The sequence below is a fragment of the Streptomyces bobili genome, from assembly GCF_002154575.1.
Lineage (GTDB): Bacteria > Actinomycetota > Actinomycetes > Streptomycetales > Streptomycetaceae > Streptomyces > Streptomyces bobili.
Genome location: NZ_MUBA01000013.1, coordinates 1 through 57,671 on the forward strand (window position 1 = coordinate 1; position 57,671 = coordinate 57,671).

32 protein-coding genes (1 of these 32 running past the window's edge) are annotated in these 57,671 nt (G+C 69.3%); 7 read left to right on the forward strand and 25 right to left on the reverse strand.

Features of this window, described 5'->3' with window-relative positions:
- From BZL64_RS01265 to proB, 3 genes are all read right to left on the reverse strand, one after another.
- Positions 1–559: aldehyde dehydrogenase family protein (locus BZL64_RS01265; protein WP_143662933.1), on the reverse strand; the 559-nt coding region annotated here is incomplete at its 3' end.
- A 130-nt stretch (positions 560–689) separates the two neighbouring features.
- On the reverse strand, positions 690–1,232 hold the full coding sequence (locus BZL64_RS01270; protein ID WP_086765131.1) for a hypothetical protein: 543 nt from the start codon (positions 1,230–1,232) through the stop codon (positions 690–692).
- Between the two features lie 165 nt (positions 1,233–1,397).
- A complete protein-coding gene (gene proB, locus BZL64_RS01275; protein ID WP_086765135.1) occupies positions 1,398–2,504 on the reverse strand; it encodes a glutamate 5-kinase in 1,107 nt (368 codons plus the stop codon).
- 239 nt (positions 2,505–2,743) lie between these two features.
- Here proB and BZL64_RS01280 point away from each other — a divergent pair, with 239 nt between their 5' ends.
- On the forward strand, positions 2,744–4,138 hold the full coding sequence (locus BZL64_RS01280) for a polysaccharide pyruvyl transferase family protein (protein ID WP_086765139.1): 1,395 nt from the start codon (positions 2,744–2,746) through the stop codon (positions 4,136–4,138).
- Between the two features lie 91 nt (positions 4,139–4,229).
- Here the strand turns inward: BZL64_RS01280 and BZL64_RS01285 are convergent, their stop codons facing one another.
- From BZL64_RS01285 to BZL64_RS01370, 17 genes are all read right to left on the reverse strand, one after another.
- Positions 4,230–5,444, reverse strand: coding sequence for a glycosyltransferase family 2 protein (locus BZL64_RS01285; RefSeq protein WP_086765142.1), 1,215 nt, complete (start codon positions 5,442–5,444; stop codon positions 4,230–4,232).
- 226 nt (positions 5,445–5,670) lie between these two features.
- On the reverse strand, positions 5,671–7,737 hold the full coding sequence (locus BZL64_RS01290; RefSeq protein WP_244205134.1) for a hypothetical protein: 2,067 nt from the start codon (positions 7,735–7,737) through the stop codon (positions 5,671–5,673).
- 156 nt (positions 7,738–7,893) lie between these two features.
- Complete coding sequence (locus BZL64_RS01295) at positions 7,894–9,393, reverse strand: bifunctional cytidylyltransferase/SDR family oxidoreductase (protein WP_086765148.1); 1,500 nt, start codon at positions 9,391–9,393, stop codon at positions 7,894–7,896.
- A gap of 656 nt (positions 9,394–10,049) precedes the next feature.
- Positions 10,050–11,642: an alkaline phosphatase D family protein gene (locus tag BZL64_RS01300; RefSeq protein ID WP_086765150.1), complete on the reverse strand. Its 1,593-nt coding sequence runs from the start codon at positions 11,640–11,642 to the stop codon at positions 10,050–10,052.
- Positions 11,643–11,829: 187 nt separating this feature from the next.
- The gene (gene obgE / locus BZL64_RS01305; protein WP_086765153.1) at positions 11,830–13,266 is read right to left on the reverse strand and encodes a GTPase ObgE; all 1,437 of its coding nucleotides are present in this window, start codon (positions 13,264–13,266) and stop codon (positions 11,830–11,832) included.
- A gap of 125 nt (positions 13,267–13,391) precedes the next feature.
- Positions 13,392–13,646 carry a 50S ribosomal protein L27 gene (rpmA, locus tag BZL64_RS01310; protein WP_073793698.1) on the reverse strand — a complete coding sequence of 85 codons (255 nt, stop codon included), beginning with the start codon at positions 13,644–13,646 and terminating at the stop codon, positions 13,392–13,394.
- 14 nt (positions 13,647–13,660) lie between these two features.
- On the reverse strand, positions 13,661–13,981 hold the full coding sequence (gene rplU / locus BZL64_RS01315; protein ID WP_030601628.1) for a 50S ribosomal protein L21: 321 nt from the start codon (positions 13,979–13,981) through the stop codon (positions 13,661–13,663).
- Positions 13,982–14,207: 226 nt separating this feature from the next.
- Positions 14,208–14,654 (reverse strand): SUKH-3 domain-containing protein, encoded by a 447-nt coding sequence (locus tag BZL64_RS01320; protein ID WP_086765156.1) that lies wholly within the window; start codon positions 14,652–14,654, stop codon positions 14,208–14,210.
- A gap of 71 nt (positions 14,655–14,725) precedes the next feature.
- The gene (locus tag BZL64_RS01325) at positions 14,726–21,673 is read right to left on the reverse strand and encodes a polymorphic toxin-type HINT domain-containing protein (protein ID WP_143662935.1); all 6,948 of its coding nucleotides are present in this window, start codon (positions 21,671–21,673) and stop codon (positions 14,726–14,728) included.
- Positions 21,674–21,834: 161 nt separating this feature from the next.
- Complete coding sequence (locus tag BZL64_RS01330; RefSeq protein WP_143662937.1) at positions 21,835–25,473, reverse strand: LamG domain-containing protein; 3,639 nt, start codon at positions 25,471–25,473, stop codon at positions 21,835–21,837.
- A gap of 74 nt (positions 25,474–25,547) precedes the next feature.
- The gene (locus tag BZL64_RS01335) at positions 25,548–27,140 is read right to left on the reverse strand and encodes a VCBS repeat-containing protein (RefSeq protein WP_244205135.1); all 1,593 of its coding nucleotides are present in this window, start codon (positions 27,138–27,140) and stop codon (positions 25,548–25,550) included.
- 41 nt (positions 27,141–27,181) lie between these two features.
- Positions 27,182–28,681, reverse strand: coding sequence for a VCBS repeat-containing protein (locus tag BZL64_RS01340; RefSeq protein ID WP_244205136.1), 1,500 nt, complete (start codon positions 28,679–28,681; stop codon positions 27,182–27,184).
- A 795-nt stretch (positions 28,682–29,476) separates the two neighbouring features.
- Positions 29,477–29,761 (reverse strand): DUF6881 domain-containing protein, encoded by a 285-nt coding sequence (locus BZL64_RS01350; RefSeq protein ID WP_086765166.1) that lies wholly within the window; start codon positions 29,759–29,761, stop codon positions 29,477–29,479.
- Between the two features lies 1 nt (position 29,762).
- Positions 29,763–36,752 (reverse strand): HYD1 signature containing ADP-ribosyltransferase family protein, encoded by a 6,990-nt coding sequence (locus tag BZL64_RS41870; RefSeq protein WP_086765169.1) that lies wholly within the window; start codon positions 36,750–36,752, stop codon positions 29,763–29,765.
- A gap of 87 nt (positions 36,753–36,839) precedes the next feature.
- Positions 36,840–39,500: a laminin G domain-containing protein gene (locus BZL64_RS01360; protein WP_086765173.1), complete on the reverse strand. Its 2,661-nt coding sequence runs from the start codon at positions 39,498–39,500 to the stop codon at positions 36,840–36,842.
- A gap of 18 nt (positions 39,501–39,518) precedes the next feature.
- On the reverse strand, positions 39,519–40,559 hold the full coding sequence (locus BZL64_RS01365) for a hypothetical protein (protein ID WP_086765176.1): 1,041 nt from the start codon (positions 40,557–40,559) through the stop codon (positions 39,519–39,521).
- A gap of 53 nt (positions 40,560–40,612) precedes the next feature.
- Positions 40,613–42,064: an esterase gene (locus BZL64_RS01370; protein ID WP_086765178.1), complete on the reverse strand. Its 1,452-nt coding sequence runs from the start codon at positions 42,062–42,064 to the stop codon at positions 40,613–40,615.
- A 428-nt stretch (positions 42,065–42,492) separates the two neighbouring features.
- Between BZL64_RS01370 and BZL64_RS01375 the strand changes: the two genes are divergently transcribed.
- Together BZL64_RS01375 and BZL64_RS01380 are read left to right on the forward strand one after the other, a co-directional pair.
- Positions 42,493–44,202, forward strand: a complete 1,710-nt coding sequence (locus BZL64_RS01375; RefSeq protein ID WP_244205137.1) for a D-glucuronyl C5-epimerase family protein — start codon at positions 42,493–42,495, stop codon at positions 44,200–44,202.
- Between the two features lie 69 nt (positions 44,203–44,271).
- Positions 44,272–44,874 (forward strand): acyltransferase, encoded by a 603-nt coding sequence (locus BZL64_RS01380; RefSeq protein WP_086765183.1) that lies wholly within the window; start codon positions 44,272–44,274, stop codon positions 44,872–44,874.
- Between the two features lie 74 nt (positions 44,875–44,948).
- Here BZL64_RS01380 and BZL64_RS01385 read toward each other — a convergent pair whose 3' ends face one another.
- Together BZL64_RS01385 and BZL64_RS01390 are read right to left on the reverse strand one after the other, a co-directional pair.
- Positions 44,949–47,090 carry a glycosyltransferase gene (locus tag BZL64_RS01385; protein WP_086765186.1) on the reverse strand — a complete coding sequence of 714 codons (2,142 nt, stop codon included), beginning with the start codon at positions 47,088–47,090 and terminating at the stop codon, positions 44,949–44,951.
- A gap of 133 nt (positions 47,091–47,223) precedes the next feature.
- The gene (locus BZL64_RS01390; protein ID WP_244205138.1) at positions 47,224–48,813 is read right to left on the reverse strand and encodes a glycosyltransferase family 4 protein; all 1,590 of its coding nucleotides are present in this window, start codon (positions 48,811–48,813) and stop codon (positions 47,224–47,226) included.
- A gap of 343 nt (positions 48,814–49,156) precedes the next feature.
- On the opposite strand from BZL64_RS01390, the gene wecB reads away from it, so the two are divergent.
- From wecB to BZL64_RS01410, 4 genes are all read left to right on the forward strand, one after another.
- Complete coding sequence (wecB, locus tag BZL64_RS01395; protein ID WP_086765192.1) at positions 49,157–50,233, forward strand: non-hydrolyzing UDP-N-acetylglucosamine 2-epimerase; 1,077 nt, start codon at positions 49,157–49,159, stop codon at positions 50,231–50,233.
- Between the two features lie 149 nt (positions 50,234–50,382).
- Positions 50,383–51,708, forward strand: coding sequence for a glycosyltransferase family protein (locus tag BZL64_RS01400; RefSeq protein WP_086765195.1), 1,326 nt, complete (start codon positions 50,383–50,385; stop codon positions 51,706–51,708).
- Entirely contained in the window at positions 51,705–53,351 is a 1,647-nt protein-coding gene (locus BZL64_RS01405; protein WP_086765201.1) for a glycosyltransferase family protein, read from the forward strand. The genes BZL64_RS01400 and BZL64_RS01405 overlap by 4 nt, the downstream gene beginning before the upstream one ends.
- Positions 53,352–53,362: 11 nt before the next feature.
- Positions 53,363–54,493 (forward strand): acyltransferase family protein, encoded by a 1,131-nt coding sequence (locus BZL64_RS01410; RefSeq protein ID WP_086765205.1) that lies wholly within the window; start codon positions 53,363–53,365, stop codon positions 54,491–54,493.
- Positions 54,494–54,559: 66 nt separating this feature from the next.
- On the opposite strand, the gene BZL64_RS01415 is transcribed toward BZL64_RS01410, so the two are convergent.
- From BZL64_RS01415 to BZL64_RS01425, 3 genes are all read right to left on the reverse strand, one after another.
- Positions 54,560–55,843, reverse strand: a complete 1,284-nt coding sequence (locus BZL64_RS01415; RefSeq protein WP_086765209.1) for a nucleotide sugar dehydrogenase — start codon at positions 55,841–55,843, stop codon at positions 54,560–54,562.
- Positions 55,844–55,852: 9 nt separating this feature from the next.
- Positions 55,853–57,532: a glycosyltransferase family 2 protein gene (locus tag BZL64_RS01420; protein ID WP_086765213.1), complete on the reverse strand. Its 1,680-nt coding sequence runs from the start codon at positions 57,530–57,532 to the stop codon at positions 55,853–55,855.
- Positions 57,533–57,642: 110 nt separating this feature from the next.
- A protein-coding gene (locus BZL64_RS01425) for a Gfo/Idh/MocA family protein (protein WP_425276007.1) crosses the window boundary here: on the reverse strand, positions 57,643–57,671 show its 3' end. It continues 949 nt past the right edge of the window; 29 of the gene's 978 nt are visible here — the last part of the coding sequence; the start codon falls outside the window, past its right edge; its stop codon occupies positions 57,643–57,645.

The window sequence follows — 57,671 nt, forward strand, 5'->3', positions numbered from 1 at the left end:
GATCCGCGACGGCGTCGGCGGGCAGTCCGGCGCCGCCGACGGCGTCGCGGATCACCCGGACGAGGGCGCTGTTGGACTCGTAGGCGGAGCCGGAGCCGCGCAGCAGGACCGCGTTGCCGGACTTCAGGCAGAGGGCGGCGGCGTCGACGGTCACGTTCGGCCGGGCCTCGTAGACGATGCCGACCACGCCGAGCGGGACCCGGACCTGGCGCAGGTCGATGCCGTTGGGGAGGGTGGAGCCGCGCACGACCTCGCCGACGGGGTCGGGGAGGGCGACGACGTCGCGCACGTCGGAGGCGATGGCGCGGATCCGCTCCGGGGTGAGGGTGAGCCGGTCGACGATCGCCTCGCTGGTGCCGGCCTCGCGGGCCTTGGCGATGTCCCTGGCGTTGGCCTCGACGATCTCGCTCGTACGGACCTCCAGCGCGTCCGCGATGGCGAGCAGCGCGTCGTCCTTGGCGGCCCGGGGCAGTGGCGCGAGGTCGGCGGCGGCGGCCTTGGCGCGGTAGGCGGCCTGGGTGACCGGGGAAAGGGCGTCGTACGGCGAGAGCGTGGTCATAGGGAAAGGGTAGTGCGCGGCGCGGACCCCCTCATGGCTCGTTCCACAGCGCGAGACACCTGCCCGGACGCCGGTCGGACAGTGGCGGGGACCTCTGCCGGGGCGCCGCTCGGGGCACCTGCCGGGCCCGTCAGTAGGGGTGGACCCCGACCGGTGTCGCCGGGGCCGGGCCGTAGCCCTCGGCGATGCGCAGGTGGTAGGTCTGGCGGTCGATGACCTCCAGGCCGACGATCTCCCACGGCGGCAGCCCGGCCGTCTGGCGGTGCTCGCCCCACAGGCGCAGGGCGACGGCGGCCGCGTCGTGCAGGTCGCGGGCCTCCTCCCAGTAGCGGATCTCCGCGTGGTCGACCGCGTAGCGGCTGGTCAGGAGGAAGGGGTGGTCGTGGGCGAGCTGTTCCAGCGCGCGCCGCACCTCTCTGAGGTCGGCTTCCTCGCCGGAGACGCTGAGGGTGACGTGCCACAGACGGGGCAGGTCCGCGGGGCGGGTCCGCTCCTGGCCGTCCTCCTCCTGCCGCTCCCGGTAGTTCTCCCCGGCCGCCACGCTCGTCAGGGCGCGTTCCTCACCCGCCGGGCGTGAGACAGCCGGTCGTGAGGCAGCCGGGCTCGATGCAGCCGGAGTCGCGCCGCCGGCACTCCCACGGGCCGCTGCCACCCCAGGGCGCACTCGTCTCACGACGGCCTCCTTTACGCGGCGCTCGTGTGCGGAACATGTCCCAGACACAAAGTTGAGCAGGCCGCACCGCTCCGTGGGGCCGTTTCACGGAACGTCCCCCACCGGTACGGACCGTTCGAGCGTCGGCGGGTGCGGCCGTTCGACTGTGCGCCGGAGGCGGCACCCTCAGGGGTGCAGGATCACCAGGTCGTCGCGGTGGACGACCTCCCGCTCGTACTCGGCGCCGAGTTCGCGCGCCAGTTCGCGGGTGGAGCGGCCGAGCAGCTGGGGGATCTCCTTGGCGTCGAAGTTGACGAGGCCGCGGGCCACGGCGTGCCCGGAGCCGTCGCGCAGTTCGACCGAGTCGCCCGCGTTGAAGTCGCCCTCGACGGCGGCGATGCCGGCCGGCAGCAGCGAGGTGCGGCGCTCGACGACCGCCCGTACGGCGCCCTCGTCCAGGGTCAGGGAGCCCTGTGGGGTGGACGCGTGCTGGAGCCAGAGCAGCCGGTCGGCGGAGCGCTTGCCGGTGGCGTGGAAGTAGGTGCCGGTGTCGCCGCCCGAGAGGGCGTCGGCCGCGTGGACGGTGTCGGTGAGGACGACGGGGATGCCGGCGGCGGCCGCGATCCGGGCGGCCTCGACCTTGGTGACCATGCCGCCGGTGCCGACGCCCGCCTTGCCGGCGCTGCCGATCTCGATGCCGTCGAGGTCGGCGGGTTCGCGCACCTCGGCGATGCGTGAGGTGCCGGGTTTGCTGGGGTTGCCGTCGTACACGCCGTCGATGTCGGAGAGGAGCACGAGGAGGTCGGCGTGGACGAGGTGGGCGACGAGGGCGGCGAGCCGGTCGTTGTCGCCGAAGCGGATCTCGTCCGTGGCGACGGTGTCGTTCTCGTTGACGATCGGGAAGGCCCCCATCGACAGCAGCTTGTCGACGGTACGCGAGGCGTTGCGGTGGTGGGCGCGGCGGCTCATGTCGTCGGAGGTGAGCAGGATCTGGCCGACACGGACGCCGTAGCGGGCGAAGGAGGCGGTGTAGCGGGCCACGAGGAGGCCCTGGCCGACGCTGGCCGCGGCCTGCTGGCGGGCGAGGTCCTTGGGGCGGCGTCGCAGGCCCAGTGGTGCGAGTCCGGCGGCGATGGCACCGGAGGAGACCAGGACGATCTCCCGCTCCCCGCCGCTGCGGATCTTGGCGAGGACGTCGACCAGCGCGTCCACCCGGTCGGCGTCCAGGCCGCCCGTGGCCGTGGTCAGCGAGGAGGAACCCACCTTGACGACGATCCTGCGGGCCTCGCGCACGGCCTGCCTTGCCCCTGCCACCTTGTTCTTCGTCCCCTTGTGTAGGTCCATGGCTGCCCGTCAGGCAATCTACGCGAACGGTGGCGCGGGGCGCGCCGGGGTTTCACGTGCCGGGACGGTCACCCTGTGTGAGGGTTGGTTCACGATTTGCGTACGGCAAAGAGGTTGCACAGGTTCCATAGGAAATTTGAAGAGATCCGAAATTTCCTTTGAAGTTTGCGTGACCTAAAGTTCGCGGTGTGAAGCGCATACTCCTGAGATCGGGGAAGAGCCCCTTCGACGTACTCCCCGTCGAGGAAGCCCTGCACCGCGACGTGATCGCCACCAACTCCGGCAACCTGATCTTCAGCGATGCCGCCCACAAGATCCTGACCACCCCGGACACCGAGGTGGTCTCGAACAGCATGCGGACCGAGGTGGCCGCGGCCGGTCGCATCAACGAGGAGTACGACGCCTTCGTCGTACCGCTCGCCAACGCCTTCCGGCCGACGTTCGAGCCGGCGCTCCAGCGGCTGACGCGGCTCATCAACAAGCTGAGGATCCCGGTCGTGGTGCTGGGCGTCGGCGCACAGGCGGGCATCGACCAGGACACCGCACGACTGAAGGCCATGGAGCCGACGGTGCGGGCGTTCTGCTCGGCGGTGCTGGAGCACAGCGCGTCCATCGGGGTGCGGGGCGAGTTCACCGAGAAGTACCTCACCGACATGGGCTTCCGGGACGTCGAGGTCATCGGCTGCCCGTCGATGTTCCTGCACGGCGACCGGCTCACGGTGGAGAAGCGGGTGCCGTCGCTCACGCCGGAGTCGCGGATAGGCGTCAACGGCTCGCACACGGCGGTACGCAGCGGGGGCCTGCACCGGATCATCACGCGGACCCACGCTCACTACCCGAACCTGCGGTACATAGGCCAGAACCTCACCGACGCCAAGCAGCTGTACTGGCGGGACGTGAACTCCTCGGCCGGCCGGGTGACGCAGATGCCGACTCATCCCAACCACCCGATGTACCGGGAGGACAAGGTCCGGGTGTACATGGACCCGGTCACTTGGATGGACGATCTGCGCGACTTCGACTACTCGTTCGGCTCACGGATCCACGGCAACATCGCGGCACTGCTGGCGGGTACACCGGCGACCGTACTGGCGTTCGACTCGCGCACGCTGGAGCTGTGCCGGTACTTCGAGATCCCGCACCGGCTGCTCAGCGAGGTGCCCGCGGACCTCGACCCGGCCGACCTCTACGAGGAGGCCGACTTCGGGCCGCTGACCGGCAACCACCGGGAGCGCTTCGAGCGGTTCACCGGCTTCCTCGACAAGAACGGCCTGCAGAACACCTTCACGCACGGCGACGGCGGCGCGGCCTTCGACAAGAAGCTCCGGTCGCTGACCTTCCCCGCCGGGGTGCGGCCCTGGAACGACGCGGACCTCGCCTCGCTGACGAGCCGGTTCGGGTGGCTGCAGCAGCGGATCGGCGAAGTGGAAGCGCACAACGCGGAGTTGAAGCGGGAGCTCGCCAGGAACCGGGCGGGCGCCAAGGTCGCGGCCAAGGCCGCGATGGTGACCCCGTCGATCTACCGGCGGGCCCGGCGCGCAGTGGGAAAGCCGCTGCGGCGGGCGTTGAAGCCGTCGAAGTAGCCGAAGCCGCACCAGGGGCAGCGGGAGCGGCCGAGGCCTAGGCCCTGCACACGGCCGAAGCCCGCGCCTCCGACGGTGCCGCAGCCACGCCTCACACCGCCGCCGTCCTGCGCACCGTCAGGCGCCGCAGCTTGCGCCGTACCTTGCGGGCCGCTCTGCGGAGGAAGGACTCGGTCGGGCCCTGACGCCAGCCCGGGAATGCCTTTGCCTCGCGGGGTTCGGCGAGGTAGACGCGGTCGGGGATCCCGGCCGCGCGGTCCCGGAAGTGCGGGTAGGCGAGGTACAGCCGGGTGCCGCGCTTCTCCAGGACGGGGTCGGGCTCGCGCTTGTCCCTGATGAACTCGATGACGTCCGCGAGGAGATCGGCCCGTCCTTCGGCGACCAGGTGCAGGCGCAGCCGCTCATGGACCTTGAGCCGGTGGGAGACGCCCTCGTTCCAGTAGGCGTCCATCAGCGGCTTGGCCAGTTCGAGTTTGGTGCGCCGGATGTCCTCGTCGTTCCTGAGGAAGACCGGCCCGAACTGCGGCAGCAGGGTCACCAGGAACGGACGGACCATGAGCACGTCCCGTTTGGCGCCGGGCGGCAGCATCCGGGCGATCAGCTCAGTCAGGGCGCGCGCGGAGTCGAAGCGCAGGGTGTAACTGCCGCTCTTGGTCACGTGCTTGCCGTCGCTGCGGCCCACCAGGTAGTAGCAGGTGTAGTCGGCGACCACGGAGACGCCGTCGGCCCGCAGATAGGCCTCCATGGTGAACACCGCGTCCTCGCCGGTCCACAGGGACTCGTCGAAGTGCATGCCGTGCCGCTCCAGCAGCGCGCGGCGGAACAGCTTCTGCGCGCTGAGGGTGAACTTGATGTTGGAGGAGAAGACGTCCGTACGTTCGAGGGTCTTGCCCCACATCGACCGGGGCGCCTTGCGGTCGACGCCCTCGACGCGGCCGAGGACCACGTCCGTGCCGTTGCGGTCGGCCATCGCGACCATGCGTTCCAGGGCCTCGGGCCCGAGCCGGTCGTCGGCGTCGAGGAAGAAGACGTAACGGCCGGTGGCCTTGGCCAGGCCGACGTTGCGCGGGCCGCTGGGGCCGCCGGAGTTCTCCTGGCGGATCACCGTGACCGCCATGGGGACGCGGGCGGCGAACTCCTCCAGGCAGTCGCCGCTGCCGTCCGTGGAGCCGTCGTCGACCGCGATCACCTCGATGCGCGCCGGGTCCAGCGACTGCGCCTCCACCGATGCCAGACATTCGACCAGGTACGGCATCGCTTCGTACGCCCCGATGATCACGCTGACATCGGGCTCCGCCACGGTCACTTCTCCCCCTCGCCACGCACGGTTTTCCCCCTGGTCGATCATCTGGCAACCCGATAGACGGGGGATTACAGAAAGGGGTTGCTTGCGTTACCAGTGCTTCTGAGTGTGTGCCGCGTCACAGCCTACGGAAACGGCTCGGCCCCCGGAAGATTCCCTCTCCGGGGGCCGAGCCGCTTTCACACAGAGCGCCGTACAGAGCGCCGTCAGGCCGTCAGGCCTCACGCCGTCACGCCGTCACGCCGCCCTCCGCCAGTTCCGCCTCGCCGGCCGCGGCGACGACGTGCGACGCCTGGCCCACGTTGCGGGCCTCGGCCTTCAGCGCGAGGTCGGCGATCGCGGCGTCGAACCGCTCGATGGAGGTCGGCGCGTCCGGGCCGAGCAGATACTCCTTCAGCTCCTTGCGGTCCGCGGCCAGCGGATCGGCGGACGGGTCGCGGACGGCGTCGAGCAACTGCTCCACCCCGGCGGCGTCGTTGGTGAGGATCACGGCCGCGCGGACCGCGGTGTTCTGCCGCCGGAACTCCTCCGCGCCCAGTTCCGCCGAGTCGGTGACGGCGTACGGCTTGCCGCTGGCGATGAAGTCGGAGACCACGCTGGAGATGTCCGAGACCATCGCCTCGGAGGCGTTGAAGCAGTCGTACAGCCGCGGCTCGGTGCCCGTGATGACGCGGTGCTCGTACGACGGGAAGGAGCGCCAGTAGGCGTCGTTCCAGTCGGTGCGCAGCCGGGCCGCCTCCTGGTGCTTGCGCATGTCGACCAGGCCGTCGCGGCTCGTCACCGCCTCGTCGGCCTTCTCGTCGAAGGCGAGGGAGAGCCCGTCGAGGCGGGCCTTGAGGCGGGTCAGCTCGGCCTTGGCCTTCGCCTGGGCGGCCGGGTCCGCGGTGAAACGGGGGTCGGCGGCGCGCTCCGCGGCGGCCTTCTTGACCAGGGCGGTGATCCGCTGGTGCGCGGCGCGGGCCTTGGCGCTGCGGCTGCCGGTGAAGGGGTGCGGCTTGTACAGGACACGGACCGGGGGTTCGGCCGTGACCAGCTTCTTCACGATGTTCACGCCGGCCAGCAGGATCGAGGTGTTGCCCGGGTCGTCGTCCCATCCCTCCCAGGTGGGCGCGTACAGCACGGTCGGGATCGAGTCCTGCGGCGTGCCCTGCCAGGGCTCGATGGGCGCGAGCTGCGGGCGGCCGACCTCGACGATGTCCTCGTCGCGGATGCCGACGTCGGCGATGGCGTAACGGTCGCGGCCCGCGCGGCCGGCGGTCCACACCTCGTCGTACACCTTGCTGAACGGGTTGACGCTGGCGAGCTTGTCGCTGTCGCCGTGGCCGATGAAGACGTGCTTCATCGTGGGTACGCGCAGCAGGTGGATGTTCTTGCCGACGTTGGCCGCGTACAACGCGACCCGCACCATGGAGAGGTCCATGTTCATCAGGTGCACCCCCCCGGGCACGCAGATGACCGGGACCGTGGTGGGCGCCATCTTCTCCATGATGACGCGCTCGCGCAGGATGATCAGCGGGCGGGACTCCAGCTGCTCCATGGTCTCCAGCCACATGTTGACCTGGTAGGCGGAGTCGGCGGAGCCGGAGAAGTACAGCACCGTCTCCGGGCGGTACTCGCGCAGCCAGGCGCTGACGGTCTTGAGTACCTTGTCGGCCTTCGGCGGGACCCGCTTCGCGCGCAGGTACGGCATCAGCGCGAGGACGTACAGGGCGCCGAGGCCGAGGGTGGCGCCGGCTCCGGCGAAGGCCGCGGGCTCGCTCTCGGTGACGGCGTACACGAGCAGGCCGGTCATGGCCGCGAGGTCGAGGTGGAGCATCTTCAGGCCGGCCCGGCGCAGCAGGAGGCGCGGCGGGGCGTCGGCGATGGGCAGACGGGAGACCAGGTCGACGTTGCGGGTCACGACCGGCATCTGGCGGCGGTTGCCGATCAGCGTGACGAGCGCGCCGTGCGGGGCCTGGAGTCCGAAGAAGACCGTGAAGCAGGCGATCGCGGCGTAGAAGCCCGGCTCCTCCGAGAGTTCGAGCCGGGACAGGAGCACGATCAGCAGCAGTTCTCTGACCAGGAAGCGGATCGACAGCCCGGCTCTCACCTTGCCCAGCAGGCTGATGAGGTAGCTGCCCTTGCGGTGGAGGTAGAGGTCCGCAAGGTAGGTCACTGCGGCCGCGGCGGCGAAGGCGGGGACGCTCGGGACGAGCGCGGCCAGCATGAGGCAGGGGAAGCCCAGCGTCATGAGGGCCGCCGCGGCCAGCTCGGCCACGCTGCCCACCCGGGCGACGCGAATAGCGGTCGTTATCACGGAGAAACCTGCTCTGGGAGGGGGCCGGTCAGTGAATCCGAAAAGTCCAGAAAATACTTTGTGAAGGTTTCCAGAGTTTTACGGATTCAGGCCTCTGTGAATATCCCGTAAACAGGAAGCCACAGAGGCCTGAATTTCAAGGCTAATGGCGGTTGATTATGCCACGCCGTCCTGTCGGTCGAGCACGCCGGCCAAGGCCTGCTCGAAGCCTGAGGCGCGGGAGGCGTCGGCGGTCGGGTCCTGCTGGCGGACGTCGATGACGTGTCCGGTCAGCTCGGACAGCAGGACGTCGAGGGAGGTGCGGGCCACAGCCTCCGAGGAGAGCAGGGTGCCGGCCGGCTCCTGGCCGAAGGCCTTGGTGCGCATGGGCGTGGCGGTGCGCTCCGGGTTGACGCAGTTGACGCGGACGCCGTCGCCCGCCCACTCGTCGGACAGGGCCTGGGTGAGGTTCACCATGGCGGCCTTGGTCGAGGAGTAGAGGCTGTACTCGGCGCGGCCGCGGGTGTAGCTGCTGGAGGTGTACAGCAGCAGCTGACCCTTGGTCTCGGAGAGGTACTTGTACGCGGAACGGGCGATCTGCACCGGTGCCAGGTAGTTGACCTTCAGCGCTTCCTCGATGGTCGCGTTGTCGGTCTCGGCGAGCTTGCCGATGCGCAGCACGCCGGCGGTGTTGACGACGTAGTCGATGCGGCCGGTCTCGGCGTAGGCCTTGGACAGCGCGTCGTCGACCTCCTCCGGGTTCTCCACGTGGGTGTTCGTGGTGGAGCGGCCGAGGGCGTAGACGGTGGCGCCGTAGGACTCGGCGAGTTCGGCGATGTCCTTGCCGATGCCGTAGGAGCCGCCGAAGACGACGAGTGTCCTGCCGGTGAGGAGTTCGCGGTAGGCCTCCTCGCTCATCTGCTCGGGCGCGGCGGTGGAGCCGAGCTGGAACAACTTGTCGGCGATGAAGACGTCGACGGGCTGCGTGACCTTCATGTTGTACTCGTCGCCCGCCACCACGTGGATCGGGACGTCCGGCAGGTAGCGCAGGACGACGGTGCAGTCGTCGGTGGCCTGGAAGTTGGGGTCGCCCGCCGCGACCTCGTAGGCCCGCCGGATGGTGGAGAGCTTGAAGGCCTGCGGGGTCTGCCCGCGGCGCAGCCGGGAGCGGTCCGGGATCTCGGTGATGAACTCGCCGTCGTCGCCGTGCGTGCGGGTGACGATGATGGTGTCGGCGGACGGGATGGCGACGTCGACGGCCTGGTAGCGGTCCAGGGCGGCGACGCAGTCGTCGATGACGCGCTGCGAGAGCAGGGGGCGTACGGCGTCGTGGAAGAGGACGTTGACGTCCTCTCCCTCGGCCAGGCCCTCGCCGAGGGCGGTGATGGCCCGCTCGGTGGTCTCGTTGCGGGTGGTGCCGCCCTCGATGATGCGGGAGACCTTCTTGAACCCGGCCTTGGCCACGATCTTCTCGATGTCCGGCACATAGCCCGGCGCCATCAGCACGATGATGTCGTCGATGGAGTCGGCCTGCTCGAAGGTGGTCAGCGTGTGCTCGATGACGGCCTTGCCGGCGATCTTCAGCAACTGCTTCGGGATCGACAGACCCACCCGCTGGCCGGTGCCACCGGCCAGGATCACTGCGGTGGTACGGGGCTTGGCTATGCGCTGGGACACGGGTGACCTACCTCGGGGCGACAGGGACGGGGAAATGCTCCCACTTTCGGTAACCGCGATGCAAGGTGAGCGCCGTTCAGCGCATATGTGAGCGCTACCTGTCATTCATCTTGCGGTGCGGGGTGAACCTTACGGCGTGGGTGATTGACCGGACGCGGGTGTACCGTCCTCGGATCATCTCGTTAAATCCTGTGAGTAACCGCACAGACGGTAACGGATTGCCGAGAGTGACGGGATTGCGGCTCACCGGCACCGCAGTCGTTCGAGGCGGCATCCCACGGCCGGCGCCGCGAGCGACCCGTACGGCGCCTGGGCTTGAGCCGCCCGGCCGGTGTGGAGATCTTCACGTCCCGCGCGGTGGGGCCGCACGTGTTCTTCATAGGTATGACGGCGCCGTTGCGGACCGGCGTGGAATACGGCGCGTCGGGGAGATCACGGCCACGGAATTCCCTATGGGGATTCCGCAGATTCCGCAGATTCCGAAGATTCCACAGATTCCGCAGCATCTCGGTCTCGGCGAGCGTCCCGGTCCCGGTCTCGGTCTCGGTCTCGGTCTCGGTCTCGGTCTCGGTCTCGGCGAGCGTCTCGGTCCCGCGAGAGCGAGGGGAGCCCGGGACCCCGACGGGTCCCGGGCTCCCCTCTCCCCCAGCGGCGCGTCACGCCGGCCGTACGCCGGGCCTGCCGTCGCTCACACGCAGCGTCGCCAGGGTGCGGGCCGTCGCCTTCGGCTTGCGCACGGTGTCCACGACGCGCACCCGCGCCTCGACGGCGTCGGGGCGGATGTCGAAGAGGTGGTAGCCGCGGTGGGCGTCGATCAGCTTCCAGTGCGGGTTGTCGCCCTTCAGCGGGTCCCACTGGGCGTGGAAGGCGGCCTGGTCCTGGTCGCCGCCGCTGGAGACCGACGCCCCGACGAACTCGGCGCCGACGACGGCGGAGGCCGGGTCGGCGAAGTCCTCGCGCAGGTCGCTGACCATGGTGAGGTGCCGGTCGCCGGTGAGCACGACGGGGTTGCGGACCCGCCGGAACTCGGCCAGCAGGGCGTTGCGTTCGGCTTGGTAGCCGTCCCAGGCGTCGTAGTACCACTTCTTGCCCACGCCGGGCAGCAGGTCGGTCTCGGCCATCATGATCTGTGAGGCGACGAGGTTCCAGCGGGCGTCCGAGCCGTGCAGCGAGTCGAGCAGCCATCGCTTCTGCTCCGCGCCGAGCATGGTGAGCGACGGGTCGTGGGCGCCGGCCTGGCCGGTGGCCTGGTCGCTGCGGTACTGCCGGGTGTCCAGCACGTTGAGCCGCGCCAGCCGGCCGAACCGGAAGCGGCGGTACATGCGGATGTGGGGTCCGTTCGGGATCGCGGTGGCGCGGACGGGCATGTGCTCGTAGTACGCCTGGTAGGCGGCCGTCAGCCGGTTCACGAAGGCGGCGTGCGTCTGCTTGTCGGGGTCCTGCGGGATCTCCCCCGCGAAGTCGTTGTCGACCTCGTGGTCGTCGAAGGTGACCACCCAGGGCACGTGGGCGTGCATCCGCTGGAGATCGGGGTCGCCGCGGTACTGCGCGTACCGGTTGCGGTACTGCGCCAGGCTGTACGGCTCCCCGCTCCCCTCGTGCCGGCGCAGCGCCGTCGCCGAGGGCGCCGACTCGTAGATGTAGTCCCCGACGAAGAGGACCACGTCGGGATCCTGCGCGTACATGTCGGCGTACGGCGTGAAGTAGCCCTGCTGCCAGTTCTGGCAGGAGGCGAGCGCCAGGCGCAGGGGGGTGCGCGAGCTGAGCGGCTGGGGTGCGGTGCGGGTGCGGCCGACGCGGGAGAGCCGGCCGCCGGCGCGGAAGCGGTACCAGTAGACGCGGCCCGGCCGCAGGCCCCGTACGTCCACGTGAACGCTGTGCCCGTACTCGGGCCGGGCCTGGGCGGTGCCCCGTCGTACGCCGGTGCGGAACCGTTCGTCCTGCGCGATCTCCCACTCGACCTGGAACACCCGGTCGGGCATCCCGCCGCCGGCCAGCGGCTCGGGGGCCAGCCGGGTCCACAGCACGACGCCGTCGGGCAGCGGGTCGCCGGAGGCGACGCCGAGGCTGAACACCCCTTCGGGGAGCGGGGCTTCGGCGGCCCGCGCGGCCCCCGGAAGCCACAACTGGGCGGAGGCGGCGGCACCGACGGCGGCGGCACCCACGGCGAGGAAGCGGCGGCGGCCGGGGGACGCGGATCCGTTCGATCCGGCAGGCGTCTGTCCGGCAGGCGTCTGTCCGGTAGGCATCTGTCCAGCAGGCATCGGTGAACTCCCTTGCGTCGCCGGGGACTTCGACACAAGGAAGGTGGCATGCACACCTGGTCAGGGGACTGAACGGAGAATCTCGCGTTCATGACAAGCAGCGAACCAAAGAGAGACCCGCCGCGGCGGATGCCGTGACGGGTCTCTGTCAGCTCCTTGGGGAGCCGGCGGCTCAGAAGGGCTCGAAGCCCTCGAACTCCTGGGTCGCCTCGTCGCGTTCGGCCTGGCGGTCGCGGCGGCGCGTGGTGGCGGGCCGCGGGGCCTCGAAGCGGTGGTCCTCGCCTCGGCGGCCGAGCATCTCGGCGCCGGCCGTCACGGTCGGCTCCCAGTCGAAGACGACCGCGTTGTCCTCGGGGCCGATGGCGACGCCGTCACCGTTGCGGGCGCCCGCCTTCATCAGCTCCTGCTCGACACCGAGCCGGTTGAGGCGGTCGGCGAGGTAGCCGACGGCCTCGTCGTTGTTGAAGTCGGTCTGGCGGACCCAGCGCTCGGGCTTCTCGCCGCGGACCCGGAAGAGACCGTCCTCCTCCCGCGTGACGGTGAAGCCCGAGTCGTCCACGGCCTTGGGCCGGATCACGATCCGCGTGGCCTCTTCCTTGGGCTTGGCGGCGCGCGCCTTGGCGATGATGTCGGCGAGCGCGAACGACAGCTCCTTGAGCCCCATGTGCGCCACCGCGGACACCTCGAAGACGCGGTAACCGCGCGCCTCCAGATCCGGCCGCACCATCTCCGCGAGGTCCTTGCCGTCCGGTACGTCGATCTTGTTCAGGACGACGACACGCGGACGGTTGCCGAGGCCGCCGTACTGCCGCAGCTCCTCCTCGATGGTGTCGAGGTCGGAGAGGGGGTCGCGCTCGGACTCCAGGGTCGCCGTGTCCAGGACGTGCACGAGGACGCTGCACCGCTCGACGTGGCGCAGGAACTCCAGGCCGAGGCCCTTGCCCTGGCTGGCGCCCGGGATGAGACCCGGCACGTCGGCGATGGTGTAGACGGTCGAGCCGGCGGTGACGACACCGAGGTTCGGGACCAGGGTGGTGAACGGGTAGTCGGCGATCTTCGGCTTGGCCGCAGAGAGCACCGAGATCAGCGACGACTTCCCGGCGCTCGGGTAGCCGACCAGCGCCACGTCGGCGACGGTCTTCAGCTCCAGCACGATCTCGTGCGCGTCGCCGGGCACACCGAGCAGCGCGAAGCCGGGCGCCTTGCGGCGGGCCGAGGCCAGCGCCGCGTTGCCGAGACCGCCGCGACCGCCCTGGGCGGCGACGAAGGAGGTGCCGTGGCCGACCAGGTCGGCGAGGACGTTGCCCGCCCTGTCGAGAACGACGGTGCCGTCCGGCACGGGCAGGACCAGGTCCTGGCCGTCCTTGCCGGAGCGGTTGCCGCCCTCACCGGGCTTGCCGCTGGTGGCCTTGCGGTGCGGGGAGTGGTGGTAGTCGAGCAGCGTGGTCACTGACTGGTCCACGGTGAGGATGACATCCCCGCCGCGGCCGCCGTTGCCGCCGTCCGGGCCGCCGAGCGGCTTGAACTTCTCACGGTGGACGGAGGCACAGCCGTGGCCTCCGCTACCCGCGGCGACGTGCAGCTCGACGCGGTCCACGAAGGTGGTCATGGTTGGTGCCTCCAGTGATGTACGTGATGTACGGGTGTTACCTGTGCTAACACGCGAAAGGCGGACCCGCCTTCCCGAAAGGGAAGTGAGGTCCGCCTCGCGAAGCGTTCCCGGTAAGCCTGAGATCAGGCGACCGGAACGATGTTCACGACCTTGCGGCCGCGGAACGTACCGAACTCCACCGCACCGGGCAGGAGCGCGAACAGCGTGTCGTCGCCGCCGCGGCCGACGCCGGAGCCGGGGTGGAAGTGGGTGCCGCGCTGGCGGACCAGGATCTCACCCGCGTTGACGACCTGACCGCCGAAGCGCTTCACGCCGAGCCGCTGGGCATTGGAGTCGCGACCGTTCCGGGTGGACGATGCGCCCTTCTTGTGTGCCATGTCTCCTCAGTCCCTTACTTCGCAGCCGCGGGGATCTCAGTGACCTTGATCGCCGTGTACTGCTGGCGGTGGCCCTGACGACGGCGGTAACCGGTCTTGTTCTTGTAGCGAAGGATGTCGATCTTGACGCCCTTGTGGTGATCCACGACCTCGGCCTGGACCTTGATGCCGGCCAGCACCCACGGGTCGCTGGTCACAGCCTCGCCGTCGACCACGAGCAGGGTCGAGAGCTCGACCGTGTCGCCAACCTTGGCAGTGGAAATCTTGTCAACCTCAACGATGTCGCCGACAGCAACCTTGTGCTGGCGACCACCGCTGCGCACGATGGCGTACACGCGGGTCTCTCTTTCGCTCGGAGAACGGCACCCCCGCAGGCCAGCCACCCGGGCAGGAAACACGGGCGACCTCTCCCGGCCACCGGCAGACCGGCGTCCGGAAGGAAGAGGTTTACGGGGATGTGGCGTGCCACTCGACACGCCGACGGTCAAGGTTACGGGGCCCGGCTTGAGGGGTCAAACCGGGCCCCGGTCCTCAGCCTGCTGGAGCAGGCAGCTCAACCGCTCAGTCGAGGAGCGGCTCCGGAGCGATTCCGAGAATCAGGCACTCCAACCCCGCCCGATCCTCCGCGAAGCGGCTCAACGTGTCGACGACCTGGTAGAGCATGCCCTTCTCGTCGATGCCGAGAAAACCTCCCCGGCCTTCGTCGAACTCCCCGACCGGAAAGATGTTCTCTCCGCTCTCGTCGCTCCACTCGGCGAACCGTCCCTCTTCCCCCAGACACAGCAGAGGGTCGAGGTCGAACGGCTGACGAGCCATCGAGATGCCGGTGCCCGCGTGTGGGAAGGACAGTCCACCGAACTCCGCGAGGAACCGGCGGGCCCTCTCGTGCATGGTGACCTCTCCGGAGGCCTCCAGACGGCTCTGCCACTCGCTGGTCGAAACCCGCCTGCCGGGCCGCCATCCGACGGCTGACAGGGCGCGCTCGATCTCTTCCGTCAGGTTCTCCATCTTCTCCGCCGTCCTCGGCCCGATCCGGAATCGTGCCTCACCATTTCCTCCTCACCGGTCTCGTGTCTCCCTCACGTCACGAAGTCGATGTCGAAGTGCTCCACCAAGGCAGCACAGCTGTTGCACGGGCCGATGGGCATTCCGTGCTTCTCGTGGTTCACGTCGTTGCGGATCGTCACCGCCGCGCCTCTGGCCCCGGTGGGACTCTTGCCGGCGAACAGCGCCTGCGACACACACACCACGAGTCCGCACTGACCGTGTCCCTTGCCCCTGGTGGCGTGCGAGGCCATCGTGTTCAGGACAGACTGCACGGCGGGGTGCACCCGCACCTTGGCGCCGCGGATGCTGGTACTGGCCATGACCGTACCGTCCGACAGCTGGATCCCTTCCGAGACAGCCGGCCGTTCCTTGTTCTTCTTGATCTGCGACGCCTCGTCCGCCACGGACTGCACCGCGTCCATGAGCGGGTCGGAATCACCGTCGTTCTCACCGCAATTGTGCACCAGCAGGGAGACGCCTCCCGCGTACACGTAGTACGTGTGCACGTCCTCGACGGTCAGGTCGTGCGTGCGCTGCCGCTTGTCGAACGCGCTGACGGCCGTAAGGGTGACCGGGCTGCCGTCCACCGTGTGCAGCCGCATACCCGGCTCAAGGTCGCCGGCCTCGATCCAGGCCTGCTCGGAGTCCACCCAGAACGGATGTGTCGTGGTGGAGACCAGGTCCTCGGACGTGCCGGACCGGTCCTCGACGGTCAGGTCGACAAAGTGCTTGTCGTCCTCGGTGACGATCGTGCCCACGACTTCGCGCACCGTCGTCTTCCCCGTGACCGGGTCCGTGACGGTGATCTTGTCGCCGAGCTTCACCTTCTCGATCGGCTCGGTCTCGCCGTTGGCGAGCAGCACCTTCGTGCCGGGCAGGAAGCTGTGCTTCCCGCTGACCGGGCAGGAGCCGCCCTCCTCGTTCTTCTTCCGCTTCTTGAGGGCCTCGGCAGCCTTCTTCCTGGCGTCCTTGAGCTTGTCTCCCGCCCTGGCCAGCCCGGCCTGGGCCTTGCCCACCGCCTTGCTGGACTTCCACAGGTCCTTGGCTCCGCCGATCAGGTCGCCGACCAGACCGGTCACCTTCTTGGCGAGTTTGATGCCCTTGGCCCAGTTCCACGGTGCCCCGTACTTGGCGAGGATCTTGCCCGCGAGGCCGCCTGCGAAGCTGCCCGCGATGTTGAGCAGGGTCTCGCCGCAGGCGCCGACGTCACCGGTGGAGATGCAGTCCAGGGCCGCGTCGACCCCGAGGATGTCCCGCGCGATCTTGACCAGGGCCTTGCCCGCGGACTTGATGCGCTGCTTGGCCGCGGACTGCTGTCCCTGTGCCTGCGTGACGTTCCAGGACGCCTTGTCGTAGTCCGACTGCGCCTCTTCCTCCTTGGTCTTCGGGAAGTACGGCTGGCCACCTCGGCACTCGATCAGACCCTCCCGGCACTCCGGGATGATCATGCCGCTGGGGTCGGCGTGCGTGACCGGGGAGTTGTTTGCGTACGCGTAGCCGTTGATCTGCTGTGGCTGCGTCACGTCGATGACCGGATCGGCTGATATGAACTTGCCGATCTGGGCGTCGTACTCCCGTGCTCCCAGATGTGTGAGCCCTGTCGAGGAGTCGATCGTGCCTCCGACGAAGCCCTTCTCCCCCGGCCAGGTTCCGGTCTTCTCGCCGCGGTCGACACCGTAGGGGTCGAAACGCCGCTGGGACAGGGTTCCGGTCGCGGCGTCGATGGCGAGTTCGCCGGTGCCGTGGTGATCGGATCCAAGGAAGTAGACCTTGCCGGCGGTACGCACCGCGACGGTCTGGTCCAGGTAGGTGTAGTAGCGGGTGGCTTCCGTCTTCGTACCGTCGGCGGAGAGCTTGAGCTCGGTGCCGGGCAGGTAGACGGTCGTGCCGGAGGGGTCCTTGCGCAGTACCCGCGTGCCGGTCGGATCGTAGAGGTAGCTGGTCTTCGAACCGCTCGCTTCGGTGGCCTCCGTGAGCTGACCGGAGTCGTTCCAGTTGAGGACCTGGGCGTTGCCGCCGATGGTGCGCTTGGTGGTGTTGCCCGCGTCGTCGTACTCGTACGACGACTGCCTGTCCCCGGTCGGGGTCTTTTCGACGACCTTGGTGACCTGGTGCGGTCCATCGCCCAGGGCGCCCGCGCCGCCGTACTCGTAGCTGCGGGTGATGTTCTTCGCCGCGTCCAGCCCTGTGTCGTGGTTGATCTCGGAGACACGGTTGCCGATGGCGTCGGTCTCGTACGACTTCCAGTAGGGGGCCGGACCGCCGAGGGAGGTCGCCCCGGCGGCGGAGTCACAGGCCGTCGGGCCGGTGCCCTCCACCGGGATGGCGGAGCCGCGAGTGCCCATGCCGGCCGCGCTCGTCGCGGTGGCCCCGGGCGTCCAGGCGTCCTTCAGCCGCTGACGGGTGTCGTAGGCGAAGCACTGCACGTCCGGCGAGGCGGAGTTCGCGGTGTCCGCGATGGACAGGACGTTGCCGGCCTGGTCGTAGGAGTACCTGGAGTCCTTGGCCGGTGCGGTCCCGCCATAGACGTCGACCACCGAGCGGGTCAGCCGGTTGGTGCCCTTCTCGTAGTTGTAGGTCTGCCACACCTTCTTGCCGCTGCCCGTGGACAGCTCCATCTGCTGGACCTGGCTGACCCCGGAGTAGACGGTGTTGGTGACGTAGGAGTCACTGCCCGTCATCGTCATCGGCCGCTGGAGCGAGTCGTACGTGTAGGTGACCGCCTCCGCAGGCAGATCACCGATGGCGGGCAGGCCGCTGCTCTGGACCGATCCGTCCCGGTTGTACGACGTGGTGAAGACGTGCGTGCCGGCCAGTGACCCCTGCGACGCGGGGATCTGGTAAGCGGTCTTCAGCGGCTGGTAGAAGTCGTCCACCGACTGGACCGCGACGGCGAAATATTCCGTCGGCGAGACGTAGCTCAGGTAGCCGTAGGCCAGGCCCAGCCACCCCGCCTTGTCGTACTTGGTCTCCGTCAGTTTGGTACCGGTGTTCGGGTCGCCCTGCCAGGTCGAGAGCACGCGGCCGAGGTTGTCGTAGACCGTGGAGGTCTTCTTGTTCCGGCCGTCATAGGCGGCGACCGGGCGGTCCAACTCGTCGAACTCCGTGCGCGAGGTACCCGCGTCAGGGTCGATGGACTTGGTCTGGCGCCCCAGCTGGTCGTACTCGTACCGCCACACGTTGCCCTGGGAGTCCGTGACGGTCTCCAGCTGGCCGGCCACGGTGTACGTGTACTTGGTCGACTCGTAGGGCACCCCGACGTTCGGCGAGGCTCCGCGGTAGTGCCGGATCTCCGACGTGTTGCCCTGACCGTCCGTGACGGTCGTGGTCGGCACGCCGCCGACCGGCGGGTCGACATGGGTGAGCTCGCCGTCGTACCGCGTCGCGGTGCGCCACTGCTCGCCGCCGCCGACGGCGAAGATCTGCGCGGTCGGCCTGCCGAGGCCGTCGTACTCCATCAGGCTCTGCGCACCGACCTGGCCGTTGGACACGAGCAGCAGCTCGTCCGCGGCAGGGCCGGAGGCGTTGTAGGTGGAGTTGGTCTTCTTGACGTTCCCGGTGCCGTCGTACCACGTGTCGGCGACCATCCGGGTGCCGTCAGGCCCTTCCGTCTGCATCTGACGGGATCGCAGCATACTGTCGTACAACTGGTACTCGGCGCCGTAGCTACCGTCGTTCTCGATCTTCTCGGTCTTGATCGAGGTGACCTTGTCCTTGCGGACGTTGTACGAGTACTTGATGCTCGGCGTCTGGGTCGACACTCGGTCCGGCAGCCACACCGACGTCAGCCGGCCCATGGCGTCGTACGCGAGGTCCGTCCGCTTGCCGTTGGGGTCGGTCTGGCCCTTGGACATGCCCCAGGCGGGGGCGTAGTCGGTGGTGGTGACGTGACCGGCGGCGTTGGTGACGACGGTCTTCGTCAGCAGGCCGTTGGTCTCGGTGTAGGCGGTCTTCGTCTCCTGCGTCGTCCCCTGCTGCTTGGCGTCCTTCTGGGACAGCGGGCGGCCGAAGGCGTCGTAGGTGGTGGTGCCGGTGACCTGGTATGTCGCCGTGGTGCCGTTGTGCGACGTCATGCGCTCGGTCTTCGTCGCGTCACCCTTGGTGGGCGCGGCGCCGAAGGCGAGGTTGTCGTACGAGGTGCGCTCGTCCGCCAGGACCTGCGTCTTACGGTCGGGCGTCGTCGCGCACTTCACGGACACCGACTCGCTGCGCGAGGGCAGCGCGAGCAGGTTCTTCGCCGTGTTGTCCACGTACGTGGTGCGAGTGCAGCTGTCATCCCTGGTGGTGGAGACGTCACCCTGGTCGTCGACCGTCAGCACCCGGCCGGTGCCGTTGGAGGTGTCGTACGTCGTGGTGGACTTCGTCTCCAGCCAGGTGCCGTCTGCCTTCAGATTGAAGCCGCGGCCGGTCTGCGAGCGCACGATCACCGCGCGGTTCGTGCCCCAGCTCTGGGTCTGGGTGGCGGTGTAGTGCTTCCACGGGGTCTGGATGGACTTGGAGATCAGCTTGGCACCGTCGTAGGTGACGACCTCCAACTGGTGACCCGTGAACTCCTCGTCGTCGGAGAACGACGCCCCCGTCGAGTCCTTCACCGTCACCGAACGCGCGTTGCCCGCCGCGTCCTTGTCGCCGTCCATACCCTGCATGAACGTGTAGTCGACGCGGGTCTTCTGCACGTCGGCCGTGCCGCTGGTGACCTTGACCTTGCCGTAGCCCTGCCAGCCGCCCCAGGTCAGGTACTTGGCGTCGGTGATACCGTCCGGCTTCGCCTTACGCCAGGCCGCGTCGCCCTGGTAGTCGTAGCGGGTGACCATGCCGTCACTGCCGCCGGTGCGGTCGGTCTCGATGACCGCCGACACGACGTACTTGTGGAACCAGTCCGTGATCGGGTCGACATAGCCCGGCGGGGCCCACTTCACCGGGTAGCAGCGCTTGGTCGACTCACCCGGCGCGGGCAGCGAGGCCTTGGTGCAGTCCGTCGGCGCATAGTTGACGTCGAGCTGGGCGCCGGTCTCGCTGAGGACCATCGAGAGGCGGAACCGGTAGAACGGCGCGATGTTGTCGCCGATCGCGTCGACGCGGTTGGCGAGCTGCTCGCCGAACAGGTCGACGGAGGGCAGCTTGATCGCCGTACCGGCGCGGCCCTCGTGCTCGATCTTCGACAGCCACAGCGTCTTGGAGTCGTCACCGTTGTCGGTGAACAGGTGCGTCAGCGTCCAGGCGTCCACGTCCTGGTAGGTCGTGGCGTCCTTGCGCATCTGCGTGACGACCGAGGTCAGCCGCTTGGTGGTGAAGAACGTCTGGACGGGCACGGTGCACTTCGTGCTCGCCTTGCACTCCTGGTCGACCGGGACGTCCGGCCAGTGGGAGGCGTTGGCGGTGGTCCGCTTGCTCTCCGCGCAGTCGAAGTCGGCGGTGGGCAGGCAGCGTTCGGCGGTGTTGAGGACGATCCGGGCCGGCGCCTTGGCGGCGTAGACCTGGCCGTCGCGCTGGCCGTAGTCGATGCGCTTGAGGTAGCCGCCGCGGTGGTAGGCGGTGCCGTTGACGTCCGTCTTGCCGTTGAGCGCGTAGTAGTTGGTCTCGCGGTCGTAGAAGTAGGACATCACGTTGCCGTGGCTGTCCTTGACGTAGTCGAGGCTCCAGCGCCAGGCCTGCTGGCAGTGGGCGCTGGTGAAGGTGGCGTTGTAGCAGGGCTCGCCGGAGTCGTCGCCGAAGATCGGCGCGGTCCAGGTGGAGTTGGTCTCCTCGTTGCCCGTGGCCCAGCCCGGAAGGCGGTTCTGGCCGAAGTAGTACTCGGTGCCGTCCGAGGTGGTGATGCGCCAGTGCTCACCGTCGTTGTCGCCGTTGGTGGCGCCGGTCAGCTTCTCGACCTTGCTGCCGTCGTCGGACGACATGTGCCACTTGCCGGTGGTGTCGTCCTTGACCAGCTCGCCGGCGGAGCCGTTGAGCATGACCGTGGCGTTCTCGAACGCCCAGCACTGCTCGGCCGAACCGGAGTGGCCGTCGTCGGAGCAGGGCTTGTAGCGGCGCTCGATGTAGCCGGCGTCGTAGGAGAAGCCCTCACCGATCCACGAGCCCTGGTTGTTGGTGGCCGAGGTGCGGCCGTCCGCCGACTGGGACGAGTAGCCGAGGCCGACGGTCGGCGTCAGGCCGCCCGGGGTCGGCACGGAGCGGAAGGGGTAGTTCCAGTTGAACGCGCCGGAGGAGGTGGCGACGCTCCAGCTCGACGACGGCGCGAGGGCCGTGGCCTTGTAGGTGCCCTGGGCGCTGGAGGGGCCGGCGGCGACGGCGACCAGGGAGGTCGCCTCGCCCGCCATGGTGGACACGCCCTCGGCCGGGGCGGGCGCGGCGGTCACGTCGGCGGAGACGGTGCCCGTCTTCAGATCGTTGACCGTGGGCAGCACCTTGGGCTGCTCCGGGCACGCCTTGCTGCCGGGCACGGCGATCGTGGCACAGGAGGGAAGCTGGACGAGCTGGAGACGCGAGGCGTAGGAGCCGCCGAAGCCCTCGGCGAACTCCGAATAGTCCACGGTCAGGCGGACCTTGGCCGCCTTGGCCGCGCCGTCGGCACGCTCCACGCCCAGCAGCACGCCGGCACCGAGCTGCGCCGCCCGCTTCGGGTCGAGGACGTCGACGCGGACCTTGCCCGCCGCCGTCGCCGCCTCGGCCTTCGCCTTGGCGACCTTGACCGGCAGGCCGCCGGCCTCGGTCGCGGTGGCCGCGCCGACGGCTATCTCGGCGCCGCCCTGCTTCGGCCACACCGCCTTGTCGAGGCCCTTGACCGCGGCCTTGCGCGCCGGGTCGGAGGGGCGCTTCTTCGTTCTGGCGTCGGATCCCTTGGCGGGATCCCCGTCGTCCTGGACGCCGGGGCGGCTGGTGCGGCCCCGGTCACCGTCGTCGAGCGCCACTGCCTGGACCGACGAGGCGGACAGCGCGAGGGAAAGTCCCATCACTGTCACGGCCAGCGTCTGTCTGGGCATGCGGCGGCTCAGTGAGCGGCCACGGAAGAACATCCGGCAACTCCCTGATCGTAGGGGGAAGGTCATGACGGGAGAGTCATGAAGAGAGAGGGAAGGAACGCGGACAGGACAGGTGTGCCGGGCCCTTTACGGACCCGGCACACCTCAGAGATGACGCCCTGTCACATGTCGGTGACGGCCGTCAGCGCGGCCATCTGCTGCACCGCGACCGGGTCGGCCGCGCCGCTGTACACGCGGACCTCGTCGATGGCGCCGGCGAAGTACTCGCTCGCCCCGCGCAGTGAACGGCCCACCTGGAGACCGCCGGTGGCGGACCACAGGGTGCTGTCCGTGCCGTAGGCTCCGCCGACGAGCTGGCCCTCGACGTACAGGCGGATCGAGTTGGCGAAGGCGTCATAGACGACCGCCAGGTGCTGGCCGGAGCCGCCGGTGTCGGGCAGTTCCTGGTCGTCGGTGAAGGTGACGACCGAGGGGGCGGCCACGTCGGTCTTCGCCACCGCCAGCTCCCACTGCCCGGTGGCGGCCTGGTAGCGGACCTGGACGCGGTTGGCGTTGGCGCCCGGCAGGGACAGCACCGTCTGTGACTTCTCCGGGTCCAGCGAGGTGAGCTGGGCGCGGGCGGTCACGGTGAAGCTGCTGGTGCCGGTGACCGGGGCGGTGGCGGTGGACGCGTAGTCACCGTCGCCGTCCAGGACGAGGTTGCCGTCGCCGACCAGGGCGGCGGTGTCGAACAGCGGGTCGGCCGGGCGGTAGATGGAGGCGTTGCCCGCCAGGGTCAGCGCCTGGCCGCCGCCGGTCTCCGTCACCGAGCCGTTGGTGGCCTGGTCCAGCTGCCAGTAGCCCTTGCGCTCCGGCTTGATGGTCATCAGCTCGGCGACCTGGGCCGCCGGCAGGAGACGGTCGAAGACGCGGACCTCGGCGAGGTCACCGACGAAGTTGTCGCGGTAGCCGCTCTTGGCCGTCGAGCGGCCGATCTGCAGCGGGCCGTACGACTTCCAGACGGAACGCCGGGTGGCCGAACCCTTCAGGTCCTTGTTGATGTAGAGCTGGAGCTGCGGGCCGCCGGTCTTCTGCGCGTCGTACACGCCGGTCAGCAGGACCCATTGGTCCTTGACCACGGTGATGCCGGTGGAGACGGCCTTCCACTCGCCGAGCGAGTCCACGTCGTTGACCGGGACGGCGAACTTCCAGGTCTTCGCGGTGGCGTCGTAGCCGAGGGTGAAGCCGGGTTCGCCGGTGCCGTCCTGGCTGACGACCGTCATGTCCTTGTCGAGGGCGGTGGGCCGCACCCAGGCGCTGACGCTGAAGCTCTTCGCGGTGTCCAGCACGGTCTCGCTGGCGTCGAGGTAGGACTCGGTGCTGCCGTCGAAGCGGGCCGCCTTGTCGACCTTGCCGCCGGGGCCGTCCGCGCCGAAGGTGACGGCGGTGCCGGCGGTCGCCGAGAACTCGCCGCTCTCGTCGTGCGCCTCGGTGTCACCGGCCTGGTCGGCCAGGTTCCACTGGGCGACGACCGGCCTGCCCTCGCTCACCAGGAAGTCGTACGGCGTGTGGCTGGCGTGGGCCGCCTTGTCGATGGCGACGACTTCCAGCACCTGGCGTCCGGAACGGGTCGGCAGCCACTGGAGGGAGACCGAACCGCCCGGCGAGGCCGGGGTGAGGGTGGTCATCGCCGCACCGTTGAAGGAGTACTGGTACTTGACGACGTCGTTGTCCGGGATGGCGTCGTTCGGGTTCGGCGAGAACGTGAAGGTGCCGTAGGTGCCGACGCCGTCGTGGTAGACGGTGTCGGACGGGTACTGCTTGGACAGCACGAGCGGCTTGCCGGGCCAGGTCTTGTCGTAGGTGAACTCGCAGCGCTGCGGGGTGTCGCCGTCCGAGCTCCACGGGCCGTAGCCGTCACCGTCGTAGGCCCGCGCGCTCCAGTAGATGGGGGTGTTCTGCGGGATCGACGACTTCACGGTGTGCACGAACTTGGTGCCGGTCGTCGGGGAGAGCCAGTCCGGGCTGGTGTACGTGTACGAGCCGGGCGTGGTTCCGCCCCACTCCACCTTGAACTGGACCTTCACCTTGTCGGTCTGGCCGTTGCCGTGGTCGGGGTCGCTCGCGATGGCCTGGAGCTTCGGCGGGACGTCGGTGGTGGCACGGCCCGCGCCCCACTTGCACACGCCGCCGGGGTCCGTGGACATGTCCGAGATCTTGATCTGCCGGGGCAGGTTGTTGTACTTGATCGACAGGTAGGCGTTGCCGCAGATCCGCTTCCACTCGGCGAAGCGGGACTCGTCGGCCGCGCGCAGGCCCAGCGTCATCGCGTTCCAGCCGCCCGCGGCGGCCGTCTTGATCTCGCTGGTCAGCTCGCCGGTGGCACTGCTCTCGAAGTGCAGGTTGGCCTGGCTGGAGCAGGAGGTCGGGGAGATCGCCTTGTCGACGGTCTGGAGATAGTCGTCCCAGTCGTCCGAGGTGTTGGACCAGTTGCTGGACGAGGTGAGGCTGTAGTTCGCGCCGCCGATCCGGTAGAGCTGGATGGGCTCGGCGGTCGGGGAGGCGCTGTAGATGTGCTCGACGCGGGCGGAGAAGGTCGCGCCGAGGATCTGCTTCCCCTTGTAGAAGGAGAGCGGCATCGTGAACATCACGCGCCGGGAGCCGACGCCGTTGCAGGAGACCGGGTTGTAGTCGGTGGGGCACTTGCCGACGCCCGCGCTGCCCGAGTACTTCCAGTCCTGCTCGCTGGGGATGCCGGACATGACGCCGGTCCAGGCGGTGCGCGAGGTGGTGCGCTGGATCGGGTCGATGACGACCGGGAAGACCGTGTTCTCGCCCTTGAGGAGCTTCTGGTCGGGGACGAGGCTCAGCTTGTCCCTGCCGACCTCGACGCCCAGCGGGGCGACGCGGCCACCGCCGCCGGGACCGTCGAGGGCGGGCTCGGGGGCCGCCTCCGGTCCAGGGGTGGCGGCGCTCGCGTCGGCCGCGCCGGCCGTCGCCGACTTCAGCGCCTTGGCGACCGCCTTCGGGCCCTGCTTGCGGGCGGCGCTCTCCTCGACCGCGGCCGAGTCCCACATGGTGGGTTTGCCGGCCTGGAAGACGGTGCCGCCGACGACGGCGTCCTCCGCAAGGATCGCGCCGGTGGCGTCCTCGGCGACCTTCAGGCCGTCGGTGGTCATGCCGAGGTCGAGCCGGGCCAGCCGGGAATCGGCCGCGGCCTCGGGCGTCTTGACGACGATCAGATGGCCGAAGCCGTCCGCCTCCGCCCGTACGGTCAGGTCGACGCCGGGCAGGACCTCGGCGTAGGTGGCGGTGTCGCCGTCGACGCTGGGCGCGGGCAGCTTGCCGTACGGCCAGGTCAGGGCGAACTCGCGGCCCGCGCGGCGCATCGTGACGAAGGGCTTGCCCGCCTGTCCGGCGGAGAAGGCCAGGTCGACGGTGGCGGCCTTCGGCCCCCAGGTGCCGTCGGCGCGCTTGACGAGCGCCGGGTCGACCGGGACCCACTTGCCGCCCTGGACGGTGCGGACGGGCTCGGTGTACTCGCGGGCGGTGAAGGTGCCGTCGGGCTCGGCGAAGATCTCCCTGCGCTCGGTGCGCAGTCCGACCACCTCGGCCCGCTTGCCGCTGTCCTTCGCGGAGGCCATGGCCTGCTGCTCGGTGACCAGCGGCTGGTCGGCCGCGACCGGGGCGGGGCCCTGGTCCGGTCCGCCGCCGTTCGGGAGCGCCGCGGCGCCTGCCACCACGGCGCCGGTGACGGCTGCCGCGACAGCGGCGCGCAGCACGAGGCCGCGCCGTATCGGTCTGGGTCTGTCTGCGGACACGCGTCCACTCTCCCGTCGGTTCATGTCTGTCTCACTGGTGTGGCCGTCGGCCGCGTCGCTCGGTCGGGAGGCCGTCATCGGACGGTCGCTCCGAACGCACCGCCGCCTGCGGGGATGCCGCCCTCTCCGGGCTTCCAGGTCTGTGCCGGTGCACCGCCCGTGGTGGCGTTCCATGGGAAGCCGTGTACGGCGCGTCCGTCGGCAGGGCCGTAAGGGACGCCCACGTACAGCAGCGCCGGACTGCCGCCGACGCTGATGCCCGCGTAGGTGCGGGCTGCCGGTCCCGAGGGGATCCCGGCCCCGGGCTCCAGCCATGCGTCCGAGGCGCCGGGCGCCCCGATGGCCGGGAGGATCTGGACGCCGCCGGCCTCCGGGGCTGCCTCCGTCGACTCCTCACCGGGTACGCCGACGGCGAGGCGCATCGTGGCGGCCGTACTCACCACGTTGGTCGTGGTGTTGACCGCCGCGACTTGCTGGCCGAAGAAGTCTCCGACCTCCGCGTCGCCCTCGACCCCGTCGACGTTCTGGTCGATCCAGTTGAGGAGGGCGACCGTACCGTCCGCCTTGAGGTGGTAGACGTGCACCGCCCCGGCGTCGACGGTGGTGCCGAGATCCTCGCCCGGGACGCCCACGGCGAGCACCGCGTCGGTGATGGTGGCCGCGCCCGCGGGCCGGTAGGGAGCCATGGCGAGCGCGCTGCCGTAGCGATCGTCGGTCTGGGCGGCGGCGTCCGGGCCCGGAGTGCGCCCCTGTCCCATGCCGAAGAGCGGCTCGGGAATGCCGTCGGCGTTGATCGATGGCCGGAAGGCCGCTACGCCACCGGCGAAGGCGACGGTGCCGATGCTCTCGCCGGGGGCCCCGACCACGAAGTGCCGGTCCGTGGCGGTGATCGAGGCGCCGAACCGGTCGTAGGGCTCGGCTTCCTCCCATACGCCGGTCGTGTCCTGCCCCACGGACGCCGCCTGGTAGTCGGTTCCGTAGACATAACCGAACAGGCCGATGTCCGCCCCGGCCGCGCCGTCCTCGCCCGGCACGCCCATGACCAGGAACGGGAAGCCGGTCGGCGAGGTGCCCGCCGCGACCGCGTAGCCGAGCCAGTCCTCGGGCTCTGGACCGCCGCCCAGCGGCTGGGTCTCGCCCTGGACGAAGCCCCTGCTGTTGAACTCCGACCCGACCGCGGTGGTCGAGCCGTAGATCACCTGCACGTATCCCGCGTCCTTGACGGTGCCGACGTCCTCGTACGGGATACCGACGGCGAGGTCGGAGCAGCCGTCCTTGTTCGCGTCGTACACCGCCAGGGAGAAACCGAACCGATCCCCGGCCTCGGGGCCGTCAGCCACGTTGGGCGTGTCCTGGGAGATCTCGACGACACCCTTGCCGCCGCCGAGCACCACGTGGACCAGGCCTGCCCGCGCCTGACCCGACACGGCGGCATCGGGGTCGGCGATGGCCATATCGCGTATGCCGTCGCCGTTGAAGTCGGACTGTGCGCCCGCGCAGGTCCCGGCAGCCGCGGCCGGGGTGACCCCGGCCGTGAGTCCGAACCCCATCAGTGCCACCACGACCGCGCCGACGGCACCCCGCCGACAGCCGTTGTTCCTTCTCGGCGGGCGCGCGGTCTCGGTCACGGCGTAGTGCCCTGCCTTCTCATGCCCGTCTCTGGACACGGGTGTCCTCCCCCATCACTTCTTGTCCGTCTGAAATGCCGTCAGCGGACGGTCGCCCCGAAGGCCACGCCGGTCGCCGGGAGGCCGCCCTCGCCGGGCTTGATCGTCACCGTCGGCGCGCCGCCGGAGGCCACGTTCCACGGGAAGCCGTGGACGCCGCGGGCCTCGGCCGGGCCGTAGGGCATGCCGACGTACAGCAGCGAGGGGGTGGCGGCCAGGGAGAGGCCGGCGAGCTGGCGCGGGGCGGGAATGCCCGGGACGCCGTAGCCGGGGTCGATCCACTGGTCGGAGGCGCCGGGCGCGCCGACCAGCGGAACAATCTGGACGCCGCCCTTCTCCGCGTGCTCCTCGGACGACTCCTCGCCCGGCACGCCGATGGCGAGGCGGGTGGTGGTCGCCGTGGCGGTGGTGTTCGGGGAGGTGTTGACGGCGGCGAGCCGCTTGCCGAAGAAGTCGCCGGCCTCGGACTCCTGGTCCACGTCGGCGGAGTTCTGGTCGATCCACGCGGTCTCGGTGAACGTGCCGTTGGCGGCGAGCTTGAACACCTGGACGGCGCCCGCGTCGACGGTGGTCGACAGGTCCTCGCCGGGCACGCCGACCGCGAGCAGCGACTCGGTGGTGGAGGTGGCGCCGGAGGCCCGGTACGGCACCATCGCGAGCGCGGCGCCGAACTGGTCGTCCACCTCGGGGGCGCCGCCGATCACGTCCTGGTCCTGGCCTAGGCCGCCGAGCGGCTTCGGGGAGTTGGAGGTGAGGGCGTGGCTGAAGAAGCCGACGCCGCCGGCGAAGGCGACGGTGCCGAGGGCTTCGCCCGGGGTGCCGACCGCGAAGTGGGTCGGGGTCGCGGCGAGGGTGGCGCCGTAGCGGTCGTCCTGCTCGGCCGTGCCGGGCACGGCGCCCGCGGTCTCGGTGTCCTGGTGGACGAAGGCGACGGTCTGCGCGGTGCCGCCGACGTAGTAGAAGCCGCCCGCGTCCTCGACGGTGCCGATGGACTCGCCGGGGTTGCCGATCAGCAGATACGGGGCTCCGGCGGAGGTCTTGCCCGCGGCGAGCGAGTAGCCGACCCAGTCGTCCGTCTCGGTTCCGCCGCCCAGGACCTTGTCGGTGCCCTGGTAGAACTCCTTCACCGGCTTGGTGCCGGCGTTCAGCCCGCTCGTGGAGCCGTAGAGGAGTGCCACGACCCCGGCGTCGGGAACGGTGCCCATGTCCTCGTACGGGGTGCCGATCGCGAGGTCGCTGCATCCGTCGAGGTCGGCGTCGTAGACGGCCAGAGCGTAGCCGTACTGGTCGTTGGCCTCGGGTGCGCCGGGAACGTTGTCGGGCGCCTGCGAGAAGGTGAGAGTCCCCTTGCCGCCGCCGTAGACGACGTGGATCTCACCGGCCTTCGCGACGCCGTCGACGGTCGCTTCCGGGTCGGCGATCGCGGTGTCCCGGATGCCGTCCCCGTTGAAGTCGGAGTCGACCCCGGACGGACACGCGACGGCGGCGACGGCCGGTGTGCCACCGGCTCCGAGTCCCCAGACCAGCAGCGTGCCTGTCACGATCGCGGCAGCACTGTGCCGCCATGTTCTGCCCACGGTCAACACAGCTCTGCCCCCGCAGATAAAGAGATCCTAAAGAGAAGTCACCGGATCATCGCTGCGCGTGACGTGCCCATGCAAGAGTTCACTTGGTCACCAGAACATGACAAGAATCACAGGAGTCACACATCGGCCCCCTGGGTGCTGGCATATGCCAACGGGTAGAGAGGTCGGGCCGGTTGGCCCCGGAGTGGGTGCACGCTTGCCGACACCTCCGCGCCTGCGGGGCGGCTTCACGACCTCCCTGCGCAGGGGAGCGGCCTCCGGCTCTGACAACTGAACGTGATCAGGTGATGTCGGGGCCGGCCGTCCGCCATCACCTCGGACAGCCGGTCGTGCAGGTGTTGGACCTTGGCAGCACGCGCCTCGGGCGTCTAGTTGCCGCTCAGACGTTTGTGTTGCTCCATGACCGCTCGCAGGGTGTCGCGGTGGACGGCGGCGGCTTCGAATTCGGCGCCAACCTTCGCGAAGCGTTTCTCTGTGGCTGCGAGTTCGGCGGCCCCCTCGTCATCGCTCTTGCCGCTCAGCCTTACGGCTTCCTCGTCCGCGCGGCACTGGGCCGCCCACGGCAACGGCGGCGAACACCCCAGTGTTCGCCGCCGTTGCCGGCAACTACTGCCGTCAGACGCCCGCGAAGCCCCGCCAGGACATTCCTGGCGGGGCTTCTAATTTGCTCATGCTAGCCAGAGCGGTGGTGTGAGATTTGCGCAACGAGGCCACGAGACCGCCCCGCATCACCCGTCAGAGTGCGACCATTCATTCCACCGAACGAGCCTTTACCCATTCCCGCTCGAACTCTTCCGGAGCTATCTCTGCAGCAGAGAACTCCGGCTGGTCAGAGATTTCTCGAAGATCGAGCGGGAAAGCGACTTCAGAGAGACCGACACTTGCTGTCTCATGAAATTCATCTGCCCACTCGACCCTGCCGTCGCGGAAGAATTGAATCTTCCGATTCTCGTACCCGTCTTCGCCGAGCTCGCTCAGATAGAGGACCGGCTCATCTTCGAGATCATGACTCCATGCCACCTTGACGTACCTCACACTAATTCCTTCCAGACCCTACGATGCGGCCGGCGAGATCAAGAGGCTCACTATTTAGAATATAGAAGACCCCTTCCCTTCCCTTACGCACATCTAGCCCGCGCACATCGATCGAAATATAGTGAGAAACCTTTCGCCCAAGCCAGGGAACTCGATAGAAGGCGGCGGATAGCTGCCCAGGCCTCTTCGTTCCAGGCTGAACGTCGGTGAGATATTGGCCATCGCCAAACTTGGCGTCATTGGGGTTCGCCACTTGAGTGGACGGGCGAAGCTCTTGGCTCGCCAATATCCCATCATGTCCAGCTTCATTCGTGTAGTGATGAAGGACATCGGGAATCTCATCGTTGCAGTTGTGAACGAGTACCGGCGTGGCCCCCGCAAGCACATAGTACGTGTGCAGGTCACTGACAGTGAGGTTGTGCACCGTCGACTGCTGGGTCCAGCGCTGGACTGCGGTGATCTGGACGAGCGTGCCGGCCGAGGTGCGAAGCCACTCCCCCCGGTTCAGGTCCGTCGCGTCGATCCAGTCCCGCAATTCCGGGACCCAGAAGGGGTGGCCGTCGGTCGCCGTCACGGACGCGGTCTTGGTGCCCTTGTCGCCGTCGGTGTCGATGGTGACCTTGACCAGGCTCTTCGTTCCCGTGCCGTCGATCTCCGCCGTTACCGTCTGGACTTCGGTCTTGCCGGTCTCCGGGTCGGTCGCCAGGACCTTGTCACCGATGTCGATGTCCTCGATGGACTTCTGACTCCCGTCAGCCATCAGGACCTTTGTCTTCGGGACGAAGCTGTTGCAGGACTCGGCTGCTGCTTCTGCGGCGGCTTCGGCCTTCTTGGCCCGCTTCTCGGCCTTGAACCAGTCCCCGACGCCCTTGATGAGTTTCTTGACCAAGCCCCAGATCCGCTTGGCGAGGGCGGCAGACTTGTTCCACTTCCACGGCGCCCCGTACTTCGTCGCCAGCTTGCCGACCAGTCCACCGGCGAAGCTTGTCGCCACGTTGACCATCGTGGCGCCGCACGCTCCGAGGTTGCCTGTGGTGAAGCAGTCCAGCGCGTCGGTGATGCCAAGCTCGTCCATCGCGATCTTGGCAAGCTCCTTGCCGGCGTCCATGACACGCTTCTTGGTGGCGTTCGCCTTCCTGCGTTCCCCGTCCGCCTTGTACTCGGCAGTTGTCTGACCGTTGGTCGGGTAGAGGACCTTGCCGCCCTTGTCGTAGCAGGCCTGGGTCGTGCAACCGGGACCGTTGTCCGGAGTCCACACCGAGTCGGGGTTGTCCACGCTGCAGCCGTCGCAGTACAGGCCGCTCGCATCGCTGCTTGTCACGGGGTTGCTGTTGGCGTAGACGTACCCGTTCATCTGCTGCGGGTCGTTGTAGTCGATGACCGGGTCGACCGAGATGAAGCGGCCGACGGAGCGGTCGTACTCCCGGGCCCCGACGTTCACCAGCCCTGTCGACTCGTCGACTGTTTTGCCCAGGAAGCCCTTGTCGTTGACCCAGGTCGTGCTGTTGTTTCCGCGCTCGCTGCCGTACGGGTCCATGCGGCGGCGAGTGAGCGCACCGGTGGCCGCATCAACCGCGACCTCGGCTGTTCCGTGCTGGTCCGCAGCGAGGAACTGGACTCCGCCCGCCGTGCGCATGGCGACGGTGGCACCGCCGAAGGTGTAGTAACGGGTGGCTGTGACCGCCTTCGTCGTCGGATTCAGGCTCAGTTCCATGCCGGGCAGGTACAGGGTCTTCTGGCCGCCGGCGTTGCGCAGCACGCGCTGGCCGGAGGCGTCGTACACGTAGTTCGTCGTCTGGGCGCCGGTGACCGTGGTCAGCTTGTTCTGGGAGTTCCAGGTGAGGTCCTGGGTGTTGCCGTTCAGAACCCGCTTGGTCGTGTTTCCGGCGCTGTCGTACGCGTACGTGTCCTGGGACCTGACCTCCGGCTTTCCCGCGTGGGCCGGGGTGAGCGTCTCGACCTTCGTCAGGGCGTGCGGGCCGCCGTCACCGGTCTCGCCCGTCGTACCGTCCTGGTCGGCGTCACCGTAGAGGTAGTCACGTGTGACGTCCGGCGTTGCCGAGGAACCGAAGCCGTGGATCGTCTCCGTCTTGCGGTTGCCTGTCACATCGTCGAAGTCGTACGAGCGCCAGTACGGAGCCGGGCCGCCGACGGTGGACGTCGATGGATCCGCGGCGCAGGCGGCATTGGTGGCCCCCGTACCGATGGCGGCGTCAGGCGTCGTGCTGCTCGTCCAGGCCTTCGTCATCCGGCGCTGCCAGTCGAACCGGAAGCACTGCGTGTCCGCCTGACCTCCGGCCGGGTTGTCCGTGATGGAGGTGACGTTGCCGGCCTGGTCGTATGTGTAGCGGGCGTCGTAGGCGACCGAGGTGCTGTCGTTCGTCTTGACGAAGGAATGCGTCGTCCGGCCGGTGCCACGCTCGTGCTCGTAGCCCAGCTCAGTCGTTTTGGCGCCCTCGGCCTTGCTGGTCAGGAGGAGACGTCTCAGCTGGCTGGTGGTGGAGTACTCCGCCTTGTCGACATATGTGTAGTCGGTCGTCCCGTACACACTGCGCAGTTCGGTCTGCCGCTGCAGTCCGTCGTACTTGGGGAAGAGTGTCTCCGCGGACAGTCCACCCGCCGCGGGGACGGACGACGTCAGGACGCTTCCGTCAGTGCCGTACGTCGTCTTGTACTCGTACGTGCCGCCCAGTTCGGGCTCGGCCGTCTTGGACACCGAGTAGCGGGTGGTCAGAGGCTCGTAGTTGGTACCCAGCTCTGTCGTCAAAGTCGCCGCGTAGACAGAGCCGTTCACGTAGGTGTACGAGCCGTAGGCCTCGCCCTTGGCCACGGTGTCGTACGTCCGGGCAGTCAGTTGCCTGCCCGTGGTCGGCTCGCCCTCCCAGGTGGAGGTGACGCGGCCGAACTCGTCGTAGACGGTGGAGTTCTTCTTGCCCTGGGTGTCGGTCGCCGACGCGAGTTGAGTCGTGGCCGTGAGACGGTCCAGGATGTCGTACGCGTACTTGGTGTAGCCGGCGTCCGGGTCCTGAGAGGTGATCTTCCGACCGCGTAGGTCGTAGCCATAGGACCAGAGGTTGCCCTTCCCGTCCTTCACGCTCTCCAGCCGGCCGGCCTTGTTGTACGCGTACTTGGTGGAGACGTAGTCCGCGGATGTTCCGGTGGGCAACGGGGCGCCGCCCTTGTACTGGCGCATCTCCACCGTGCGGTCACGGCCGTCTGTGATCGACGTCGTCGGTGCCTGGCCGGTCGGCGGGTCGGTGTGGACGCGGTCTCCGCCGTAGGCGTACGTGGTTCGCCAGCGCTCGTCGCCCGCCACCGCGAAGATGTCGGCGGTCCTGCGGCCGGCGCCGTCGTAGTCCGTCAGGCTCTGGGCGTTGGTGTCGCCGTTCCTGACGGCGAAGGGTGTGGCGCTGGGGGCGCCCGTCGTGTAGTAGTCCGTGTTGCTCTTCACGACGCGCCCGAGACCGTCGTAGAACGTGTCGGCGATCATGCGCCCGTCGTTCGGGCCTTCGGTCTGCACCTGGAAGGGACGCAGGTTGCCGTCGTACAGCGTGTACTCGGGGGTTCCGTATGTGCCGCCGACCTGGATCTTCTGCGTGGTCACGACGGACGGAGCGTTCTGCCTGACGGTGTACGCGTACTTGATGCTGGGGCTTGAGGTCCCCTTCGACACGTCGGGGAGCCAGACGCTGGTGAGTCGGCCCAGCCCGTCGTAGGCGAGGTCGGTACGCCGGCCGTTGGGGTCCGTCTGGGCCACCGGAGTGCCCCACGCGGGGTTGTACTCCGTGGTGGTGTTCCACCCCCGCTTGTTCGTCTCCACCTTCTTGGTGGCCAGACCGTCGGTTTCCGCGTAGGTGATCGTCGTTGCGGTACCCGCCGCGTCCTTCACCGTCCGCGGTCGGCCATAGGCGTCGAAGTCCGAGGGGGCGAGGTCGGTGATCGTCTCGTACACCGGGGTGTTGTCGACGGTCAACGAGGCGAGGCGCTGGACCTTGGTGCTGTCGCCCTTCGTAGGACCGGTGCCCAAGGTCTGGCCGTCGTAGAAGGTGACGTCGTCGGAGAGGGTCTCCTTGCCGTGGTTGGCGACGTCGGAGCAGGTTGTCGCCGTGGTGTGCACCCGGTAGGGGAAGGCCAGCATGTGCTTGGCGGGGTTGTCCGCGTAGTACGTGAGGGTGCACTGGTTGTCGGTGGCGTCGCCGTCGGCTCCGAAGTCGTCGACCTTGGCCGGCCGACCGGTCACCGGGTCGTAGGTGTTCGTGCTCTTTGTGACCCGCCACTTGGGACTTTGGGCGGTGTAGCCCTCCAGCGCCGTATAGCTGCTGGTGTCCTTCGAGCGCAGGAAGCGGGATTCCGTCGTTCCCCAGTCCTGCTTGCGAGAGCCCGTGAGCTGTGTCCAGGGGGTGCTGATGCTCTTGGAGACGATGGCGTCCGCGCTGAAGGAGCCGTTGTAGGTGGTCGTCTCCAGTTCGAAGCCGGAGAGACGGTCGGCGTCCGTGTACGTGGTGCCTGCCGAGTCCTTGAGCGTCTCGGTCCGTGTTCCGCCTGTGGGCGTCTTGTCACCGTCGAGGCCGCGGAAGAACACATGCTCCGTGCGGGGGTTGTTCGCCGCCGCGACACCTCCCTCCGATCCCGTGACGCGCACCTTGGCGTAACCCCGCCAGTCGCTCCACGTCAGGTACTTGGACTCGGCGATGCCGTCCGCGCGGGCCTTCCGCCAGCCGGCGTCACCGATGTAGTCGTACGACGTGGTCATGTCCGGGGTACCGCCGACCAGGTCGGTCTGGGTGACGGAGCTGACGACGTGCTTGTGGAACCAGTCGGTGATCGGTTCGTCCAGGCCCGGCGGGTTCCATTTGACCGGGTAGCAGCGCTTGGTGGACTCGCCCTCCTTGGGCAGGGCGGAGGCCGAGCAGTCGGCGGCGGCGTAGTTGACGCTGAGGTGACCGCCGGACTCGTTCAGCACGCCGGAGAGGCGGAACCGGTTCATCGCCTGGATGTTGTCGCCGGAGATGTCGACGCGGTTGGGCAGCTGGCTGCCGTAGAGCTCGATCTTCGGCATCGACGTCGCCGTGCCCACGCGGCCTTCGTGGTCGATGTTGTTCAGCCACAGCGACTTCGAGCCGTCGCCGTTGTCGGTGAAGACGTGTGTCAGCTTCCAGTGGTCCACGTCGGAGTAGCCGGAGCCCGCGCGGATCTGGGTCGTGACGGCGGACAGCTTCTTACGCGTCCAGAAGGTCGGGGAGTTCTGGCCTTCGCACTTCGTGCCGACCGCGCAGTTCTGGTCCCACGGGACGTCGGGCCAACGGGTCGCCGTGGCGTCCGTCAGGTCGCCCGGCTCACAGTCGGTGGCGGCGGCGAGACAGCGCTCGTCGGTGGTGAAGACCACGCGGGCCGACGCGGGCGTCTCGTACACCTGGCCGTCGCGCTGGCCGTACTCGGTCCGCTTGAGGTACCCGCCGCGGACGTACGGCTTGCCGTTCTCCGTGTACTTGAGGTTCTGGGTGTAGTAGTTGGTCTCCTTGCCGTAGTAGTAGGACATCACGTTGCCGTGAGGGTCCTTCACGTATGACAGGTTCCAGCGCCAGGCCTGGTTGCAGTACGAGGCGTCGAACGTCGAGGCGTGGCAGGGTTCGCCGGTGTCGTCGCCGTAGACGGGGACGGTCCACGTGGAGTCGGTCGTCGGGTCCGGGTCCGTCGTTCCGGTGGTCGCGGGGTCGTCGGCGCGCCAGCCGGGGAGGCGGTCCAGGCCGAAGTAGTACTCGGTGCCGTCGGTGGTCGTCAGACGCCAGTGTTCACCGTCGTTGTCACCGTTGGTCGTGCCGGTGAGCTTCTCGACCTTCGAGTTGTCGTCGCTGCTGATCCGCCACTTGCCTGTGGCGTCATCCTTGATCAGCTCGCCTGACGTACCACCGGCCAACGTGACTGTGGCGTTGTCGAACGCCCAGCACTGGTCACCATTGGCCTTGTCCTGCCCGTCCTGGGCGCAGCCTTTGTAGCGTCGTTCGATGTATCCGGGCTCGTAGCCGAAGCCCTGGCCGACCCAGGAGCCCTGGGAGTTCGTGACGGCCGTCTGGCCATCGACGGACTGCGAGGTGTAGCCGAGGCTGACGGAGGGGTCCAGGCCGCCCGGCACCGGCGGGGTCCGCATCGGGTACGACCAGTTGAAGGCGCCGGAGGAGTTGGAGACGCTCCACTCCGAGGAGGGCTGGAGCGAGGTGGCCTTGTAGTTGCCCTGGTCGCCCGAGCTGCCGGCGGTGGCGGCGAGCAGGGTGACGGCGGTGCTGTCCGACGCCGTCTGCAGGCTCTGTGTGGTGACGCCGCTCCGGTCGGGGGCGGCATCCACCGTGGTGGTCAGGGTCTGGGCGGCGACGGAGTTGGTGCTGTCGAGCTTCCGCGGGGTGGAGCATTCCTTCTTCTGCGGGGTGGTGAGCAGGCACTCCGGGTACTGCACGAAGCGCAGCCGGGAGCCGTAGCTGCCGCCGTACGCGTCGGCGAAACGCGAGTAGTCGAGCTGGACCTTGGCCTGTCCCGCCTTGGCCACTCCATCGGTGCGGGCCACCTTCAGGAGTACGCCGTCCACGCCTGCGGCGAGCGCCTTCCTGTGGTCGACGACCTCGACGGCCAGCTCGTCCGGCCCGGTGTCGAGGGGGGAGGCCGCCTTCAGGGGCAGGCCTTCGACCTGCGCCAGTTTGGTGGAGACCGCCGTCTCGGCACGACCCGCCTTCGGCCAGGTCACCTTGGCCGGGTCGGTGACCGCGGCGGAGTCGACCGCGTTCTTTCTGGGCTTCTTGGCCGCCTTCGCATCGGTTCCTCGCGCCGGCCCGCGGTCCTGCTGCAGTTCGGGCATGCCGAGGTCCTTGGCCTCGGCCTGGGGGACGTACTGCGGCAGCAGGCCTATCGCGACGGCGATGCCTACGGCGGCGGCCGCTCTGCGCCGTGCGGTGCGGTTCCAGAGCGCCGGACCGGCGCTGAACCACGAAGGCGTGGACATGACTACTCCCATGGGAGAACGGAGTGGACCAGGCGTGGGGGGACGAGGCGGCGGAACAGATGGTCCGCCGCCTCGGCCGTTGTCCGACTAGGTGGCGTCACCGACGCCGGCGGCGATCCGAACGGCGCGGTACTGGTCGACGACGCCTTGGTAGGCACTGAGCTCGTCGAGTGCGCCGGAGAAGTACGCACCACCGATGGTTCCGGTCAGGGACCGGCCCACCTGGATGCTGACGCCGGAGAGGTCCCAGGTGTTCGGCCACAGGGTCTGAACACCACTGAGCTGGCCGTTGACGTACAGCTTCACCTCGCCGAAGACGGCGTCGTAGGCCAACGTCAGGTGGTCGCCCGAGTTCTCCGTGTTCGGTGACGGCATCGAGTCCGGGCCCGCCGGGGTGACCGCGGTCGCGTCGTCGGCATCCCGGTCCGTCACGGTCAACTGCCATCGCTTCGTGGTCTGTGAGTACCGGACCACAGCCGCCTGGCCGTTGACTCCGGCGAGGGAGAAGACCGTCTGGTCCTTGCCCGGGTCGGCGGAGGCCAGCCTGGCCCGCGCCGCGACGGCGAAGCTGCCCTGAGCGGCGAACAGCCCTGGGCCTCGCTCGGCGAAGCCGCTCGTGCCGTCCAGTTGGAGATGTCCGTCGCCCCACAGCGGCACAGCGGGGACGTTGGTGCAGGTGGGGTCGAGTTCGTCACAGACGACGTCGTCCACCTGATAGATGGAAGCGCCGGTGGACAGCGTCAGGCCTTCCCCGCCGGCCGCCTCCGGCGAGACGCCGCTCGTCGCCTCGTCGAGCGGCCAATACCCGACCTGGTCGGGATCGGACTCGCTCACAGTGGCCAGTTCGGACTGGGACAGCAGTCGGTCGTAGACCTGCACCGCGGACAGGGATCCCTTGAGGTGGTCCGTGTAGCCCGCCAGCGCGAGGGACCGGCCCATCTGCAGTCCTCCGGTGGCATTCCACGACGTACGGCGCAGCGCCGGCGGAGCGGCGAGCTGTCCGCCCTTGTACAGGGTCATGGTGCGCTTGTCTGCGTCGTAGACGGCGGCCAGGTGGACCCAGAGATTGGCAACGGCCTTCGTATTGTCGAGAACGCGCCACTCACCGAGGGAGTCCATGCCTGAGCCCGGGAAGCGGAACTCCCACTTCTGGGTCGTCGCGTCGTACCCCAGCGCGAAACCTGGTTCCGCGGTGCCGTCCTGGCTCACCAACGTCATGTCTCGCGCGGGAAGTTCGGGCAGGTAGGCCCAGGCCGAGACCGAGAAGGACTTGGCCGTGTTCACCACCGAGGACGACGTGGACAGGTGGGCGCCTTGAGATCCGTCGAAGGAACTGACGACCTTGTCCTTCATGTCGCCGAGGTTCGTCGCTCCGAAGGCAACCCCGTCGCCCTTCGCGGCCGACGGATCGCCCGTACGGCCCGCCGCGGCCGTCGCGGTCGCGGGATCGTCCAGTTTCCAGGCGCCGGCGGGCGCACGGCCGTTGGTGACGACGAAGCTGTACCCACCCGGGCTCTCGGCGGACTTGCCTGCCGCGTCGACCGCCGTGACCGTCAGTGTCTGGGTGCCCGAGCTGGTGGGCGCCCAACGCAGTGTCCCCGGCCTGCCCGTGCCCGACTGCGCGGGTACGGTTCCGTTCGTGCCGTCCTGGAACTCGTAGCGGTAGGAGACGACATCGGTCGACACCGAGTTGAAGGTGAACGTGCCGTAGTCACCCACGCCGGGATGCGGAGCATCGTCGTCCGGGTAGTCCGTCGAGGCCACCGTGGGCGCGGCGGGCTTCGTCCTGTCGTAGACGAACTCGCAGGCCTGCGGGGGCGCGCTGCTCCAAGGACCCCAGCCCTGGCCGTCGCTGCCCCGCACCTGCCAGGCGTAGACGACGTTCTCCTGCAGGGTGAAGGTCCGAGGCGCGCTGTAGGTGCCCGCCAGCCCTGCCTTCGCGGAGAACTTCGCCATTCCGGTCTGGCTGTTGGCGGGATCCGAGTAGGTGGTCTTCGGAGCCGTACTGAAGGGCCCGTCGGTCACCTGGGTCCATTTCCCGGTCGCTGAGTCGAGCCGCGACAGGACGAACTGGGCGGTCAGGGACTCGGTCAGCCCGGCGTTATCGTTGTGGTCGTAGTCGCGGACGACCGCCGACATCGTCGGAGGGGTGTCCACGTACGGCCGGCTCGACCCGGTCACGCACTTGCCGCCCGGCGAGATGGTCATCTCGGCCTTGGAGGGCTGCGGAGGAAGCCGGTTGTACTTCACTTCCAGCTGGCCGTTGCCGCAGAAGCGGTTCCAGTAGGCGTAGCTCGACTCGTCGGAGGACGCCAGCCGGAACGTGGTGGTCGCCCAACTGCTGTCCGCGGCCTGCTGCACCGCGGAGGTCACGTTGAAGCGGAGGTTCTGGTTGGTCGACGTGCAGGAACCGGCCCTGGCTGTCGTGGACGCGCTGGTGATCGTCTTCTTGACCGAGGGCTGGTTGCCCCAGTTCGTCGCCGAGCTGATGGCCGCCGCGCCGGTGCTGTTGACCCGGGACAGGACGACGGATCGCGCGGTGCCGTTGTAGGCGTTCGCGAGGGTGATCGCGAAGTCGGCGTCGATGATGTCCTTGCCGGCGAGCGTCCCCGTCGGGACCGAGTAGAACTGGCGCTTCCTGTCGTCACCGCTCGCGCACAGCGCGGAGATGTCCGCCGGGCAACGGCCGACGCCCTCGTGGTCCGAGAACTTCCAGAACTCCGCAGCAGGGAAGTGCGACGAGATCATCGTCCAGCCGGAACGCGTCTAGGTCTTGGTCACCGGGTCGATGTAGACCGGGTACGTCGCCGACTTCAGCAGGTTCTCGTCCGGGGTGAGCACCATCGCGCCACCGCGGAAACCCAGCTTCACGGGAGCGACGCGGGAGCCCTCTCCGGGCCCCTCCCTGAGGTCCTCTCCCCGGCCGCGCGCCGGGTCCGGCCTGCCGGAACCCGCCGCCTTCGCCGGGCCCGAAGCCGGGCTCGGGCTGCGCTGCGCGCCGGACGCCGAAGGTGTGGCAGCCGCGTCCGCGGCACCCTGCGCCGAGTCCCACATCTGGGGCTCCGCCGCCTCGAACACCGGCCCGTCCGACCCCTCGTCGACGGCGACGAGCCCGCCACCCGACTGGGTACGGACCTCCACCCCCCGAGTCGTGACGGGCAGGCTGATCTCGGCCAGCCGCGGGTTCTCCGCCGCCTCCGCTGTCTTGACGACAAGGAGGTGGGAGAAGCCGTCGGCGTCCGCGGTGACGGTCAGGTCGACGCCGGGAAGCACATCGGCGTAAGTGGCCGTGCTTCCCTCGACCTTCGGCTTGGGCAGCACGTCTGGGCCCGGCCAGCTGAGGGACATCTGCTTGCCGGCCCGGTCCAGCGTCGCGAACGGACCAGTGCCTCCGTCGGATATCGCCATGTCGGCGGTCGACGCCTTGGGAGTCCAGGAGCCGTCGGGCGACTGGACGAGCGTGGGGTCGAGCGATGCCCACTTGCCGCTCTTGAACACGCGCACGGGCTGGACGTACTCCCGGAGCGTGAAGGTCCCGTCGGGGTTGGCCAGGGTCTCGCTGCGCTCCGTACGCAGGTTGAGGGCCTCGACCTGCTTGCCTGCCGCCGCGGCCTCCGCCTGGGCGGCTTCCTCGGAAAGCGCCTTGCCGTCGGTCGCCGCCTCACCCTGCGACGCGGCGGCCGCCTGCTCGACGGACGTCGGTCCGTCGGCGGGCACCCCCAGCAGTCCCGCCGTGAACACCGCCCCGACCGCGACGGCGACAACCGCCCCGCGCGCCAGGGCTCGGCGCCGCTTGAGAGCGAACACCCTTGAACTCCCCACCATTCGTCTCATTCTTGTTGGCCACCTCGGACGATCACTCAACCGACCACAGCGCCGAAGGCGGCCGTCTCCGCCGGGATCCCGCCCCCACCGGGCTTCCAGCTCTGGCTGGGAGCGCCCCCGGATGCAACAGTCCACGAATAGGCGTAGACAGCTCGGCCCAGCGCTGGTCCGTACGGCATTCCGACGTACAGCACCGAGCCAGTGGCGGCGACGCTCATGCCGACGTACTGCCGATACGCCGGCGCCGAAGGAATGCCGCTACCCGGTCGCAGCCAACTGTCCGATGCTCCGGCGGAGTCCAGCATGGGGAGGATCTGCACGCCACCCGAGTCCTGGGCATCGGCAGACGTCTCCTCCCCCGGCACGCCTACAGCGAGCCGCATGGTTGTCGATGTGCTGAACACACCGTGATTCGTGTTGACAGCTGCTACACGCTGGCCGAAGTAGTCGTCCGTCTCTGCTGTGTCCTCGACATCGGCCGTGTCCTGGGTGATCCATTGGGACTCAGCGACAGACCCCGACTCGGAGATCTGGAGCAGTTGTACCCCTCCAGCGTCGGATTTGGCTCCCACGTCCTCGTTCGGGACGCCCACGGCCACCAGCGAGTCGGTGGTTGTCGTGGACACCGAAGGCCGGTAGGGAGCCATGGCCACGGAGGTGCCGAAACTGTCTCCCGTCTCGGCCCTTTCGTCACCGGCCCCGGTGGCGTTCTGCCCTATGCCGAACAGCGGCTGGGGGATGTTGTCCGGGTTCAATGAGGGCTTGAACGCGAGGGCGGCACCCGCCTGGTCGATGGACCCGATCGGCGCTCCTGGCGTGCCGACCACGATGTGTCGGCTCGTCGCAGCAACTGCCGAGCCGAAGCGGTTTCCGGACGCGGCGTCGTTCCAGACGCCAGGGCTGTCCTGGTGAAACGTGGTTACGGACGGAGTCACGCCGTACGCGTACGCGGCGAAGCCCATGTCGGTGAAACCCGAACTGTCCTCACCGGGAGCCCCAATGACGAGAAACGGCACGCCGGTCGCCGAAACGCCGCCCGCCACTGAGTAGCCGACCCAGTCCTCCTTCTCAGGAGTATTGGCCATGTTGCCGTCGATCCCCTGCCGGAAGCCGAGGCTCGGCGTTCCCTGACCGATACCGGCTGTCGATCCGTAGACGAGGTGCACCAAGCCCGCGTCCTTCACTCCGAGGATGTCCTCATGGGGCATACCTACGGCAATGTCGCTGCATCCATCCAGGTTCGCGTCATACACAGCGAGCGAGAAACCGAACTGATCGCCCGCCTCGGCGGCATCGGAGACATTCGGCGAGTCCTGCGACAGAGTGGTGACGCCGTTGCCCCCACCGAGCACTATCTGGATCGCTCCGGCCTCGCCCCGGCCTGACACCGTTGCCATCGGATCCGCGATCGCAGTGTCGCGAATGCCGTCGCCGTTGAAGTCCGACTCGACTCCACCAAGGCAACCCGCTGCGTGCGCGGAAGGCACAGAAACGATTCCGCCCAGCCCTGACACAGATAGCGTCAGAGCAGCGACGGCAGCAGCCCTGCACCGTCGCCTCCCCCTCGGGCCAGACACTAAAAGTCACCATCCCCGCACGGTCGGTAGATCACCACATCCTTGACCGGCCCCTCACCTTTCACCAGACGTGCATATCCGACATGATCGCTTCCGAATGATCACGGTTTCATCACAGAAGTGCGCCAAGACTCGCCAATTGCCCCACTTCACACCTGCCTGCCCCGATCCCGTTGTCTCATCGTTCAGTTGAACTTCTCTTTGGATTAGGGCTACAGCTCCCGCCGTCGGCACATCGCTGCGTCGCGGCTCTGTACGGCCCGTCAACACCCGTGGGGGGTAGGCAAGTCATGGCTGGTAAGAGACGTGTCGAGCTAGGACGCAGGCGGTTCATCCGTGTGGCCGGAGGCACCGTCGCCGGTGCTGCCGTTGTAGGCGGAGGAACCTTCACGGCCCTGGCCACCGGAGTACTGGACGGCTCTTCGCCGGACCTGCTCGACGGCATTCCGCGTTCCCTCGTTCTGAGTCTTCCCGAGGCGGGCGGCGCCGACCCGGTTCCGCCCCTGCCCGACCAACTCGGCGAGGGCGTTCTGAGCGCGCCGAGCCCCGGTACTCGGATCCCCTTCACCGGAGGGACCGTAGACCCGCAGACCGTCGAGGACTCGATCCCCACGACCCTGCCGTTCGAGTTCAAGACCTCGGGCTACCGGATCGACACGGAACTGCCCGAGTACATGCGCCCCTGGCGCGACCGGCCGACGACCTGGTCCAACGTCTCGCCCAACACCGAGAACGTCTACCTCGACGCCGAGGGCGTCATCCAGTACCGGCCCGACTGGGACACGCCGGGCTACGACCAGCCCGTCACGCAGATCCAGTTCGCGCTCGGCTGCATCACCAGCTACCGCAACACCACCGACCCGGAACGCAAGGCGCTGTTCTTGAAGCGGGCCCGGTCGCAGGCCAAGCGGCTCATCGACAAGCGGGTGGAGGCGCGCGGCGCCTGGTACTTCCCGTACCCGTTCGACTGGTACCACCCCGAGCACAGCGGAGTCTCCTACAAAGCCCCCTGGTACTCCGGCATGGCACAGGGCGAGGCGATCAGCCTCTTCGTCCAGTTGTCCCAGCTGGACGGGATCACCGAGGAGCAGCGGACGCTGTACAAGGCCGCCGCCGACGGCACGTTCGCCTCACTGCTGCGCGGCGACAACGCCAAGCCCTGGGTCGTGAACAAGGACAAGAACGGCTACCTCTGGATCCAGGAGTACCCGGGCGCCACCGCAGGCACCGGTGACTACACCTTCAACGGCATGATTTTCGCCACCTTCGGCCTCTGGGACTACTACGTCGCCACCGGCAACGAACTGGCCCTCAAGCTGTACGACGGCGCGGTCACCACGATGCGCGACCACTTCGGACGCCTGCGCCAGGCGAAGTGGCTGTCGTACTACTGCCACACGCACCGGGTGCCGACCAAGGGATACCACCAGCACCACATCAACCTGTTCCGCCAGCTCCACTGGCAGACCGGCAGCCCCGTCCTCGCCCATCAGCAGGACACCCTGATCAACGACTACCCCAACGCGCTCACCCTGCCCAAGGGTTCCGTCGCCGCGTTCGCCGCCGGCACGCACACGCTCTACAAGCTCAAGACCGCGGGCGCGCCCCTGTACGGCTGGTCCCCATCGATGCACGACGCCCAACTGGGGACCAAGAAGGTGACGTTCTCCCGGGCAACGCAGGCTCCCGTCGACATCCGGCGACGCATCGAGGGGCGCGGCATCTACTACCGCATCAGCGCGGGTGCGTACGCGGGTTGGTGGGTCGGCGAGTACTATCCGAAGGTCTTCCTGCGCGGTGTGCACCTTTCCACCACCTTCCGCCCGCAGCGCACGGCCACGTTTCCGCCGAACGTCTCGATCACCTGCATCAGGTTCGGCAGCGACGGGGCGACCGGCACAACGAAGACGGTGAAGTTCGCGAAGAGCTCGAGCGCGCCCTTCGACCGGCGGGCCATCGTCAACGGCCGGCCCATGGTCCACATCACCGCGGGCGGGCTGACCGGCTACTGGGCACCCGCCGGACCCGTCCTCACCGACGGCCACTAGTCCCCCACGCCCGCCCCGGCCGCGTATGCTCACCGGGCGTAGCAGCCACCCCGGAAGCGAGAGAACGAAGTGAACTACAGGGTCCAGCCCAGCGCTCAGGTCGACGACACCGCCGAGATCGGCGCCGGCAGCAGCGTCTGGGACCTCGCGCAGGTCCGCGAGGGCGCCCGCCTCGGCGAGGGCTGTGTGATCGGCCGTGGCGCCTACGTCGGCACGGGCGTGCGCATGGGTGACAACTGCAAGCTCCAGAACTACGCGCTGGTGTACGAGCCGGCCGAGCTGGGCGACGGTGTCTTCATCGGCCCCGCCGTGGTCCTCACCAACGACCACAACCCGCGTTCCGTGGACCCCGAGGGCAAGCAGAAGCGGGGCGGCGACTGGGAGGCAGTCGGTGTGAAGATCGCCGACGGCGCGTCGATCGGGGCGCGCGCCGTCTGCGTCGCGCCGCTCACCATCGGCCGCTGGTCCATGGTCGCGGCCGGAGCCGTCGTCACCAAGGACGTGCCGGACTTCGCCCTGGTCGTGGGCGTGCCCGCCCGCCAGGTCGGCTGGGTCGGCCGGGCCGGCGTCCGGCTCACCGAGCGCGCGGGGGAGAACGGCGTCTGGGAGTGCCCCCAGACCGGCGAGTTGTACGACGACAAGGACGGCGTCCTCGTCGAGCGGGCGGTCTGACCTCACGGACAAGGAAAAGGGGGCCGGCGGCGTACTCGGTACGCTGCCGGCCCCCTTTCCCGTGTCAGGGGCTGTCAGACCTTGTCCCCCAGCAGGAGCCGGTCGAAGTCCAGGCCCACCACGGACCAGTCCCACGTCGCCAGCGCGTGCTTCGCGGCGGGCTCCGTGGCGGCGCGCCAGTTCTCCTCGGTCTGGGTCAGCGCCAGGATCCGCTGCGCGGCCTCCTCTGGCGTCCCGACGACCCAGTCGGCCGGGAAGAGGGTCCGCGGTCCGCTCTCCAGCGACGCGAAGAACGGCCAGTCACGGACCACCGGGAGTGCCCCGCTGACCACGCCCTCGACCAGACCGCAGTGGAAGCTCTCGCGCACCGAGCTGCTGAGAATGACGCCGACGCCGGTGAGCGCCGCGGGCACGTCGTCGGTCTGCCCGACCCGGTGCACAGCGCCGGCCGCCTCCAGCTCCTCCAACTCCGGCTGGAGCAGGTCGTCGTAGGCCCTGACGGCGGCGCTCGCCTTGCGGTTGAGGCCTTCGCCGATGATGACCAGGCGGTAGCGCTCGTCCTTCTCGCGCAGCAGCCGCAGCACCTGGAGGGTCCAGCGCGGGTCCTTGGCCACCGCGCTCACGCCGACCAGCCCGAGGACGAAGCGGACGTCGGCGTCGGCCTTCTCCCGCTGGAACGGCGCCAGGTCCATCGCGTTGGCTATCACGTGCGTCGTGGCCGTGCCGGGCCCGGCCAACTGCGGCACCACCTTCTCCGTCAGCTCGCGCAGGTGGTCGCTGACCAGGATCAGGTCGTCCACCCGGGTGAAGTCCACGACGTGCGGCCACCAGGCGAACACCTCGTAACTGTGCAGCCGGACGATGACGCGCGTGGTGCCGGGGTCGACCACCGTGAAGAGGCCGGCCGCGTTGGTGCACCAGTCGACGAAGACCGTGTCCGCCCAGTCGAGATGGGGCCGCAGGGCCTCCTCGACCTTGTCGCGGAACGCGGGCTGGCCGCCCAGCGCGTGCTCCGTGATCCGCTTGAGGCCCTTGGCCAACGGCCGGATCGTGTCGTCCTCGTTGACGTCGAGATAGCGGATCTCGACCTCGGGATGACTCTCGTAGCGCTCCCGGATGGCCCGGAGGAAGCTGGGGTTCGCGTACGTCGTGACCAGCAGCCGCAGCGGGCGGCCGGCCGGCGCGGGGACCGCGGGCACGGCTCGCCCGCGTGGCGCTGACAGCGCCTTGAAGGCGACGCTCTTGCGGAAGACCGCGAGGTAGCCCTCCGGGTCCTTCGCCATCGGCGAGGACGTGCCGTCGAAGTGCAGACCGCGGCTGAAGGCGAGGGAGAAGGCGGTGGAGAGCTGGTCGGCCGCCGCCGAGAAGTCCTTCTTCTTGTACCGCTGGTCCGCGAGGTTCAGCGCGGCCTCGATGGCCTTGGCCCGGACCCCGGGGTTGTCGTGGCCGCGGGCCAGGTCGGCGCGTGCGGCGTCGGCGAGCAGGGCGGCGCTGAGCTTACGGTTGGCGATGCGGTCGGCGGCCTGGTTGAGCACGATCGTGGCGCCGGTCTTGCGGCCGCCCTTCGCCATGCTCAGGCTCACCCGGCGGGCCAGCTTGGCGCGCATGCCGTCCGGCACCTTCGGTGCGACGACCGCGGTCCGCCAGGCCTTGGCGCCGATGGAGGTGCGCATCACGGCGGGCGACGACGCCCGGCGCAGCACCGCACCGGCACCGTGCCGCACGGAACGCTTCGTCGTGCGCAGCGTCACCGCCGGGGACGGGACGGTTCGCACGGCGTCACGCAGCGCGTAGTGCATCCGGTGGTCGCCGCGTGCCTGAAGCGCGCGGAGTCCGGGGGCGACGCCGAAGACCGCGTCGGCCCGCCGGTTGCGCTCGGCCAGCCGCCAGACGGTGTAGACGGCGTTGGCGTCCAGGGCGACGAGAACCTGCGCCTTGCGCGCGTGGCCGCGCACCCAGCGGCTGCGCTCCGCGCTCGCCCAGGTCCTGCGGGACGGCGGAAGCTTCGCGATGCGCTTGACGAACGCGTTGCCTTGCTCGGCGGACACCTCGGACAGGGAACACACGTCGGCCGCGTCGAGGACGCCGTCCACCGCGTCACGGTCGAAGAGTCCGGCGAGGTGCACGGTCGCTCCCGCAGCCCGGAACTGCTCGACGGCGGCTTTGAGCATCGAGAGCGTCGGCGCCGTGCCGGCGATCAGGAGTACATGGGTCATGCGAGGAGGTCCTCCACCTGTTCTGCGTTCCGTTCCGGGGATGTGCCGTGGGACCGTCGGCCCGGTGGGGAGGGGCGGGGCGAACCCCGCTGCCGTTCCTCACCGGGCCGACTGGCCGGTCACAGCCGTCCCGTCAGACGGTGCTCTCGTTCCCGGAGCCCTCCGGCCCCGCCGTCGGGGCCGGCCTGCTCCGGTCCTTCGGCGCGGCCGGCGCCTGTGTGCCGGGCAGCAGCCGGCTGTAGATCTCGTCCAGGACGACGGCCTGCGCCTCCCAGGTCCACTGCGCCAGCAGCTCCGGGTCCTCGTAGGCCTTGCGGTAGCGGTCCGGGTTGGCGAGCACGGCCTTGACGGCGCGGACGTAGTCCTCGACGTCCTGGGCCTTGAAGACCTCGCCCTGGCCGGTCCTCTCCACCATCTCCGCCATGGTGCGGATGTCGCTGACCACCAGCGGGAGCCGGGCCTGGGAGTACTCGAAGAACTTGTTGCTCAGGGCCAGTTCGTGGTTCGCCAGGTGGTGCAGCGGACTGACCGCCGCGTCCGCCGTGGACAGGAACTCGGGCACCTGCCAGTGCGGCACGAACGGCAGGACGTGGACACGGTCGCCGACGCCCAGTTCCTCGATCAGTTCGATGATCTTGGCGGTGGCGGGGAAAGGCTTGCCCGAGGGCGGCAGGGAGACCAGCGCGACATGCACGTCGGGCATCTTGACGAGGCCCTCGATCATGGTCTCGACACCACGCACCGGGTTGATGCCGCCGCAGTAGGCCAGCAGCGGGGTGTCCTCGTCGATCCCGCACAGTTCACGCAGGTCCGGCGTGGGCTCTACGTCGGCCACCTCGTCCGGCGCCGGCTGCATCACCGGGGCGTTGAGGACGACGTACGGCGTCTCCTTGAGCTTGTGGCCCTTGACCAGCAGCTCGGCGAGCGAGGGGGAGACGGTGATCACGGCGTCGGAGAACACCGCGTGCTCCTTCTCCCAGGCCACGTGGCCCGGGATCCAGCGCTCGTGGTGGGAGTGCAGGCCGGGGACGAACTCGTGCGCGTCCCAGACCAGCTTGACCGGCCGGCCGGCGGCCCGGAGCCTGACGGCGGCACGGGCGCCGACGCCCAGCATGCGGAAGTCGTGCGCGTGGATCAGGTCGGGCTCGAGCTCGTCGATGTGCTTGGCGAAGGCGAGTTCGTAGTCCCACAGGTAGGGCAGCAGCTTGCGCCAGGCGCGCTCGCCCTTGGACACCTGCCAGAACTTGATGATCGCCTTGTCGAGCGGCGTGTCGAACTTCGTGCGCTTGCGCTTGGCCCGGCGCGTGGCACGGGACCGCAGACCGACCCACTTGCTGGTTGCCTTGGCCGCGACCTTCGGCACCATGAGCCGGGCCGGCGAACCGCCGGCGCTCGGCTTGCCGGGTCCGTCGGCCGTGGCCGCGGCCGCACGGAAGCGGAGGTCGGCGCGCCATGCCTTCACCTGCTGCTTGCGGAACGACGCGACGTCGGACGACCGGTACGCGAGCGGACTGCGGTAGCGCAGCCCCTTCAGTTCCTGCCTGCGGTGCGACAGCGGACTCGGCTTGGGCACCAGCCGGACCTCGGCTTCACCGATGTTCCAGGTCTGGATCTCACGGGTGTTCGAGATGCCGAAGAGGATGACGTCCCATCCCGCTTCCGCGGCGGACCGGGCCGACTTCTGGACGCGGGAGTCGTTCCTGACTCCGTTGTCCACGAGCATCACGATTCGGCCTCGGGATCCCTTGGGCCGGCGCTGCCCGTCAGCGCTGTCGAGCTCCATATATACGTGTGCCTTTCGTGATCTGAAGCTTCTGGCACGTTGCAGGAGCCCGCACGGAGGATCGAGCTCGCACACCAGTTCCGTTCAAAGCGGGCGTCTCGTGCATCGCACTTGCGCGCAGACGGCACGGCCACATAACCCGGCCCGCATCAAAGCATACCGGCAGTGAGCCCCAGGCCCCTGCCCAGCCCGCTACCGCCCCCGGGCAGGCGCCGTCAATGGCGGGCACGCCCGTATGATCGGGGTTCGGTCGTCAGTCGCTTATTCGGCAGGAGCAGTACACGTGAAGGTCATCAGTGTCGTGGGGGCACGCCCCCAGTTGGTCAAGCTCGCCCCCATCGCGGCCGCTTTCGCCGACACACCCCACGAGCACGTCATCGTGCACACGGGCCAGCACTACGACGCGGACCTCTCCGATGTCTTCTTCTCCGGCCTGGGCATCCCGGACCCCGACGTCCACCTGGGTGTCGGCTCGGGCGGCCACGGCGCGCAGACCGGTGCGGTGCTCGCCGCCATGGACAAGGTGCTGGAGACGGAGAAGCCCGACTGGGTGCTGGTGTACGGCGACACCAACTCGACCGTCGCCGGCGCGCTTTCGGCGGTGAAGCTGCACTACCGGGTCGCTCACCTGGAGGCCGGTCTTCGCTCCTTCAACCGGCGGATGCCCGAGGAGCACAACCGCGTCCTCACCGACCACGCCGCCGACCTGCTGCTCGCCCCGACCGAGGAGGCCATGCGCCACCTCGCGAACGAGGGCCTGGCCCAGCGCTCAACGCTCGTCGGCGACGTCATGGTCGACGTCTGCCTGCGCATCCGCGACGCCGTCCTCGCCGGTGAGCACCCGCGCCCGGCGCTGCCCGAGGGCATCGACGCGGACGCCCCGTACCTGGTGGCGACGCTGCACCGGCCGGACAACACCGACGACCCCGAGCGCCTCTCCGCCATCATCGGCTCGCTCGCCGCGCTGCCCGTCCCGGTGGCCCTGCTGGCGCACCCGCGCCTGGTGGCCCGCGCCGAGGAGCACGGCCTGAAGCTGAATCAGGGGTCGGTGCACGTCGGCCGTCCGCTCCCCTACGCCGGTCTGGTGGGCGCCGTCCTCGGCTCCGCCGGTGTCGTCACCGACTCCGGCGGTCTCCAGAAGGAGGCCTTCCTGCTGGAGCGCGCCTGCACCACCATCCGTCCGGAGACCGAGTGGGTCGAGACCCTCGAAGGCGGCTGGAACGTGCTCGTGCCGAACCCGCACGAGACGCCGGACTTCACGGAACTGGCCACCCGCCCCGCTCCCGACACCGAGCGCGGCACTCCGTACGGTGACGGGAACGCCGCTGTGCGCGCAGTGCAGGCGATCGTCGCGGGCTGATCCACGCCGCCCGTCCCGTCACCGTTCCACCAGTCTCTCGGAGCACCCCCTTGCGAAACGTGATCAAGCGCCTCAGCCCGCCGGCTCCGGGCGCGGTCCCGTCCGGCACCAGGACCACGGGGCCACGGCCCGACGGCGTCCGGCCGCACATGATCTACCTGGCCATCGGCTTCCCGCCGGCGGCGAAGAGCTGTGCGTACCGCATGCGCGAGACGGCGAACAAGTTCGTCGAACTCGGCTGGGACGTCACCGTCCTCACCATCGCGGAGGAGTCCTGGGAGCGGGAGTACGGCCTGGACCACACGCTCTCCGACCCGGTGGACCCGCGGGTGCGGATCGTCGAACTCCCGCTGGCCCGTGAGGACCTGGAAACCGACATCCGCCTGTTCACCGAGGACCGGGCGCTGAACCCGATCCGCTGGATGCAGCGGGAGCGGGCGCGCCATCTGGAGCACTTCCCCGAGCCGGTGTTCGGTGGCTGGCGGTCGGCGCTGGAACAGGGTGTCCTGGACATCCACCGCGAGTTCCCGGCCGACATGCTGCTGGCGAGCTGTGCCCCGTACGTGAACCTGGCCGCCGCCTGGAAGCTGTGGGAGACCCACAAGATCCCCTACGCGATCGACTTCCGGGACGGCTGGTCGGTCGACGTCATCGGTGGCGGCGAGGCCTTCACCCGGGACTCCGAGGCCGGACAGTGGGAGGAGCGCGTCCTGTCGGACGCGACCGCGATCTGGTGCGTCAACGACCCGATCGCGGACTTCTACCGGGACCGCTACCCCGAGCTGGCCGAGCGGGTCCACGTCGTGCGCAACGGCTTCGACCCGGACAGCGTTCCGGAGGCGCACGGCGAGCCTGCCGCCGAAGAGGGTCTGACCTTCGGTTACCTGGGTTCCGTGAACTTCAAGCCCGCGTTCCTGGCCACCGTCCTGGACGGCTGGCGCGCCGCGCGCGAGCGCGACCCGCTCGTGGCGCGTTCCCGGTTCGAGATCCGCGGCCACATCGGCGCCGGCGCCAGCCGTGAGGCCAACGCCCACATGACGCTGATCCGCCAGGCCGAGGCCGATGGGGTGCTGTTCGGCGGCCCGGTGGCCAAGGCGGAGGTCGCGGCGACCTACGGCCGCTGGGACGCCCTGGTCCTGATGCTGGTCGGCGGCCGGTTCGTCACCTCGGGCAAGGTGTACGAATTCATGGCCTCGGGGCTGCCCGTGGTCTCCTGCCACGAGGTGGACCACGACGCCTCGCACGTGCTGGCCGGGCACCCGCTGTGGACCGGCGCCGTCGGTCTGGACGCGGAGGGCATCGCGGACTCGTTCGTGAAGGCGGCCCGGATGGCCGTCGAGGCCACCCCGGAGCAGCGGGCCGAGGCCCGTGCACACTCCGCGAGGTTCACCCGCGGCCTGCTGATGACCCCGGCCGCCGAGCAGCTCTCCCATGCCGTTCGGTCCACGCTCCTCACCGGGGGCGCGGGGGCATGACCAGAGTCCGACGGGGGATCGGCGCGGTAGCCCGTGGGGTCCTGCACCCGAGGGTGCTGCGCACGGATGCGGGGGCCCGCGCCTGGCGGCTCGTGGTGACCGCGCCCGGACTGTCCGACGCGGTGCGTGCGCGGCTCGCCCGCCGGGTGGGCGGCGGCCTCGACCAGGCCAACCGCCCCGAGGGCGCGGTCCTCGCACTCAGCTCCGCGGCCCGCCGTACGACAGGTGCGCGCCACCGCGCCGACCTGCTCGGGGAGGCCGCGCGGGTCGAACTGGCCCGCGGCCGGGCCCCGCGCGCACTGGCCGCCGCCGTCTCGGCGGAACTCGCCTGGGCCGATGCCCGGTGGGCCGACGCGGACATCAAGGGGGCCGCCGCCTCCGCTGTGACGGCGCTCCAGCTCGCGTTCCACCGGGTGCTGCATTTCGACCGCACCAGCTCACCGCTCGCCGACGACCCGCGGGCCTACACAGCGCCCCTGCGCGCCGGCACGACGGTCCGAGCGCTGACGAAGCCGGCTGGCCGCGCCACCCCGCCCACCACCCCGGCCGGACGGCCGCTGCGCCTGCTCTTCGTCACGCGCGGCAACGCCAACTTCCTGCACCGGATCCGCGGCCACTACGAGGACCACCCCGATGTCGAGGTCCGCTCCCTGGACCTGCGCGACGAGCCGGCGCTCGACAAACTGGCCACCTCCCTGACCCGGATCGCCGCCCACCGTCTGGGCGGCGACGAGGAGTTCGGCCGCCAGGCCGAGGAACTCCTGCGTCCCCATCTGGACTGGGCCGACACCGTCTTCGTCGACTGGTGTGTCGGCCCCGCGGCGCTACTCACCTCCGTCGACCCCGGCACCACCCGGGTCGTCGTACGCCTGCACAGCGCCGAGACCTTCAGTCCGTGGCCGTACCTGGTCGACTTCTCGCGCGTGGACGACCTGGTGTTCGTGGGCGCCCATCTGCGGGACCTGACCGTGGCGGCCGTGCCTCAGCTGTCCTCGGACGCGACGCCCCGGCTGCACGTCGTCGCCAACGCCATGGACCTGGCCTCCCATGTCCGTCCCAAGGCGGACGACGCCCGGTTCACGCTCGGTCTGACCGGCATCTCGTCGGTGGCCAAGGATCCCCGGTGGGCGATCCAGGTGCTGCGGATCCTGCGCACCCAGGACACTCGCTACCGGCTGTTCCTGCTCGGCGAGGACGTGGACGCCAGGCTCAGCGCCGCGTCCCGCGCCTACGCCCGGCACTACCGCCGGGACGTGGCCGAACTGGAACCCTCGGGCGCCCTGCGCAGGCTCGGACAGTTGGACGACGTGCCCGCCGCGCTGACCGAGGTCGGCGTGATCCTCAGCTCCTCCGTGCGGGAGAGCTTCCACTGCGGGTTCGTCGAGGGTGCCGCGAGCGGGGCCGTGCCGGTGGGCCGGGACTGGCCGTTCTTCGCGGGCAAGGCCAACGGCGCCCGCACGCTGTTCCCCGCCGACTGGGTCGTGGGCTCGGCCCAGGAGGCCGCCGACCGGATCCTCGAGGTCACGTCGACCGCCGAGGGCTGGCGGAAGGCCGCCCGGGCGGCGTCCGCGCATGCCCTGGAGTCCTGGGACTGGCCGGTGGTGCGCGCGGAGTTCGACCGCCTGCTGCTCCCCGACCACTGAAGGACCTCTCCGTGACCTCGATACCGGCGCCCGGTCGCGACCGATTGCCGTCGCTGACCGGGCTCCGATTCTGGGCGGCGCTCCTCGTCGTCCTGTACCACCTGTCACGGCAGGTCGGCACCGTCCCCGTACTCAGCGAAGCGGTCTGGTACGGCCGTAGTGGCGTAACGTTTTTCTTCGTTCTGTCCGGCCTGGTGCTCGCCTGGACCTACGACGGTGCACACGTGCCCTCCAAGGTCTTCCTATGGCGCCGCTTCGCCCGGATCTGGCCGCTCCTCGCCGTCAGCACGGCCCTTTCGGTCGCCGTTTGGGCCGTCATGGACCGGGCCGTGTCCCTCAAGGCCGTGGCCGCGACACTGCTGTTGGTGCACGCCTGGTTCCCCGAGCCGGTCATGTTCACCGGCGGCAACCCGGCCGCGTGGTCACTCACCGACGAAGCCTTCTTCTACCTGGTCTTCCCCGCGCTGCTGGCCCTGCTGGCAGGGCGGCGCGCCGGCACCTGGGCGTGGACCGCGCTCGCCGTCACCTGCGCGGCCCTCGTCCTGTGGCCCGCACTGTCCGGCCTCCAGCCCACCACCCGCAGCTGGGCTCTGGACTACCTGCCGCTTACCCGCTCGCTCCAGTTCGTGCTGGGCGTGGTGGCTGGGCTGGCCCTCAAACGCGGCTGGCGTCCCCCCGTCTCCCTGCCGGTGGCCGTCGGGCTCGTCGTCGCCTGGCATCTGGCCCTGATCCCCTGGCACCACGCCGTTCCCGACGCCCTCTGGTACAGCCCCTACACCGCCTCGCAGTGGCTCTCGACACCGATCTTCGCGGCCCTCATCTGCGCCGCCGCACGCGACGACCTCGACGGCCGCCGCACCGGCCTCGGCGGGCCGTGGATGATCCGGCTGGGCCACTGGTCGTTCGCCTGGTACCTCATCCACGAGATCGTGATCCGCGCCGCCGTCTTCCACTGGGGCAAGCCCGCCCCCGGCGGCGCCACCCTCGTCTTCTGGGCGGGCGTCCTCCTGGCCAGCCTGGCCGCCGCCGGCGCCGCCTACCAGTGGGTGGAACGCCCCGCCGAGCGATGGCTGCGCCGGATCGGCCCCGCCGTCCGCCGCACCCGGCAGCCTGAGATCCCCGCGCCCGTGAACGCTCGCTGAAACGCCTCCGGCCCCTGCCCGTACGAATACGGGACAGGGGCCGGAGGCGTGGCCCCACGGGGCAGTTCAGCCGCCGATGACAACCCGCCGGACGCCCTTCCAGGCCTCCGGGTCGGTCGTACGGCGACCGTCGACGAGGACCGTGACGTCCGGCAGGTCGGCCGGGGTCAGCGAGCGGTACTCGGCGTGGTCGGCCTGGAGGATCGCGGCCGTGACCTTCTCGCCGGCGTGCGGGGTCAGACCGTGCGCCGCCAGCTCCTCGTCCGTGTACATCGGGTCCGAGACGAACGGAACCGCGCCGCGCGCCTTGAGCGCCTCGACGGTCGGGAAGACGCCCGAGAACGCGGTCTCCTTGACGCCACCGCGGTAGGCGGCGCCCAGCACGAGCACGTTCACCCCGCTCAGGTCGCCGTAGGCGGCGGCCAGCAGGTCGACGGCGTACTCCGGCATCGCGGCGTTCGCCTCACGCGCGGAACGCACGACGGTCGCGGCCGGGTCGTTCCACAGGTACATCCGCGGGTAGATCGGGATGCAGTGCCCGCCGACGGCAATGCCGGGCTGGTGGATGTGGCTGTACGGCTGCGAGTTGCAGGCGTCGATGACCTTCTTGACGTCGATGCCGTTGCTGTCGGCGAACCGCGCGAACTGGTTCGCCAGGCCGATGTTGACGTCCCGGTAGGTGGTCTCGGCGAGCTTGGCCAGCTCGGAGGCCTCCGCGGTGCCCAGGTCCCACACGCCGTTGGCCTGGGGCAGGTCGGCGCGCTCGTCGAAGTCGAGGACCTGCTCGTAGAACTCCACACCGCGCGCCGTCGAGGCCTCGTCGACGCCGCCGACCAGCTTCGGGTAGCGGCGCAGGTCGGCGAAGACCCGGCCGGTCAGGACGCGCTCCGGCGAGAACACCAGGTGGAAGTCCTCACCGGCGGTCAGGCCCGAACCCTCGGCCAGCATCGGCGCCCAGCGGGTGCGCGTGGTGCCGACGGGCAGCGTGGTCTCGTACGAGACGAGCGTGCCCGGCTTCAGACCCTGGGCGATCGCCTTCGTCGCGGAGTCCATCCAGCCGAAGTCCGGGGTGCCCTCGGCGTCGACGAACAGCGGCACGACCACGACGACGGCCTCGGACTCGGCGACCGCGGACGCGGTGTCCGTCGTCGCGCTCAGCAGCCCGGCGTCGACGGCCTGCTTGAGCTTGACGTCGAGGTCGTGCTCACCCGGGAAGGGCTCGACACCGGCGTTGACCAGCTCGACGACCTTCTCGTTGACGTCCGCACCGATGACCCGGTGCCCCTTGGACGCGAACTGCACGGCCAGCGGAAGCCCGATCTTGCCGAGCGCTACTACACAGATGTTCATGGACGGTGGCTACTTCCTTCTGGAACCGTTCGGCTTCTTGGAACCGATCGACTTCAAGCCGACGGCACGGGACTTCAGCCTCCGGGCGAAACGCAGCAGCGCCTCGCGGGCCAAGTCCCTCTTCGGTGGGTACATCCGGGCCGTGTCGATCACCACGCGGCCCTTGTCGTTCACCAGGGCCGACGCACGGTACGGATCCGCGTCCCGGCCCCACCGACGGGCCAGCGGCATGGGCAGTCCCTTGCCGCGCACGGGGATCTCGTACGTCCGCCCCGCGAGGTCCAGGTAGACCCGGACCCCCAGCTTGGCCGTGACCTTCTCGAGCGGGACCCGGGCGTGCAGCATGGTGCCGGAACCGCTCTCGGCGGGCTTGAGCGTCATGTCGCCCACCGGCGCCGGAAGGCTGTGCCCCTCCTTCAGCCGGCGTGCCCCTGGCTTGTCCGCCGACTTGGGCATGGCGCCCTTGACCAACCGCAGCACGGCCCCGCCGACGTCACCGACGACGGGCACCCGCACGGACGCGGTGTAGGTGAGGCCGTCTCCCTGCTGTTCCCAGTCGGAGCCGAGCAGCTCGGTGCCCTGTGCCAGCGGACCGGGGACGGACTCCCCGAGCAGCTCGTAGGTGCGGTCGGACAGGCCGATGCGCGGGTCGCGGAAACCGGGATAGCGGGCGAAGGCCCGACCGCCCTCGAGGAGGTACGTCGTGCCGCGCTCCTGCTCGGAGGTGATCGCGTCGCACAGCTCGTCGATCGCCCCTGCGTGCGCCAGGGCGATGCGCACCCGGCGCTTGACGTCCATGGCGTCGCGGATGCCGTCGGTGAAATACGCGTCGGCGAGCCGCGCGATGCCCGCGCAGATCTGTCGCTGCACCTCACGGTCCAGGCCGGGGAAGTCGTCCTGGACGAGCTTGGCCAGCTCCCAGGTGAAGTGCCGGCGCAGCACGGCGTCACGCTTCGAACCGGCCTCGATGAGCTCGGCGGTGAAGTCCATGATCTCCGCCGTGGCCCGCAGCCGCGCCAGATGGTCGGCGCGGTAGGTGATGTTGCTGGCGTCGCCCCGCTTGACCGCGAAGTAGCAGATGTAGTCGGCCACCACCGAGATCTTCCGGGCGCGCACGCACGCCTCGATGGTGAACGGCTGGTCGCTACCCACCGGAAGGTGCTCGGGGAAGCGCAGCTTGTGCTTCTCGACCAGTTCCCGCCGGAACAGTTTGGTGTTGGCCAGGGTGAACGGCAGTTCGGAGTCGTACAGGCTGACGTCCGGGTCGTTCTCCTTGTACAGCGCCTGATGGACGTACCGGCCGTTGGTGCCGACCATCTTGCCGACCACGACGTCCGACTCGTTCTGGTCGGCGCACTCCACCATGCGCTCCAGGGCTTCCTCACCGAGGTAGTCGTCGGAGCCTATGAAGTACACGTACCGGCCGGTGGCCACCTCCAGCGCCCTGTTGCTGGGCGCGGCCGGGCCACCTGAGTTCTGCTGGTGGAGCACCTTGACGATGTCCGGGTGCAGCGCCGCGAACCGGTCGAGTTCGCGGCCGCTGTCGTCGGTGGAGCCGTCGTCGACGGCGACGATCTCCAGCCGGTTCCGTCCGATGGTCTGTCCGAGGAGCGAGTTCAGGCACTCCGTCAGGTAGGGCATCGTGTTATAGACCGCGACAATGACGCTGACGTCAGGCGCAGTACTCATGCTCCGGCTCCTGGTCTCCGACAGCCGATGGCCGGCTGGGTCCTGCGGGGAAGGTCTCACAGAACATAGGAGTCCCGCCGAGCACACACCGTTCCCCCGATGAGTGACGCTCAGCTGCCATGGAGGGCCAGGTCCTCCG

Bases quoted from the DNA above. Each gene is read 5' to 3' on its own strand.
- obgE (WP_086765153.1), bottom strand. From the start codon at position 13,266: ATGACCACCTTCGTGGACCGCGTCGAGCTGCACGTCGCCGCGGGTAGC.
- BZL64_RS01360 (WP_086765173.1), bottom strand. From the start codon at position 39,500: ATGATCTCGTCGCACTTCCCTGCTGCGGAGTTCTGGAAGTTCTCGGAC.
- BZL64_RS41870 (WP_086765169.1), bottom strand. From the start codon at position 36,752: ATGTCCACGCCTTCGTGGTTCAGCGCCGGTCCGGCGCTCTGGAACCGC.
- BZL64_RS01420 (WP_086765213.1), bottom strand. From the start codon at position 57,532: ATGAGTACTGCGCCTGACGTCAGCGTCATTGTCGCGGTCTATAACACG.
- BZL64_RS01390 (WP_244205138.1), bottom strand. From the start codon at position 48,813: ATGCTCGTGGACAACGGAGTCAGGAACGACTCCCGCGTCCAGAAGTCG.
- rpmA (WP_073793698.1), bottom strand. From the start codon at position 13,646: ATGGCACACAAGAAGGGCGCATCGTCCACCCGGAACGGTCGCGACTCC.
- BZL64_RS01400 (WP_086765195.1), top strand. From the start codon at position 50,383: ATGATCTACCTGGCCATCGGCTTCCCGCCGGCGGCGAAGAGCTGTGCG.
- BZL64_RS01415 (WP_086765209.1), bottom strand. From the start codon at position 55,843: ATGAACATCTGTGTAGTAGCGCTCGGCAAGATCGGGCTTCCGCTGGCC.
- BZL64_RS01325 (WP_143662935.1), bottom strand. From the start codon at position 21,673: ATGCCCAGACAGACGCTGGCCGTGACAGTGATGGGACTTTCCCTCGCG.
- BZL64_RS01385 (WP_086765186.1), bottom strand. From the start codon at position 47,090: ATGACCCATGTACTCCTGATCGCCGGCACGGCGCCGACGCTCTCGATG.
- BZL64_RS01320 (WP_086765156.1), bottom strand. From the start codon at position 14,654: ATGGAGAACCTGACGGAAGAGATCGAGCGCGCCCTGTCAGCCGTCGGA.
- BZL64_RS01405 (WP_086765201.1), top strand. From the start codon at position 51,705: ATGACCAGAGTCCGACGGGGGATCGGCGCGGTAGCCCGTGGGGTCCTG.
- BZL64_RS01300 (WP_086765150.1), bottom strand. From the start codon at position 11,642: ATGCCTACCGGACAGACGCCTGCCGGACAGACGCCTGCCGGATCGAAC.